This window comes from Arthrobacter sp. B0316-1-20, from assembly GCF_059091865.1.
The window spans coordinates 226171-283841 of the sequence record NZ_JBNHHC010000004.1 but is presented as its reverse complement, the minus strand read 5'-3'; the positions used below and the strand labels follow the sequence as shown (position 1 = coordinate 283841).

Genomic DNA, 57671 nt, shown 5'->3' with positions numbered 1-57671 from the left:
ATGCGTCTCGCCGCCACGGAGATAGGTGACCTGCACGGTGCTGCCGGCGGCATGCTCGCGGATAGCGGCGGTCAAGGACTGGCTGTCGCCGATGACGCGGTTTTCCACTCCGGTGATCACATCGCCCTTCTGCAGCCCGGCCTTCTCCGCGGGAGAACCCTCCACCACTTCGACCACGTCGGCGCCGACTGAGAACTGCGTGTTGCCGGAGGAGTTTCCGGAGGCCTTCGCGGTGACCGAGACGCCGAGCATGCCGTGGCTGGCCGACCCGTCCTGGATCAGTTCCTGGGCAACCCGCTGTGCGTAGTTGCTGGGGATGGAGAAGCCGACGCCGATGCTGCCGCTGTCCTGGCTGGCGGACGCGATGGCCACGTTGACGCCGATGACCTCACCTTTCGTGTTCACCAGTGCGCCGCCGGAGTTGCCGTGGTTAATGGCCGCGTCGGTCTGGATCACGTTCAGGAAGATACTGCCCTGGTTCGCAGACTGCTTCTCGCCGGGGAACTGGAAGTTGAACTGGTCGCCCGGACTGGGCTGGGCGCTGTCGCCGGAATTTTCCGGAACCGCAGAGGAGGAGACGCTGATGGTCCGGCTCAACGTGGACACGATCCCGTCGGTGACGGTGCCCGCCAGGCCCAGCGGCGCGCCGATGGCGATGGTGGTGTCGCCGACATTCAGTTTTTCGGAGTCGCCGAACGTCGCCGGCGTGAGGCCTTCGGCGTTGATCTTGATCACGGCCAGGTCCGAAAGCGGGTCGGTGCCCACCACCTTGGCCTTGTGCACCTTGCCGTCGCTGGTGCGTACCTCGACGCCGGGGTTGGACGTTTGGCCGCCCAGCGTCACCACATGCGTGTTGGTGAGGATGTGGCCCTCGGTATCCAGGATGATGCCGGATCCGGAACCGCCGGTATTGCCGCTGGCCACCGAGATCGTCACTACGCTGGGCGAGGCTTTTGCCGCGGCCGCGGTGATTTCGTTGACCGAGTCGGTGTTGTTCACGATCAACTGCTTGGGCGCGCTGCCGGTCATCGAGGTGCCGGCAGAACCATCAGCCAGGGCCTGCGACCCCACTGCCACGCCGCCGCCGGCCAGACCCGCAAGCAGCATGCCGGCAATCAGCGTCCCGGTGCCGAAACGCTTCTTGGTGCTGACCGTGGTCTGCTGCCCGCCGCCAGAGCCGGGAGTTGTCCCGTAGCCGTGGCTGCCGTAGCCGCCGTGGCTGGAAGACGCGTCGTGGCCGTAGGCGTACTGGCCAAAAGTACCCGGCGAGTACTGGCCGTACTGAAGCGTCGGGGCCGTCTGCGCCTGCGTCTGTTCCTGTGCCGGGACCTGCCGGCCTGCATCAGGTGCCGGTGAACTGAACTGCTCGGTGTCGTTGGCAGCGGACTGCTGCTTCCCGGCTCCGAAGGCCGGCGGATTCTGCGGCTGCGGCGGTACTGGCCGCGCCGGCCGCTGCTCCGGTTCCTGGTTATTCTCAGTCATGGCAGGTCCTTTCTTGGTCTGCAGTCCACTATGCACGGCATCGCTGGGATAACGTCGCACGTTTCCTGAAAGGTTTCTGGGAAGCAGCCGGATGCGTGCGACGGCGGCGCGCACCCCCGTCGCAGGGCGCCGCCTACCGGTGGAGCGCAGCACGCAGCCCCTCCGTTTTGGTGCACCGGCGGCTGCCGCGTTCGCCGCAGGCGGAGGGCGTCGGTGGACTGTGCCAAATACAGGACCATAGAATCACAATGGCGGAGCCTCCCCGTTCGGGGTGGAACCATGCTGACGAGCCGGGGCACCACGGCCCCAGTTTGCGTTTGCCGAAGGGACCTTTATGCGTTCACCGTTCAGGCGTCTGGCGGCCATAGCCGGCCTGACCGCAGTCTTCCTTGCGCCGGCTGCACTGGCGCACGCCGTGCCTCCGGTCGACTTTCCGCCAGGTGAGTTTGTGGCGGACCAGGCCGGTGTGCTGGGTGCCCGGACCGGCGAAGTCGAGGATGCCGTCCGTGAATTGCAGCAGTCCGAAGGCCTGAGCGTCTACATCGTATACGTGGACGATTTCAGCGATCCGACCGACCGCAAGCAGTGGGTGCTGGACACGTCGAAGCTGAACTCGATGGGGTCCACCGACAGCATGCTCGCTGTCGCCGTGGATACCCGAGAGGCGTACTTCCAATCGGCTGAAGGCAACCCGGTGGTTTCCAAGGACCAGAACATCTTCCGGTCGGCCCTGCCCGCGCTGAGCCAAGACCAGTGGGCGGACGCAGCCCTCACCACGGTGGCTGCCGTCAAGGACGCTGCCACCGGCGGCGACGGATCGGTCAAATCCGGTGGAGGCGGCGGTGTCTCGCTGGCCCCAATGCTGCTGATCGGCGGCGTGGTAGTGGTGGGCGGTGCTGCGGCGCTGCTGTACACCCGGTCCAAGCGGAAGAAGAACCTCCGCCGGCAGCCGCAGCTGATGGCCGGCACCGACGGCCGTCCCATCGATCCGCATGACGCCATGTCCGTGGCGGACCTGCGGAAGAAGGCCGGAAGCTTGCTGGTGGCCGCGGATGACGCGATCAAATCCAGCGAGCAGGAACTGGGCTTCGCCATGGCGCAGTACGGCGATGAAGCAGTGCAGCCGTTCCGCGAGGACATCGCGGCGGCCAAGTCCCACATGATGGAGTCGTTCAAGCTGCAGCAGCAGCTCGACGACCATATTCCAGATACCGAAGAGGAGCAGCGGGCCTGGCTGGGCGACATCATCCGCCGCTGTGAAGCGGTCAACGATTCCCTGCAGGCGCACAAGGAAGACTTCGACGCACTGCGGGAGCTGGAAAAGACAGCGCCGCAGGCACTTGAGCAGGCACGCGCTGCTGCGCAGGAAACCCGCGGCCGGCTGGACGACGGCGCGGCGCGGCTACAGCAGCTACGCGCCCGCTATGCAGACAGTGCGCTCCAGCAGGTCGCGGATAACATCGACCAGGCCGGAGAGCGGCTGGATTTCGTCGAGAACGCGGCCAACACCGCCCAGGGCAAGCTGGACGAGGGAGACCGCAGCGCCGCCGTGATCGCTGTGCGTGCCGCCGAGGAAAGCCTGCACCAGGCCAACATCCTGCTGGAAGCCATCGCCAAGACGGCCAAGGACCTCGACGACGCCCGCACCAGCATGGAACGGACCGTCTCCGATGCTGCCCAGGACATCGCCCAGGCCAAAGCCATCATGGCCTCCGGGCAGCATCCCGAGCTGGCCGGGCCGGTGGCCGGCTTGGAGGCAGCGCTGTCCTCGGTCCAGCAGCAAGTCGCCGGAGGACGCATCGATCCGATCATGATGGTGCAACGGCTTGAGGAGGCGGTGGCGCTGCTGGATGCCTCGCTCTCGGGTATCCGGGACGCTCAGGACCGCAACCGGCGTGCCCGGGAGGCCCTGCAGCACGCCATCATGTCGGCGCAGGCCCAGATCTCCGGCACCTCCGATTACATCCAGGCCCGCCGCGGCGGGGTCCGCAGCGAGGCCCGAACGCGGCTGGCCGAGGCCGAACGGAACCTCGACCATGCGCTGGCGATCGCGGACTCCGATCCGGAGCAGGCCCTCAATTACGCCCGGCAGGCCAATGCCCTGGCCCAACAGGCCAGCCAAATGGCCCAACAGGACGTGGACGGTTTCGGCGGCATGGGCGGCTTCGGCGGGGGCGGGATGTTCGGGGGCCGGGGCGGCGGTTTGGGCGGCGCGATCCTCGGCGGCATCCTGATCGATTCCATTCTGCACGGCGGCCACGGCTCGCAGGGCGGCGGCGGAATCTTCGGCGGCGGAGGCGGCGACGTCTTCGGCGGCGGCGGATTCGGCGGCTTCGGAGACGGAGGCGGCTTCGGCGGCGGATTCGGTGGCTTCGGTGACGGAGGCGGGGCCGGCGGCAACTTCTAGAGCAGACAGACTGGGCAGCCACACCGGCTGCTTGGAAGGCAAACAGTCCGAGTAACCCAGATCGAAAGGCATCATCGTGGTAAAGCACTCCATTTTCGGCCGCATCGCCCAGCTGGCCAAGGCAAACATCAACTCATTGATCGATCAGGCCGAGGATCCGCAGAAAATGCTGGACCAGATGGTCCGCGACTACACGAACAACATCGCCGAAGCCGAAAGCGCCGTCGCACAGACCATCGGCAACCTGCGAATGCTGCAGGACGACTACAACCAGGACCTTGAGAACGCCAACAGCTGGGGCAACAAGGCGTTGGCTGCCAGCCGGAAGGCCGACGAATACCGTTCCTCGGGACAGTCGGCTGATGCCGAGAAATTCGACAACCTCGCCAAGGTAGCGATCCAGCGGCAGATTTCCTCCGAGAACGAAGCCAAGGGCGCCGAGCCGACCATCGCGTCACAGACCGAGATCGTCGAAAAGCTCAAGCATGGCCTCAACCAGATGAAGGGCAAGCTCAATGAGTTGCAGAACAAGCGCGACGAACTGATTGCCCGTTCCAAGACCGTGCAGGCCCAGACACAGGTGCACGACGCTATCAAGAGCATCGACGTTCTGGACCCCACCAGCGAAGTCGGCCGCTTCGAGGAAAAGATCCGCCGCGAAGAAGCGAGGGTCCGTGGCCAGGCCGAACTTGCTGCCTCCAGCCTGGATGCCCAGTTCGAAAGCCTGGAAGACCTCGGCGAACAAACCGAAGTGGAGGCAAGGCTGGCCGCCCTGAAGGCCGGTAGCAGCACGGCGCCCTCGTCGCTGGAGGCCGGCAAGGAAGCCACCTCGGAAACCTACTGACCCCATCCGACCGAGGCACGTTGAAGGGCTCCGGCCGCACCTGGGGAAGGTGCGGCCGGAGCCATGTCCTTTAGCGTCGAGGCTTTACGGCCCGGAGGAAGCGGTGGCTGGCGCCGCGCCTAGGCCGGGCCGGGACATACCGGGCGCGGCGGAGCGCCTTCGGATTGAAATGCCGCGGCCGGTGCCCCTCTGTCTCCAGCGGGCCGGTCTTCGGCTCCCGCAACGCTGCCTCTCCCCCGTCCCGCTCCGGCAGCGGACGCCGGCGGGGACGCACCGAGGACGCCGGCGCAGGCCTTGCGGCTGACAACGCGGCAGCGACCGGGACAGCAGCGGTGCCGCTCGAAGACTCTTCTTCGCTTCTGGGCCGCGGCTTACGCAGCAGGAGCCAGCCTGTCAGCGCTGCATAGGCAGCCGGGATCAGCCACACCGGGATGGCCTCCAGCACGTCTATCAGCAACCCGTGGACGCCGTGAGCGGCGTCGATCAGGCGGTCTTCGACCTTGGTCCCTGCGGCGTCCCGCGCGGCGAAGAAGGCGTAGTAGGCCGTGCCCAGCCCGGCAAGCAGGAGCAGGTACCCTTGCGCCTTGTCCACTACGGTTCCACTGGCGGGCCACCGACGCCCGGCAGCACTCCCCAGCCATGACGCGGCGGCACAGAGAAGGCCGAACCCGGCGAGCAGGCCGAGGAGGTACGCGGCGATCTCCACACCGGCGGCTCCCACACCGGTTCCCAGCTCTCCTTCCATTTCCGCCAGCAGTTCCGGAAGTTGCGGCGCCAACGAAGCCAGTCCGGTCACGGCCCCGGCGACAACGAGGCCGCCGAGCCGGATGCTTATTCCGCCAAGCGGTGACGCCGCCTGCAACAGCGGCACACGGCCGCCGGCGACCAGGAAGGATGCCAGCAGCACGATCAGCATCCCTGTCCCGGCGGAGACATAAGCCAAGGCGGCCGCCGCGGACGCTTGGCCGCCGGTGGCCATCAGCGCCACCGAGAACGAGACAGCGTAGCCGCCAGCCAGGGCCAGCGCCGCCGCGGCAGACCAGCGCAAACCTGCTGACGTTGGGCTGCCTGAGGCACGGGCGGCGACCATGGCGAGCCATACCGGTAAGAACAGCAGGCTGCATGGATTGAATAAGGCTGCTACTCCGGCGGCGAGGGCATAGCTGGGCACTGATTCAAGCATGGGATAAACAGCGATCTTTCCAGGGGAAAATCGGAAACGGGTGAAACCATTCTATCCGCCCGTGGTCCACGCCGTGTAGGCCCGGGGTTCCGCGCAGTGGACCCGAGCATGCGAAAGCCCCGCCCGATGTGACATCGGACGGGGCTCTCACTTCTCGTTGCGGGGAGAGGATTTGAACCTCTGACCTCTGGGTTATGAGCCCAGCGAGCTACCGAACTGCTCCACCCCGCGGCGCAGTGAATACATTACCGGCCGCGGGATGGTGAAGCAAATCGGTCATTTGCCCTCGGTTGCCTGGGGCGACGGCTGCGCGGTGGAGCCGCCGGCGCCCTCCTGGGTGGCTCCGGAGATGGCCCCTTCGGCGTCGATCGCATCCTGGAGCGCCTTCTGCAAGCGCTTCTGCGCTTCGCCGTAGGCTGCGAAGTCACCCTTGGCCAACGCTGCTTGTCCGTCCTGGATTGCAGTACGGGCCGTCTGCAGCGCTGTCTGCAGCTTTTCCTCGGACGTGGTCGTGGTCGGAGCCGCCGGCGTTGACGGTGTCTCACCGACGTTGCCTTGGTCGCCGGTGGTGGCACCCGAATCGCCCTGGAAGACCTGGTCCAATGCTTCGGAGAGCGTCGGAGCGAAGCCCACCGACTCGCCGAAGCTGACCAGCACGCGGCGCAGGATCGGGTAGGAGGAGGCGCCCGAGGACTGGACGTAGACCGGCTGCACGTACAACATGCCGCCGCCGACCGGCAGGCTGAGCAAGTTTCCGTTGATCACTTCGGAGGCACCCTGGCGCAGCAGGTTCAGCGCCTGCGACACTTCGGTGTCCGAGTTGAACAGGTTCTGTGCCTGGCCGGGACCTGGCACCGTGATGTCCCGCGGCATTTCAAGCAGCCGCATGGTGCCGTAGTCTTCCGCCTTCTCTCCAGCCTTACCGGTGCCGGCATCGGCGTTGACGGACAGGAATCCGTACAGCACGTTCCGGGCCGGCTGGCCCGGCGGCGTGAATGGAATGAACGGAGTGGTCAAGGAGAACGAGGCCTGGTCCTGATTGGGCATCTTCAGTGACAGGTAATACGGCGGCTGCTTCACCGACGAACCCTCGCCCAAGGTCGGGTCCGCGGGGACGCTCCACGCGTCCGAGTTCTCGTAGAACTGGCCGACGTCGGTCACATGGTAGCGGGTGAGCAGCTCACGCTGCACTTTGAAGAGGTCCTCAGGGTAGCGAACGTGGGCCATCAGGTCGGCCGACATTTCGCTGTACGGCTTGATCGTGGTCGGGAAGACTTTCTCCCAAGCCTTGAGCAGCGGATCGTGGTCATCCCAAGCGTACAAGTCCACCGACCCATCGTAGGCGTCGACAGTTGCCTTGACGGAGTTGCGGATGTAGTTGACGTCCTCGGCGGGCAGGGCGACCGTGGCGCCTTCCCTGGTGGTCGAATCGGTCGTTGCTGATTCCAGCTGCTGCGGCGTCGAGTACGGAAAAGCCTTGCTGGTGGTGTACGCGTCGACGATCCATTTCACCCTGCCGTCCACGATCGCCGGATAGGCGTTGCCGTCCACGGTCAGGTAGGGAGCCACCTTCTCGACACGTTCGCGGGGATTGCGGTCGTAGAGGATCTGGGACTCGGAGTTGACGGCATCGGAAACCATCAGGTCGGTGGACTGGAACTTCAAGGCGTAAACCAAGCGGTTGAACCAATTGCCGATGCGCGGACCGCCGTCGCCGTCGAAAGTATTCCGGGTGTCCGTTTCGGCGTTGGCGCTCTGCGGCCTGTCGATCTCGATCGGGTTGCTGCCCTTGGGCGCGCCCACGATCGAATAGTCCGGCGACTTTTCGCCGAAATAAATCCTCGGCTCATAGCTGGAGTCGTTGGCCAGCTTCCCCTGGGTCGGGATGCCCGAGAGCAGGAAGGAGGGTTTCCCGTCGGGTTCGACCCTGGAGCCGGCGGCTGCCACCACCCCGTAGCCGTGCGTGTAGAGCAGGTGCTCGTTGACCCAGCCGGCCGGCACGCCCGCGGTATTCAGCTCACGCACGGCAATGACGGTGTCCTGCACCTCGCCGTCGATCTTGTAGCGGTCCACGTTGAGGGTCTTATCGAACTGGTAGTACTGCCGGAACTGTTCCAACTGGGCAAACGCATCGGAGACCAGGTTCGGGTCCAGCAGGCGAATGTTCGCCGTGGTCTCCGCATCCTTGCGGAGCGCACCGGCTTCAGCCTCCAACGTTGCCTTGTAGTTGGTGGACTCAATCTTGTCCAGCCCATAGGCCAGTTGCGTCAGCGCGATATTCCGTTGAATGTAGTCGGCTTCAACCTTCTGTTCGTTGGGTTCCACCTGGAAACGCTGCACGATCCACGGGTAGACGCCGCCAGCCAGAATCGCCGTCACGATGAGCATCGCGGTGCCGACGATCGGCAGGCGCCAGCGTCCGACGAACGCGGAAACGATGAACAGGATGGCCACCAGTATTGCGGCGACGGCCAGGATGGCCTTGGTAGGAATCACCGCATGGACGTCCGTGTACAGCGCCCCGGTCCACTTCCCGGCGTCGGACTGCACCGTGGCGTATCGGTCGAGCCAGTAATTGATGCCCTGCAGGATCAGGAAAAGCGCGGCGAAAACAGCCACGTGGATTTTGGCAGCCGTCGAGGCGAAAAAGCCCTTGTCCTCCAGCCGGATGCCACCGTAAAGGTAGTGAGTCAGCAGCCCGGCAATGCCGGCGATCAGCACCACGCTGATCAAGAAGCCGTTGATGAAACCCAGGAACGGCAGCGTGTTCATGTAGAAGCTGTAGTCCAGACCGAACTGCGGATCGGCCTGGCCGAACGGCTGCTGGTTGAAGAACAGCAGCACGGTTTGCCATGCCGTTGCGGCGGCGGTGCCGGCGAAACCGGCGAGCACCACCGGGATGCCCACCATCAATAGGCGGCGCACCGGTTCCAGCTGCTGCTGGTACCGGTTCAGATTGTCCTGCAGTGAGCTGTCCGGCGCGTACACCGGGCGCGACCGATACGCCACCCGGAGGCTGAAGTAGACGGCAAGGCCCATGATCAGGAAGGCAATCAGGAAGATGGCGATCCGAGTGCCGTTTTCTTTGAGAAAGACTTCCAGATAGCCCAGCTGGTTGTACCAGAGGATGTCTGCGTAGATCTGGGAGAAGAAGACGAAGCCGACCACCAGAACAGCCACCACAATCAGGGTGGGTACCAGTGCGGAGCGCTTCTTGCCAGAATTGCTGGGCGGTGTTGGCCGGTCGCTGTAGGACCGGTCTTGTCCGAACGTCACTCGTTACCTCGTTATTTGCGTGTTGAGCATCGCGACGAACCCGCCGCTGCCGGGGAAACACCCCCTAGTACCACGAACGGACGTCTCGGAGGGTTCCTGCCCCATTCTGCCTTGTCAGCACCGGCGCGGGCGAACCGCTGCGGCGGCCAAGCCGTTACTGTTGCCTGAATGTGACCGCCCCAGCTGAAAGGAATCAGCTGCAGCCAGGCAAGGATGAGGCGTCCCCGCCTTCACCGACCAGCGTCACGGCGTGGACGGCGTCGTCCAAGGTAGCCACCGAAACCACCTGCAGGCCGTCCGGAACATGGCCGGCAACCTCAGCGCAGTTGGCCTCCGGCGCCAGGAACACGGTAGCCCCGGCTTCTGCCGCGCCCAACATTTTCTGCCGGATGCCGCCGATCGGTCCGACGGTGCCGTCGGCGTCGATGGTGCCGGTTCCGGCAAAGTGCTTGCCGCCGGTCATCTCCCCTGGGGTCAGGGTGTCGATGATGCCCAGTGCAAACATCATGCCGGCGCTGGGGCCGCCCACGTTGTCCAGTTGGATCTTCACTTTGAACGGGAAGTCGAATTCAGTCCCCAGCAGGACGCCCAACTGGTACACGCCGTCGCCGTTGGCCTTGGGAGCGACGTCAACGGTTTCCTGCCGACCGTCGCGGGTAATGCCCAGTTCCACCGGCGCACCCTCACTGGCATTAAGCTCTTCGCGCAGCACGTCGATGCCGGTGACCGGCCGGCCGTTGACCGTCCGTATGGTGTCCCGCGACTCCAGCTTCCCGGCTGCCGCGGCGTCCGGGGTGAAGTCGGCTACCGACAGCGTCTGCGAGTACTTCACATCCAGCTGAGTCAAAGCCGCCGCGACTGAAGACTCCTGCGACGACGCCATCAACGCAGCGTTCTGCTGTTGAATATCGTTTTGCGTCACGTTAGGCGGATAGACCAGGTCGGTGGGCGCGACGCTGCGCTGCGGGTTCGCCCAGGCGGCCAGGACCTGCAGCATGTTGACGTGCGAGTTGGGTCCGCCCTCCACATACACCGTTGTGAGATCCAGGGCGCCGGAAGTTTTATACGTCTGGTGGTCCGGAACCTCGATGAGCGGCGTTCCGGAGACTTCGCCGATGGTGTTGATCGCCGGCCCCGGCGTTTCGATGACGTATCCGGCCGGCAGCGCCAGTCCTACCGCCCCGGTCACAACGGCCACGACTGCAGCGGCCGCCATGACCGGTCCCCTGCGGTCCCTGGGCCGCGGCGCCGGCTGCGGGCCTGCACCACCGCCCGCCCAGCCGGATGCGCCGGGCTCAGTGCCGTTGCTGGTGGACTGTGTCACCTGATGTTTTCCCTCTGCAGCTCTTCGGGTCGACGCAGACGGTACGGCCGCCTGTTGGCGCCGGTGGCGCCTGCTCTAGCGTACGCCGTCGGCCTGGCATTGGCGGTGCCAGGCCTGCTCGGCCTAGAGCGAACTGCATGACCTCCGGCGCGACAAGGAATCCCGCCTGCCGGTAACGTGGGAGTGACGCAACATCCCGGGCACAGTCCCCCGCCGCCTCCCCTCCGGCAGCCGCTGCGGCCCGTGCCCGTTCCAACCCCTTGAGGACCGGTGGTAGTGATGACCCCCAAGCAGCCAGATGACGACGCGCAGGATCCGCTCTCGGAGATGTTCGCGCGGCTTTTCGGCGGTCAGGCAGGGGACATAGATCCCGCAGCCATGGCGAAGGCCGCAGGACTGCCCTCCGATCCCAACGCCCTGGCCCAGATGTTCCAGCAGGTCCAAGCCATGATGAACGCCCCATCTGAAGGGCCGGTCAACTGGAAACTGGCGCATGAAAACGCCCGTAAGGTGGCGGCTTCGGACAGCGACCCGTCGGTATCCGCGCAGCAGACCCGGGCTATTGACGAAGCGCTCCGCTTGGCCGAGATGTGGCTTGACCCCGCCACAACAATTCCCGGTACGGGTGTCATTGGCCGCGCATGGTCCCGAGCTGAATGGGTCGAGGCTACGTTGCCCACCTGGAAGCGGCTGACGGAGCCGGTTGCCAACAGCATCGCGTTCGCGCTGACCTCTGCTCTCACCGAGCAGGTACCGGAAGAGATGAAGCAGATGCTCGGCGGGGCGCATTCCATGCTGCAGAACCTGGGCGGTGCGATGTTCGGCATGCAGTTGGGGCAGGCTGTCGGCGCTCTGGCCAAGGACGTGGTCAGTTCCAGCGACATCGGCGTTCCGCTGGTGGAGGGAAAGATGGCTTTGCTGCCGGCCAACGTCAAGTCCTTTGGCGAAGGCCTGGACATTCCTGCGCAGGATGTACTGCTCTTCCTGGCCATCCGCGAGGCGGCCCACACCAGGTTGTTCACGCACGTGCCCTGGCTGTCCGGCTATCTGCTGGGTGCGATCGAAAGCTATGCGCGCGGCATCCACATCGATATGGGGCGGATCGAAGAAGTCGCCCGCAACATCGATCCCAGCAACCCCGAATCTATGCAGCAGGCGCTCTCGCAGGGTGTTTTCATGCCGCAGCGCACCCCGGAGCAGGATGCCGCGCTGATCAAGCTGGAAACAGCCCTCGCGTTGGTCGAGGGCTGGGTGGATGAACTCACCGCCAGCGCGGCGGCCAACCTGCCGTCTGCCCCGGCGCTGCGCGAAACGGTCCGGAGGCGCCGCGCCACCGGTGGCCCGGCTGAGCACGCGTTCGCTGCCTTGGTCGGCTTGGAACTGCGGCCTCGCCGGTTGCGCGACGCTGCGGCCCTCTGGGCGGCCCTGAAAGAGGAACGCGGGATCGAGGGGCGCGACGACGTCTGGAACCACCCCGACCTGTTGCCCACACCCGAGGACCTGGACGATCCGGCTGGCTTCAGCGCCCGCCGGAAACTGCTCGACGCCTCCGAGGCCGAAGTCGACGAGGCGCTGCAGAAACTCTTGAGCGGCGGATTCGACGGGCAGCCGGACGATGGCAGTTCCCCGGACGCAGGCCCCAACGGGGACGACAACGGTTCAGCAGAGGGCGGTTCGGACGACTCCGGAAACGGAGACCGCAGCTAGCCTTCGCTTTCGTCGGCTCCGTCCACCACGTCGTCGTCGTCCTGCAGGCCGCGGCCCATGGCAAAGGCTGCGCCTGAGAGGAAGGCCTTGGCCCGTTCCAGCTGCGGGTAGGGCTGCAGCAGCCGCCAAAAACGCGGCCCGTGCCCAGCCTCCAACAGATGCGCCAGCTCGTGCAGGATCACATAGTCCACCACCCAGGCGGGCATCTCTTTGATCTTGTCGGAAATGCGGATGGTGCCCCGGGCCGGTGTTGCCGACCCCCAGCGGTCGTTCTGGTTGGACACCCAGCGGATGCTTTCCGGCACGGCGTTGCCTGCCAAGTAGCGCTCCGACAGCTCGGCCGCGCGCCGGGCCAGCTCGGTGTCGTTGGTTGCGGTGCGGCCTGCCGGACGTGCGCTGCGGGTTTCGAGCTTGGCCAGCATCCGCCGCACCCACTCCTGTTCCTGCGCCTTCGTAAAGTGGCCGGGAATGGAGATCACGGCAGCCCCGTCCCGCCACGCGGCCGAGACCGTCCGGCGCCGGCGCGCGGAGCGTTTGACAACCACGGGGGCACCGCTGGCTGTGGTCAACGGCACGCTCTCTCCGGTGCCTGCCACCAGCGGCACCGGCCGCGACGGTGCCACTGAACCGCGGGATTTCTGCGTCTGCTCTGCTCGGGACATGCGTCGAGGTTACCGGGTGGCTCGGACCGCCCGCATCCACCCATCGCCGCTGCCCCGTTTTCTGTGGATAACCATCCGGCACCGGCCGGCGGCGTGCCAGCATGGATTATCAGCTCGATCCCGGTCACGGGCAAACGGCAAGGAGGCGGCCATGGCACAGCTGAAACTCAATCCCGGCCTGCGCATGGTCGAATTCGCTGCGGGCACCGTGCAGTTCGGTCTGGGGGCCGGCGGGCTGGTGATCGAAGGAACCGGAGAACCGGACCGGCAGTTCCTGCGCCGTCTGCGTCAGGGGTTCGAATCCGCCGAGCTGGACGCAGTGCGCACCGGTTGCGGGCTGGATGCCGAACGGACCGCATTGCTGCTGGCAGCGCTGGCGCCCGTGCTGGTTCCGGATTCCGGCGGAGAACGTTTGTCCGGCTTGCGCGCCGACCGGCTGGCCCCGGACGCGCGCCACTGGTCCGCGGTCTACTCGGCGGACAGCGAGGGATCGCTGGCCGCGCGGAGCCGCTGCGTGGTGCAGATCATCGGGCTGGGGCGCACCGGTGCAGCGTTGGCCACCGCCCTGACCGCCGCCGGGGTCGGCACCCTCCTGCTGGAGGATCCGGCCGTGGTGAGCCCGGCGGACGTCGGCTCGGGCGCCTTCCGGATCACCGACATCGGCCTCACCCGGGGACAGGCTGTCCGGCGCGCGGCCCGCCAGATCGATCCGACGGTCGCCTGCCACCTCTTGCCGGGAACGACCGTGGAGCAAGGGGCTGCCGGCATCTTTCCACGGGCGCTCAACTTGGCCATCTACCTCGACCGCGATGTGGCGGACCCCCGGGTCGCGGCGGCACTGATGAGCCGGGGCCACCCGCACCTGAGCGTCCTGGTCCGTGAACACGACGCCTTGATCGGGCCACTGGTGGTCCCCGGCCAGACCAGCTGCCTCGGCTGTGTGGAACTACATCGGGCGGATGCCGATCCGACGTGGCCGGAGGTCGTCGCCCGGCTGACCGGCACGCCGGGCAAAGCGGCTTCCCGGAGTCCGGCCGACGAGGTATCGCAGTCGGTAGCCGCCGCCGGTTTGGCAGCCATCCAGGCCCTGCTGTTCCTGGACGGACGAAACCAACCAGGCAGCTTTTCCGCCGTGCTCCAGCTCGAAAGCGGCGACGGCAGCGTCACCCGGCACCCCTATCCGCCGCATCCGGACTGCGGCTGCGTGCTGGCGGCGGCGTCCTGACACCGGCCGGCGCCGGCAAAACCCTGCCGACTGACTCAGTTCGCGGCCAGGATCCGCAGCACGTCCTCGCCGTAGCGCTCCAGTTTCGCAGGTCCCACGCCGGCCAGCCTGGACAGCTCGGGCAGCGACTGCGGCCTGGCCTCGGCGATCGCCACCAGCGTGGCGTCGGTGAAGATCACGAAGGCCGGCATCGACGCATTGCTAGCGGTGTCCTTGCGCCACTCACGCAGCGCCTCGAACGTCGACTCCTCGTAGGTGGGAGGACAGTTATGACACCGGCCGACCTTGCGCTCCGCCCCGCTGTTCAGCAAAGTTCCGCACACCCGGCAGACCGCGGGCGCGGCCTGCTTGCGGCGTGCGGGGCGCTGGCCGGACACGCTCCGCACCGAGGATGAAGAGGCCGGCCGCAGGCCATCCAGGAACCGGGAGGGCTTGCGGTTGGCGCGGCCGCCCGGAGTCCGTGCCAGCGACCAGGAGAGCGCCAGATGCTGGCGGGCACGGGTGATGCCCACATAGAGCAGGCGGCGTTCTTCATCCACGGCTTCATCAGTGTCGGCGAAGGAGATCGGCATCAGTCCCTCGCTCAGTCCGACCAGGAAGACCGCGTCCCATTCCAGGCCCTTCGCCGAGTGCAGCGAAGCCAGGGTGACGCCCTGAACGGTGGGCGCGTGCTGTGCCGCCGCGCGTTCATCCAGCTCGGCGACGAAATCCTGCATGGTGAACACACCGCCGGCTGCCGAACCGCGGGCGGCGTCCAGCTCCTCGGCCAGCCCCACCAATGCGGCCAATGATTCCCAGCGCTCACGCACTGCCCCGCCGGCCTGCGGTGCTTCGCGGGTGTAGCCGAGGTTCGCCAGCACGTCGCGGACCAGTTGCGGCACGGGCTCCGTTCCCGCTGCGCGGGACGAGGCGCGCAGCTGCAGGATCGCGTCGCGGACCTCCCGGCGCTGGAAGAACCGCTCGCCGCCGCGCAACTGGTAGCCGATGCCGGCACTGGCCAGCGCCTGTTCGTAAGCCTGCGACTGACCATTGGTCCGGAAGAGCACGGCAATTTCGGCGGCGGCGACCCCACCGTCGAGCAGACCGCGGATGCGGGTGGCCACCTGCGCCGCTTCCGCCTCGTCGTCGGCACATTCGGTGAAGGACGGCTCGGGTCCCGCCGGGCGCTGGGCGATCAGCTCCAGCGGCGTCGGCCAGCTGTCGCCGCCGCGGGACGGCTGCCGGGTGCGGGCTGCCAGCAGCGAGTTGGCCAGCTGCACCACCTGGGGTGAAGAACGGTAGTCCCGCACCAGTTTCACCACATCGGCTCCAGGGAAGCGTTTGGTGAACTCCAGCAGATGGCGCGAGGTCGCACCGGTGAAGGAGTAGATGGTCTGGCTGGCGTCTCCGACCACGCAGAGTTCGTCACGGTCCCCCAGCCACAGGTCCAGCATCCGCTGCTGCAGCGGCGAGACGTCCTGATACTCATCCACCACGAAGTGCCGGTACTGGTCCCGCACGGCGGCAGCGACCTTCGGGTCTTCCTGGAGGATCCCCACGGTGATCAGCAGAACATCCTCGAAATCGATGATGTTGCGGTCAGTCTTGACGTCCTCGTACGCCTGGTACAGCCGCGCCACCGTGGTCAGGTCGTAGCCCGCCGGCGCTGCACGACCGGCCGCCCGGCGGACGTAGCTCTCCGGCGTCAGCATGGAGACCTTGGCCCACTCGATTTCGGCGGCCAGGTCACGGATGGCAGCACGGTCGGTGGTCAGCCGCAGGCGCCGGGCCGCTTCGGCGATGACGCTTGCCTTGTGGTCCAGCAAACCGGGCAGCGAGCCGCCGACCGCCTGCGGCCAGAAATACTGCAGCTGGCGCAGCGCCGCGGCATGGAACGTGCGGGCCTGCACCCCGCCGACGCCCAGGTCGCGCAGCCGCGTCCGCATTTCGGCGGCCGCCCGGGCGGTGAAGGTGACGGCCAACACGCGCTGCGGCTGATACACCCCGGTATGCACGCCGTAGGCGATCCGGTGAGTGATCGCGCGCGTCTTGCCGGTGCCCGCTCCCGCGAGCACGCACAGCGGGCCGGCCAGGCTGGTGGCCACCTGGCGCTGTTCGTCGTCCAGTCCGGACAGGATCTGCTCTTCGAGGCTGCCCTCCGGACGGGGCGCTGCCGCCGAAGCGCTCATTGCCCGGCCTGCGGCAGGGCGCCGCCGTACCAGTGCTCGATCAGCGCCCGCGCGATGGAGATGCTGCCGGCAACCTGGACCTCGTCGGCCTCCAATGCTGCGGCCAGTTCGTCGCGGCTGAACCAGCGCGTTTCCAGAATCTCCACGCCGTCCGGCACCGAAGCCGTGTCGGTGGCCACGGCGGTGAAGCCAATCATTAACGACGCCGGGAACGGCCAGGGCTGGGAGCCGAGGTAGGTGGGCGAATGCACCACAACGCCGGATTCCTCTTCGACCTCGCGGACCACCGCTGCCTCCAGCGACTCCCCCGGTTCAACGAATCCGGCCAGGGTTGAATACCGGCTGGCCGGCCACGCGCTGTTGCGGCCCAACAGCAGCCGATCGTCCTCGTCGATCACCGAGACGATGATCGCTGGGTCGGTGCGCGGGAAGTGCTGGCTGCCGTCGGCGGGGCAGCGGCGAACCCAGCCGCCTTCTTCGATCTCGGTGCGCTGCCCGCAGCGCGGACAGTGCGTGTGCGTCAGGTGCCAATTGGAAATGGCCGCGGCTTCCACGAACAGCCCGGTGTCCTGGGCCGAGAGCTCCCCTGCCACATCGCGCAGGCTCAGCCACTCGCCGTCGTACTCCGCCAATTCCGTGCCTTCCGGCAGCACGGACAGCACAATGTCCGTGCCGACCGGCACATCCGCCCCTTCCACCGCGCGTCCAAGGTAAATGGACAAGTCGGTGGCGGCCCGTTCGCGGCTCGGGAGCAGCACGATCCGGCCGCCGCGGACCAGCGTTTTGCCGTCGGCGATGAGCATCACGTAGGTGGTGTCGCCGCCCCAGATGCCATCCAGCAAGCCGGGATGGCTGCGCCGTTCGCAGCCGCGGTCCATGGTAGTGCGCGCCAGCATCAGCTGGCCCAGCGGCGGGAACCCGGCGGAGGCGGTGCTAAGACTCATGCATCTACCGTACTCACCGCGGGGCCCGGACCGTTATTCGGACCGCGGCGGCTGTGGAATGCACGACGGCGGTGCGTTCCAGTGCGGCCTGCGTCACCGTTCCGGCGACTCGCCGCGGCCGTGGACAGGCTGCCGGTACCGGTTGCACGTACGGTGGACTACGTGAGAAAGACACCTCTGGAGCTGGCGGCCATAGCCAGCGCGGCCGTACCCGGGTTGGCGCCCACGGGCGTTGCCGGCTTGCCAGACGATGCAGCGGATTTCCAGTCCGCCGTGCTCACCGATTCGGCCGGCAAGCGCTGGCGGGTGCGTTCGCCGAAACACGCCGAGGCGAGTATGCGGCTGGAAACGGAATTGCTGGTGCTCCGGGCCTTCTCCCCTGCCATCCGGGCAGAGCTGCCCTTCCAGGTGCCCACCGTCGCCGGCACCGTCCAACAGTCCGAGCTGCGCACGTTTGTCTACAACCACGTGCCCGGCAGCACCTTCGCACTGGAAGCGCTGGTCGCCTCCGGCGCCTCCGTCCCGGTGTCGATCGGACGGTCAACCGCCGGCATCCACGACCTTCCGGCGGCCATGGTCGACGCCGCCGACCTGCCCAGTTACACCGCCGACCAATTCCGCCAGCGGAAGCTCAACGAACTGGACCAGGCCGCCACCACCGGCAAGATCCCGCCCGCGCTGCTGCGCCGCTGGGAGCACGCCCTGGAGGACGTGGCGCTGTGGAAGTTCAACCCGTGCGTGGTGCACGGCGACCTGCACGAAGACAACCTGCTGGTCCATGACGGCGGCGTTTCCTCGGTGACCGGCTGGACCGACCTTCGCATCGGCGATCCGGCCGATGACTTTGCCTGGCTGGTGGCCGTGCACGAGCAGTCGTTCGCCGACGTCGTGCTGGAGTCCTACCGGAAGTACCGCAAGGATCCGGTGGACCCGCACCTGATGCGCCGCGCAGCGCTGGCCGCTGAATTCGCCTTGGCGCAATGGCTGGTCCGCGGACTGGCAGCGGACGATCAGACCATGGTCGATGAAGCCGTGGAGATGCTGAACGAGCTCGAATCGGACGTGGCAGAGCACGGCGGCCAGCCGATCAGTGTCACAGCTCCCCCGCCACCCGCCGCTCCGCCGACCCTTCCCGCGGCTGCTCCGGGCGCCCCGGAGCCGGAGACCGCCGCCGGCCCGGCGGCAGAGGCACCGGCCGGCAAGCCAGCGGACGGCCAGTCAATGGACGCCGTTACGGACAAGGCCGAGGCATCCGGTTCCTCGGACGACGCCGATTCCGCAGCGGACGGCCCGCGTCCCACCAGCGCGGACAATCCCCGCGTGCATCTCTCCGGCGGTTCCGGTCCGCGGAAGGTCACGCTGCTCCCGGTTGAAGATCCGGCAGCCGATTCCGTTGCGTCGACAGCGCCCACCGGCTCGCCGGCTAGCCAGGCACCGGGCAGCCAGACACCGGTGAGCCAGGCAGGCAACGGTCCGGACAACAACGGTCCGGACCGGACAGAATCCGCAGACGGAGCAGGCGCGCCGGGGACCGGCCCTGCGTCCGTGGATACCACCGCGTTGCCGGTGATCAACCAGCAGTGACCGACGCCGCTGCCGTCGAGACCGGGCCGCCCTTCTAGGCGTAGGCCCGTAAGACGGCTGCTTCCAGTTCCTCCTCACCGGCGAGGTCGTGCGGCCTCACCAACCGGTCCTGGGCAACGTAGTAGAACGCGGCCTTGACCTGGTCCACATCAAGACCGTGCAACCTGGCCCACGCCAGCCGGTAGACGGCCAGCTGCACGGATTTGACGGCCAACTGCCGCCCCGTCGGCGCTGTGCCGGTCTTCCAGTCAATAAGGTCCCAGCAGCCGTCGGCATCGCGGAAGACTGCGTCGATGCGCCCGCGCACCACGACGTCGCCGACCCGGGTCTCCACGGGCACTTCGAGGGCTGCCGGCACCCGATTGGCCCATTCGGAGTCCTTGAACGTCCTGATCAGCCCGTCCAGGTCATAGGCCTCGTCGATGTAGGAGTCGGCCGCCCCCGGATATTCCTCAAGGTCCAGCATCCCTGTGGTGCCGAAGTATTCCTCGATCCAACCGTGGAAGGCTGTTCCCTTGCGGGCTGCCATGCCGGGCTTGCGCGGCACCGGTCGGCGCAGGCGCCGAGTGACTTCGGCGGGATCGTCGGCCAAGTCCACCAGCAGCGACGCGGAGATGTGTGCCGGCAACTGCACTTCTCCGGCGGTTGGCGCGGCGTTGTGCCGCTCCAAGAGCAGTCGGGCTTCATGCGCCCACGAGGAATCCGCCGGAGGACGGCGGTCCTGTGCCATGGATTCGAGTACGGCGTGGGCCGCGTGTTCCATGGCCGCGCGGCGGCCGGCGCGTTGGCGCTGCGGGACGCAGTTGCGGTAGACCCGCGGCCCTTCCAAGGGGTCAAAGGGCCACAGCGCCGTTTCCACTTCAGCGCGGAACGGGTTCTCCGGCCCAAGATCCTGGTCCTGTACCCAGTGCGCCACCTGCACCGTACCGGGTTCGCTCTGCGACAACTCATGCAGTTCGGCCAGGAAGACAGAAACCGCTGTTGGCTTGACCTTGCTGCCAGACCAGCCAGCGGAACTGCAGACGAGCAGGTGCTTGGCCCGGGTATAGGCGACGTAGGCCAGCCTGCGCTCTTCGTCTTCGCCGTGCGCTTGGACATCCGCTTTATAGTCCGCTTCCGCGTTCAGCCAGGACAGTTGGTCCGGCTGATCGGTGTCCCACTGGGGCAGATCGAAGCGGTCGCCGCGCAACGGCCAGGGCAACGCCGCGTGGCCGCTGCTCCACCGGCTGTCCGACGACGAAGGGAAAGCGCCGTCGTTGAGCCCCGGCACAAAGACAGCATCCCATTCCAGCCCCTTGGACGCGTGAACCGTGAGCAACTGCACGGCATCGTGCCGCACCTCCACCTGGGCCATGTCCAGGCCACCTTCCTCGGCGGCGGCGGCTTCCAGCCAGGCGAGGAAAGCCAGCAGGTCAACGCGTTGTGAAGTCTGCATGAACGCGGCCGCAGCGTCGTGGAAAGCATCAAGGTTGCGCCGCGCCTGATGAATGCTCTGGCCGGGTTTGGAGGCGACCTCGATGTCCAGCAACATGGTGCGCTCCACTTCACCCAGCAGCAGCGTCAGGTCATCGCCGATGAAACTGCGCAGGTAGCGGACCTCGTTCGCCAACCGGCTCAGGCGCTCGAGCGCTACAGGCGTCAACGAGCGTCCGTAGCGGGAGGTCCAGCCCGGCCTGGGCAGCCGGTCGAGCGCTTCAATCAGGGACGCCGCCTCGGCCAGGTCGTGTTCGACGACGGTTTCCGCAGTCGCCTCATTGTGGTCCAGGTCGGGAACTTCGCCGGCCCGGACGGCGCTCAGGCGCTGGCGCTCCAGGAAGCGCGACCAGTCGGCCAAGGCCATGAGGTCGGCGGGGCCGATCCTCCAGCGCGCACCAGCCAGCAACCGCATCAGTGCGTCGGAGCGTCCCGGATCCGCCAGGACCCGCAGCATGGCCACGAGGTCCACAATGTCGGGCTGTGCCAGCAGGCCCGCCAGCCCCACGATTTCGTAGGGAATGCCCCGTTCCTCCAGCGCTTTGGCGATGCCGGGGATCTGGGCCCGCCGCCGGCACAAGACCGCGGCGCTGACCTGCTCTGCTCTGCCTGTCTCCGGGTCCCGGGCGAAGACCGTCATTCTGGCCCGTTCGATCGCATCGGCAAGCGCGCTGGTTTCTTCCGCCTCCGTCGCATACCGCCCCAGTGCCACTGTTCCGTCCGTGGCTCCGGGCCGGGGTCGCAGCGGCGGGACGCTGATCCGGCCGGGGCGCGGCCGGTTCGGGTCTTCCCTGTTCAGCGGGGCGGATATCCGGTTGGCCATCCGCAGGATGTTTTCATTGTTGCGCCATGCCACCGTGAGGAAGCCCGCCGGAGCGGGGGCCCGGCGTCCGCCGTCGTCCACCAGCGGGAATTGCTCTTGGAAGGCGAAGAGCTGGCCGGCGGAAGCACCGCGGAAACCATAGATGGATTGGTTGGGGTCTCCCACTGCCGTCACGGCATGACCGTCGCCGAACAGCTCGGAGAACAACACCATCTGGGCGTGGGAGGTGTCTTGGAATTCGTCGAGCAACACCACCTTATAGCGACTGCGTTCGAGTAGGCGGGCCTGCGGCACCTCCCGGGCAATACGCGCCGCCAGCGAGACAAGATCGCCGTAGTCCAGTACGCCGCGTTCCCGCTTGGCCCGGTTGTAGGCGGCGGCGAGGCCCGCCACCGTGATCCGCGTCCGCAGCCGATCCAGCAGTTTCCGCACGTCCTGCTTGGCCGGCTTGGTGCTGCCGTCAACATAAGGCAGGGCGGCAATCCGCTCCACCTCGGCCTCCAGGTAATCGGCCGCCTGCTCAGGAGTCACCAGGTGCTCCGAGCATTCCCCGGCGAACTGCATCACCGAGCCGACCAGCGTCGACTTGGCGGCCGTCAAGTGCTCGATGGGTCCGTCGTAGGCTTCCACGCAGTGGCTGGCCAGCTGCCAGGACTGCGCTGTGCCCAGCAAGACCACGTCGCGTTCGATGCCCAGACGCAGCCCGTAGTCACTGACCAAGCCATTGGCGTAGGAGTGGTAGGTGGAGACCTTGGGCTCCACGAACCCGGCAGCGTTGTCTGCCTCCTGCGGCAGCAGGCCCTTGCGGTCCAGCCTGGCCAGCTGGGCACGGATCCGGGCGGCCAGTTCCCCGGCGGCTTTTCGGGTGAAGGTGACGCCGAGGATTTCGTCCGGCCGGACGAGGCCGTTGGCCACGAGCCAGACGACGCGGTCGGCCATGGTTGCTGTCTTCCCCGATCCGGCGCCGGCAATGACCAGCAGCGGCTGCATCGCCGAGCTGATGATGGCGGATTGTTCCGCTGTGGGCAGATGCTGGCCCAGCAAACCGGCGAGTTCTTCCGGGGTGAAAGTGGTGGTGACCGATCCGATGCTCATTCGGTGACCTGCCTTCCTTCTGCACACAGGGGACAAATTTCCGGGGCCCGGCAGCCGTGGCCGCCGTTCCGGGACCGCTGCGGATCATGCCGGGCTTCGAATTGCGAGGCGGACATCAGGGCTGCCGCCTCATGGATCATCGGCGTCGCCCAGTCTTCGCCGTCGGCCAGGCTTTCCTGCTGCTGGACCTTGACCGATTTCAGGTTTTGTCCGAGTTGAACCAGGGAGGCGCCGCCGGCGGCCGGTTTGTGCCCGGAAAACCCTCCGGCCGCCACCGCCGCCTGATAGCTTCCGAGCTGGGGGTGCCGCTCCAGCTCCGCTTTGGTGGGTGCCGCGCGGCCCGTTTTCAGGTCCACGATATGCAGGCGTCCGTCGGCGTCCAGCTCCAACCGGTCCACTTGTCCGCGCAGTCTGGCCACGCGCTCGGGCCCTTGCAAGTCCACTGAGAAGTCCTGCTCGACGCCAAGCAAGCTGCGGCCTTCCAAACGCATCTGGACAACGTACTGGGCCAGTCTTCGGACCATGCCTTCGGCCCGGTTGAAGTCCAACCGGCCTTCCCAGTTTTGCTTCATGCCCAACTGCGGCCAGCGGCGGACGAGTTCCGCCACGTATTCGTTCCCGGTGCCCTCGGGAAAGTCCTGGGCAATACCGTGCACCAAGGTGCCCAGGCTGCGGGCAAAATCGGTCGCGGCTTCGCCACCGGCGGCCTGGATGAACCAGTCCAGCGGGGACTTCTGGACAGCCTCCACCTTGGACGGGGATACCGGGACAGGTTCCCCTTCCGGCACGACCGGTGCCGTGCTGCTCAACGGCAACAGTCCCCACCAGTCGCGCGGATGCGCACCGGGTACCGGCACCGGGCTGGCCGCCAGCATCGCCAGGACCGCCGCAGCGTCAGCAGCTTGTTCCGGACGGTCCGTTGCTTGTTGGGCCGCCTGCCGAAGTTCCGCAGCCAACGCCCGCACCGTGCGCGGCCGGAGTACTTCGGTGGCCGGCCGGGGGCTTTCCGGGTCCAGCCACGGGTCGACCAGATCCAAGAACTGGGACGGCTGGGCATCTTCAGATTGCACGGCCGTACAGATCAACCGGCGTTCGGCGCGGGAGATTGCGGTGGAAAAGCTGCGCAATTCGTCGTACCGGATCTCGCGCAGCCGGGATACCGCGTCGATCCGCCGCGCTTCCTCCGCCCCGTGCTCCAGGACGTCGACGAACTGGGTGCTGCCCAACAGTTCGCCGCGCAGCCTGGTGTTCGGCCACACTCCTTCCTGGACGCCCGCCACGATGACCAGGGGCCAGCCCCGGCCGGCCGCCGAGGCTGGCGTGAGCAGTTCAACCGCTTCGCGCACCTGGGCCCGCGGCGCCAGGTTGTCCATCGGCAGTTCCTGGTTCAGCAGGTACTCCAGGAACTGCCGCGGGCTCGAGCCGGGTAGCTGGTCGACATACCGTTCGGCCGTCTGGAACAGCGCCATCATGGCGTCGAGATCCCGGTCGGCCCGTACGCCGGCCGGTCCGCCTTGCAGCGCCTGCGCCGCCCAGCGGTCCGCTAGTCCAGCCGCGGACCACAGGGCCCAGAGCACGGTCTCCGCGTTGGCTCCCGGCGCGGCCGCCGCCTCCCGGCCCGCTTGGAGCATCCGCGCGACCCTCCGCGCGGCTCCGCCTTCCCGTCCGAGCGTGCTCAGGAACGCAGCGTCGCCCAGCGCCTCCACGAGCAGCGCATCGCTGGACCGGCCCCCGCCGCCCAACAGCTCTTCGCGTCGCAGTGCTTGGCGCAGGCGGCGCAGGTCGATCGCCGTAGCGCCCCCGATCCTGGAGGTCAGCAGGGCAACTGCGGTGTCGGCGGTGAGCAGGTCCGGGTCGAGCGCCACCGCCAACGCATCCAGCAACGGCCGGACGGCCGCTTCGTCCCGCACTGCGGTTTCAGCCACCGGGACTTTGACCGCAATGTCCTGGCCCGTGAGGTAGCGTGCCAGGGCGGAGAGCTGGCCGCCGGTCCGGACGATGACGGCCATCTCACTGAGCCTGTACCCCTCGAACAACCGGGCTTCCAGAATCCGCTGGGCAACATAGCGGTGCTCATGGACGGGCGAAGCCACCACGTGCGCACTGGCGGAAGGCTCAGCAACCTGTACCGCGGCAGCGCGGCCGGGGTCGGCAGCGGCTCCGGATTCCACCCTCGGATCAGGATGGACGAGGTCGCGGGCGCGGTGGGCACCGGCAACCTGCGAGATCCTGGCCGCAGTGGATTGCCATGCGGCGGCGACGGCGGGCGCCATCCGGTGCGAGGTGGTCAACACCAGCGTCTGCACGGGTTTGTCCCGGGTGCCGAGAAGTCCCGGAAGCTTGCCGATCACATCCGGCCGGGCGCCGCGGAACCCCTGGACGACTGTGTCCGGCGAGGCGGCCAGCACGGCGTCCCGTCCCTCGACGAGCAAGGCCAGCAGCTCGAAGACGGCGGGATTGGCTTCCTGCAGGTCGTCAGCCAGGATCAGCTGCAGGCGGCTGCGCTCGCGGTCGAGGAGTCCCGGATGCTCCAGCAACAGCTGACGGGCCGATGTAATGATGCCGGCTGGGTCGAAGGCCTCGGGCATCCGGAGGTCGATCAAGTCCCGGTATTCGCGGTAAAGCTGTGCCGCTGCGATCCAGTCCGGGCGGCCGCACTCATAGCCCAATTGCTCCAGCTGCGCGGCGGTGCTGCCGTACTCGGTCAACCGGTCGAATAGCTGGCGGATCTCCTGCCGAAAGCCGCGGGTAGCCAACGCCTGCTGCAGGTCTTCCGGCCAGCCGGCACCCTGGCCATAGCCGGCACGGTGGCCGGCCAGCAGTTCCGCGATGATCTGGTCTTGTTCGGGCCCGGACAGCAGCCGGGGCGCCCGTTCGACCAGCGGCAGCAGCCCTTCCACGCGGGCCCGGCGGATCAGGTCGAAGGCGTAGGCAGACCACGTCTTGGCCAGGGAGGTGCCCAGGCTGCGGTCCAGCCGCGCGGTCAAGGCATCCCGCAGACGCGAGGCGGCCAGCCGATTCGGGGCCATGAAGAGCAAGCCCGCCGGGTCCAGCCCGGTCTCCTCCACACGGCGGACCGCGTGCTCCACCAACGCGGTGGTCTTCCCCGTGCCCGGGCCACCGAGCACCAGCACCGGACCACAGCCGGCAGGCAGGCCGATGACTGCAGCCTGGTCCTGGCTCGGCAGCGGGGCGCCGGCGGACTTGGCTTCAGGCCGGACCAGCCTCAGCCCGGCCGGCGGCTTCGTCTCCATCATGCGCCCATCCCATCAGTCGCCTCGGACACTTTGCGCCGCAGCCGCTCGATCGCGGCGAAATCTTCGTCTTGGGGCATCCAGCGGGCCTGGGCCATGCGCACCTTAGCCGTCCCGGCAGCCGGCTCTGCCAGCGGGGTCCCTTCCCGGCGGTAGTGCACCACCGCCCGCGCCATCAGCTCATCGGGCAGAGAACCATTGGCACGGATGATCCGCCACCAAGGAGCCGCATCCCCGTGCAGGGACATGATCCTGCCGACCAGCCGGGGCCCGCCCGTGTCGAGCAGTTCGGCAACATCCCCGTACGACAGCACGCGCCCGCGCGGCACGAGCGCTGTGAGGTCCAGCACCGCCTCCACCACCGTTTCCCGCATTACACCATTGTAATTTGGCCTGCCCATGCTGCCCTACACAAAGCACCGGGGGGCCGGAGTTTCACGCGCGCCGCTGCGCCTCCCCGGTTTCGTCCGACCCGGCCGCTACGGTTACCGGCATGAACAGCTGGCATGAACGTCCCCGGGCCGCCTTTGATTTGGAAACCACGGGCCGCGATCCGCATACGGCCCGGATCGTCACGGCTTCCCTGGTCCTGGTCGACGAAGCGGGACATCCCGTGCAGGAGCGCGAGTGGCTGGTAGACCCCGGCGTCGACATTCCCGCCGAAGCGGCCGCGATCCACGGCGTCAGCACGGAGCGCGCCCGCGCCGACGGCCTCGATGCAGCCGCCGCCACGGCCGGGATCGCCGAGGCACTGGCCGGCTTCTTTGACGCCGGCATCCCCGTCATGGCCTTCAACGCCGCCTACGATTTCACCGTGCTGGCCAATGAATGTTCGCGGTACGGCCTGCTAGCCCCGACTGCAACGCCGGTGATCGATCCGTTCATTCTGGATAAGCAGATGGACCGCTACCGGCGGGGAAAACGCACCCTGGTGGCGCTGTGCGAACTCTACGGCGTGCGCTTGGAGGCTGCGCACACGTCGGCGGCCGATGCGCTGGCAACCATCGGAGTCGCGGATGCCCTCGCCCGCCGCTACTCAGGGCTCTGCGTCGACGCCGCCGAACTGCATGAACGGCAAATCGGCTGGTGCGCGCAACAGGCAGCCAGCTTTCAGGAATGGCTGCGGCGAACTGATCCGGAAGCAGTCGTAGACGGCGTCTGGCCCGTCCGCTTGATGCCGGTGGCCGTCTGACGCTTCCCTCGGGCAGCAACCCTGCCGCAGCTACTGAGCGCTTGAGTGTCAACTTCTGGTCGTCGTATGACGCGACCTTTGGTCGAGTTCCGGCGCGCTGGCACGGCTGTCATAATTAATACTCTGCGGCAGCGCATGCTATGGCGGCCGCCGATGCTTGCTGAGTTCAACTCCCCGAGGTTTCATGATCACCGTTACCGACCTGCGCAAGGTCTACCGCCAGGGCAACCGCGAAGTGGTGGCCCTCGACGGCGTCAGCCTGTCCGTTCCCAAGGGGTCCATCCACGGCATCGTCGGCCATTCCGGTGCCGGCAAGTCCACCTTGGTGCGGTGCCTTACGCTGCTGGACAGCCCAACGTCGGGCTCGGTATCAATCAATGGGGCGGAACTCAGCGCCTCCCGGGACGTCGACCTCAGAACGGCCCGGCGACGCATCGGGATGATCTTCCAGCATGCCAATCTGATGGATTCGCGCACCGCGGCCGACAACGTGGCGCATCCCCTGGAGATCGTCAAGACGCCCAGGGCAGCGATCCGCGCAAAGGTGGCCGAACTGCTCAAGCTGGTCGGATTGGAGGGGTTCGAGAACGCCTATCCGTCCCAGCTTTCCGGCGGCCAGCGCCAGCGCGTCGGCATTGCCCGTGCCCTCGCCTCGGATCCCGACGTCCTGCTTTGTGATGAGCCCACGTCAGCGCTGGACCCGAAGACCACCGATGAAATCCTGACGCTGATCCACGATCTCACCCAGCGGCTGCAGCTGACCGTGCTGGTGATCACGCACGAGATGCAGGTCATCAAACGCATCTGCGACTCGGTCTCGCTGCTGGAGGCGGGCCGGATCGTCGAACATGGCCCGCTGCGCAACGTGGCGGCCAATCTCGGCGGCCGCCTGTCGAGCACGCTGCTGCCGCTGCCGCCGGCCGAAACGAACGGCAGCGGCACGGTGATGGAAATCCTGTATTCAGGCGACAGCGCGTCGGAACCGGTGCTCACCGGGGCCGCACGCACCTTCGGCATGGACCTGAACGTGCTGGCCGGCAGCGTGGAGTCGTTGGCCGGCACCCAGTTCGGCCACCTCCGCATCCAGTTGCCGGCCGGGGCGGACACCGCTTCCCTCGCCCGGCACTTGACCGGCCAGGGCGTTGCCGTACGCGTCGTCCAGGAAGAGACAGCATGAACTTCATCAATGAACTGATGACCAATCCGGCCATCACCAAGGCCCTGCCCAAAGCCTTCGGCGAAACCTTGCTGATGGTGGGTGTCTCGGGCGCCTTCGTCCTGCTGATCGGGCTGCCGCTGGGCATCTTCCTCTACACCAGCTCACCGGGCGGCCTGCAGCCGATGCGGGTGACCAACCGGATCGTGTCCGACGTCATCGTGAACATCACCAGGTCCATTCCGTTCGCCATCCTGATGATCGCGCTGATCCCGCTGGCCCGGGCGATCACCGGCACATCGATCGGCGCTCTGGCCGCCTGTGTCTCGCTCACCATCGGCACGGTGCCGTTCTTCGCGCGGTTGGTGGAAACCGCCCTGCGCGACGTCAGTTCCGGCAAGATCGATGCCGCAATGGTCATGGGCTCCACCCGGCTGCAGATTGTGGCCAAGGTCCTGGTTCCCGAAGCCTTGCCCGGGCTGGTCGCCGCCCTGACGACCACGGTGGTCACCCTGGTGGGCTACTCGGCCATGGCGGGCCTCACCGGCGGCGGCGGTCTGGGCCAGCTCGCCTATAACTACGGCTTCCAGCGTTTCGACACCACGGTGATGATTGTCACGATCGTGATCATGGTGGTCCTGGTCCAGCTGATCCAGTGGACCGGGGATGCCATGGCCCGGCGCGTGGACCACCGCAGCGCAGCCCAGGCCGGCACCAGGAAACGCCGGCACGAGCCCGCCACCGCTGTCTGAACCGTCTCGCAATCCGCTCAGAAACACAGTTCAGGGACATTCAGTTCAGGGACATCGCCGTCCCGCTCCCCCATGCTCCCGCCGGCCGTGAGGCCGCGGAGGAATGCAGCCAGTAGCCGCTAGCTGCACCACATCCGGGATGAGCCGTCTTCGGCTGCCCCGGTTAGTTGAAAGGAACGCACACAGATGCGTAAAGCACTAACCCTCATTGGTACCGGCCTGGCCGCGGCCTTGGCGCTGACGGCTTGCGGTGGCTCTGATTCCACCCCCAGTGCTGATGCCACGCTGGATCCGGCCAATCCCACGACGATCACGGTGGGCGCCACCCCGGTCCCGCAGGGCCGGATTCTGCAGTTCGTCGACGAAAACCTGGCCAAGGATGCGGGCATCGACCTGGACATCAAGGAATTCACCGATTACCAAACCCCGAACATCGCCCTGAGCGATGGCTCGCTGGACGCCAACTATTTCCAGCACCTGGCCTTCTTTGACCAGCAGGTGGCTGACAAGGGCTACGATTTCGAACACGGCGAAGGCATCCACATTGAGCCGTACGCCGGATTCTCGTCCAAGCACAAGAGCATCGAGGACATCCCCGAGGGCGCAACCGTTGCGGTCACCAACGATCCGGGCAACCAGCCGCGCGCACTGAAGATGCTCGAAGCCGCGGGCCTGCTGAAGGGCATCGAGGATGATTCGGCGGCATTGACGCTGACCGACGAGCAGAACCCCAAGGGCCTGAAGTTCGAGGAGAACCAGCCCGAAATCCTGGTCCAGCTGATCGACGATCCGAAGGTCGACCTGGCCATCATCAACGGCAACTTCATTCTGGATGCCGGCCTGAACACTGATGATGCGGTGATCGTCGAATCGGCCGAGAACAACCCGTACGCCAACTTCCTGGTGTGGAAGGCCGGCGACGACAACCCGGCCATCGCCAAGCTCGAAGAACTGCTGCACAGCCCGGACGTGAAGAAGTTCATCGAGGAGACCTGGCCCAACGGCGACGTGTTCCCCGCCTTCTAACCCGGCAGCGGGCCGCTGAGCCAAGCGGCTGCAACGGGAGAGGTCCCCGGAAGCTTCGGCTTCCGGGGACCTCGACTGCTTAACTCGTCTTCTGGGTCAGCTCATTTCTGACCGGCTGCGCTGCGGAACCGGCGCCGGTTGCTCGCCGGAGTTCCGCCCCGTCATGACTTGGATGACCACCCAGGACACCGCCGTCACCGGAACGGCCAAGACTGCACCAATGATGCCGCCCAGGATGGTTCCTGCGGTCAGGGCCAGCAGGATCACCAGCGAGTGCAGGCTCACGGAGCGCCCCATCACCACCGGCTGCAGGAAGTTGCCTTCCAACTGCTGCACCACAATGACGACGGCGACCACCACCAGCGCGGCCACCGGGCCATTCGCCACCAGCGCCACCAGGGTTGCCACGACGCCGGCGACGGTGGCACCGACGATCGGGATGAATCCGCCGATGAAGATCAGCACCGACAGCGGCAGCGCCAGCGGAACCTGCAGGATGAACAGGGCCAGGCCGATGAAAAACGCGTCCACCGCGGCGACGGTTGCGGTCCCCCGCACGTAGCTGCCCAGCACGTCCATGGCACGCGATCCGGCCTCTTCCAGCTTGGGCCGCCGGGCCGCCGGGAACCAACTGAGCAGGAAGCCCCAGATCCGCGGACCGTCTTTGAGGAAGAAGAACAGGATGACGGCCATCAGGACCGCCCCGGTGATGATTTCCGCCGCGGTGGACAACCCGCTGAGGGCGCTGCGCCCGGCGGCAGCGCTGGTCAGGAAGTCCACCACCGAGGCCAGCGCTTCGTCGATCTGCCCTTGGCTCACCGGCAGCGGGAGGTTGGCCATCATCTCCTGCAGCTCCAGCCAGCCCTCGTTGGCGGAGCGGACCAATTCATCCGATTCGCTGCGGACCGCAAAGACGATTCCGGTGACCACCCCGCCGAGCACTACGAGGATCCCGAGGAACGCCGTGGCCGTGGCCAGCGCCGGGGACCAACCCCAGCGGCGCAGCAGCCCCACCACCGGGCTCACCGCCGCGGCCAAGATCAGGGCAATCAGGAACGGGATGACCAGCAGCCGCAGCTGCAGCAGCCCGTAGATCACCACCACGGCTAGCGCCAGCGCTAACAGCAGCTGCGCGGAACGGGTGGCCGTGCGGCCCAGGCCATCCGACCACATGGACCGCGGCGGCACCTGGACGGCGACCTCCGGAGCGGTGCGTGCACCGCCGTCGTGCGTTTCCTGCATTTGCCCGCGCCTGGACAACAGGCCCATCTGCACTCCCCTGGTTTGACGATTCGGCACACCGGTCCCGCGCGGGGACCGGTTTCTTCACCAGTCTGCCATGCCAAGGTCCTGCCCGGGCACGGCGGAGCGCGCCCGACGCTGTCCTGCGCCGGGCCTCGCCAAGGGGGTCAGGCCGTTGGTTCCGCCGCGGCGGCCCGCGCGGCCGCCGGGAGGGCCGCAAAGATCTTGTCCATCGCGGCATCGTCATGCGCGGCGGACAGGAACCACGCTTCGAAGACCGACGGCGGCAGGTAGACGCCGGCGTCGAGCATCGCGTGGAAGAACGGCGCGTAGCGGAACGCCTCTTGGGCCTGCGCATCGGCGTAGTTGCGGACGCCGTTGGCCGAGGTGCCGAAGGCCACGCTGAACAGGTTCCCAGCGGTCTGGATGCTGTGGTCCACGCCGGCCTCGGACAGGGCGGCGGACAGTGCGGCCTGCAGTTCCCGCGAGCGGGAGTCGATGGCCGTGTAGACGTCCGGCGTTGCGGCAGTCAGCGTCGCGACGCCGGCCGCCATGGCAATCGGGTTGCCGGAGAGCGTGCCGGCTTGGTACACCGGGCCCACAGGGGCCAGGTAGTCCATGACGTCTGCGCGGCCGCCCAGGGCAGCCACGGGCATGCCGCCGCCGATGACCTTGCCGAACGTCAGCAGGTCCGGCACGAACGGATCGGCTGTCCCCTCGGCGCCCCCAGTCAGCCCCCAGTAGCCGGCATAGCCGGTGCGGAAACCGGTCAGCACCTCGTCCAGGATCAGCAGCGCCCCGTGTTCGCGGGTGATCCGGGACAGGGCCGCGTTGAAGCCGTCGGCGGGGGTGACCACGCCCATGTTGGCCGGTGCCGCCTCGGTAATGACCGCGGCGATATGGCTGCCGCGGGCGGCAAAGACCTCTTCCACGGCGGCAATGTCGTTGTACGGCAGCACCAGCGTCTCGGCGGCAGTGGCCTCGGTGACACCGGCGGAGCCGGGCAGCGCCAGCGTGGCGACCCCGGAACCGGCAGCGGCCAGGAGCCCGTCCAGATGGCCGTGGTAGCAGCCGGCGAACTTCACCACCAGGTTGCGCCCGGTGTAGCCGCGGGCCAGACGCACCGCGGTCATGGTCGCTTCCGTACCGGTGGAGACCATGCGCAGCCGCTCGACGGCGGAGACCCGGCCGACGACCAGGGCGGCCAGCTCCGACTCCGCCGGCGTGGACGCGCCGAAGGACAGGCCGCGGTTCACCGCGGAGTGCACGGCGTCCAGCACGGCGGGGTGGGCGTGGCCCAGCAGGGCCGGTCCCCACGAGCAGACCAGGTCCACGTACTCGCGGCCATCGGCGTCGGTGAGGTAGGCGCCCTTGCCGCTGACCATCATCCGCGGGGTTCCGCCGACGGAGCCGAAGGCGCGCACCGGCGAGTTCACGCCGCCGGGCATCAGCTGGCGGGCGCGTTCGAAGAGCTCCTCGGAGCGGGCGGCTTCAGTCATGGTCTTGCTTCCTTTCGGCACAGCTTCAGTCCGCTGCGGTGTTGTGTCCGCAGCGCCAGGGAGTTGGGGTGGTCACTTTAACCAGCGGGCCAATTCCGGGGCCCAGTAGGTCAGCACCATGTCGGCACCGGCGCGGCGGATGCCGAGGACGGATTCCAAGATGGCGGCCTTCCGGTCGATCCAGCCGTTGGCCGCGGCCGCCTCGATCATCGCGTACTCGCCGGAGATCTGGTAGGCGGCCACCGGCACCGGGGACATTTCCGCCACGTCGGCTAGGACGTCCAGGTAGCTCATCGCTGGTTTGACCATGATCATGTCGGCGCCTTCGGCCAGGTCCAGCTCCACTTCGCGGATCGCCTCGCGCCGGTTGGCGGCATCCATCTGGTAGGTCCGCCGGTCTCCGGTCAGCTGCGAATCCACGGCTTCGCGGAACGGTCCGTAGAAGGCCGAGGCATATTTGGCGGCGTAGGCCAGGATGGAGGCGTCCTGGTAACCGGCCTCATCCAACGCCTGGCGGATCACCGCCACCTGGCCGTCCATCATGCCGGACGGACCCAGCACGTCGGCTCCGGCCGCCGCCTGGACCACAGCCATTTCGGCGTAGATCGGCAGCGTGGCGTCGTTGTCCACGGTGCCGTCCGGAGCCAGTACGCCGCAGTGCCCGTGGTCGGTGAATTCGTCCAGGCACACGTCGCTCATCACCACGAGGTCATGGCCCACCTCGGCCTTCACGTCAGCGATGGCGCGGTTCAGGACGCCGTCGGGGTCTACTCCCGCGCTGCCGACCGCGTCGCGCACTGCCGGAATGCCGAAGAGCATGATGCCGCCCAGCCCCAGTTCCACGGCTTCGGCGGCCGCCCGCTTGAGCGAGTCCGCAGTGTGCTGGACAACGCCCGGCATGGACTGCAGCGCGACCGGCTCACTGATGCCTTCGCGGATGAACGCCGGCAGGATCAACTGGTTCGGGTGGGTGCGGACCTCCGCCGTCATCCGACGAATCGCTTCGGTGGCCCGCAGTCGACGGGGCCGGTGGTAGGGGAAGCTCATGGCGTTCCTTCCGTTTCGTTTGGCTGGCGCCCCCAGGTGTGTGCGAGCGCGTCGGCGATGCCCGACGGGGTCGGTTCGGCGGCGGTCGCCGCGATCTCCAGCCCCAGCTCGGCGGCCTGCCGTGCCGAACTGGCGCCGATGGCGATCAGCCGGAGCCCGGCCGGCCAGGGGTCAAGCAGTCCGGCCACCCTCCGGGTCACGCTGGGCGAGGTGAGGACGACGGCGTCGACGCCGCCGTCACGTGCGCGGCTGCGGAAATCGGCGGCCGTGATCACTTCCAGGCCATCGGTACGCTCCCGGGAGGCGATCTCCAGTGCCGCCGTCAGCCGGAGCTCCGGCCGGGCCGGGTAATCCACGGTCCGGTAGGCGGTCACGGGCAGCACCTGCCAGCCTTTTGCCATCAGGCCTTCGAACACGGTGGGGGCGGCGATGTCCGCCTGCGGCAGCAACACCGTCATCCGCTCCGTCGATCGGCTCGCGTCTTCGGGCGGAAGCGGCCAGGCGTCCACCAGGCCGACGGCGTCCATGCTTCCGGGCGGAACCAAGTCCACCGAGAGTCCTTCTGCCTCAAGCGCCCGGGCGCTCGGGGTGCCCACGGCGGCAACCTTGGTGTCCCCGACCAGGGCGGCCAAGCTAGTTCCGCGCTCCTGAGCGCACGCTTTTAACGCGCGCACCGTAGTGATGCTGGTAATCACCAACCAGTCCACCTTGCGCTGGGCCAGCAGGGTGAGGGCTTCGTCCAGTTCGCCAGGCTTGTCGGTCCGCTCGAAGTCAATAAGGGGCAGGACGCTGGCCGACGCGCCCCGCCGAAACAGTTCGGCGGCCATCCCGGCTGCCCGATCCGGCGTGCGCGGCAGCACCACCCGCAGCCCGTGGAGCTGGTTCTCAGGCGCCCCGCGCTGCCGCAGCAACGCCATGGTCAGTGGCCAGCCTGGCTCATCAAGTCGCCAGCGCCCTGCCCGAGCAGCTCTTCAGCCAGTCGGGCGCCCAGCGCCACAGCGTCTTCGGAACCGGTTGCCTGCGCCTGTTGCTCTCCGTGCAGCAGCCGGCTGCCGTCGGGGCTGCAGACCACTGCCTTGAGCACCAAGCTGCCGGCGTCGACCCGTGCCAGCGCGCCCACCGGAGCGCTGCAGCCTGCTTCCAACCGTGCCAGCAGCGAGCGCTCAGCGGTCACCGCCAAGCGGCTTTCCGCGTCGTCGTAGTCGGCCAGCGCGCCGGCCAGCGCCGTGCCTGCCGCTGCGTCGGCCACCCGGCACTCAACAGCCAATGCTCCCTGCCCGGGAGCGGGCAGCATGACCGACGGGTCCAGCAGTTCTGTCACATGCTGGGTGCGGCCTAGCCGCGCCAGTCCGGCGGCGGCGAGCACGACGGCGTCAAGATCGGCGTGCTTTCCTTCCACCCTCGCTTCACCGGTCAGTCCCTTGACCCGTCCCAGCCGGGTGTCCACGTTGCCGCGGATATCCACCACGTCCAGGTCGGGGCGGGCGGCGCGCAGCTGGGCCGCCCGGCGCGGCGAACCGGTGCCCACTTTGGCCCCGGCGGGCAGTTCGGCGAGGGTCAGGCCGTCGCGGGCGCACAACGCGTCCCGGACGTCCACGCGTACCGGAATGGCAGCGATCTGCAGCCCCTCGGCCACGCCGGTGGGCAGGTCCTTGAGCGAGTGCACGGCCACGTCGCAGCGGTCGTCGAGAAGCGCCTCGCGCAGCGCGGCGACGAACACACCCGTGCCGCCGATCTGGGCCAGCGGCCCTTTGAGCACATCGCCCTCGGTCTTGATCCGGACCAGTTCGTACTCCAGCCCTCCCCCGGCGGCCAGGGCCTCGGCCACCGTGGTGGTCTGGGTGACGGCCAAGGCGCTGGCGCGGGTACCCACGCGGACGGTTACGGTCATGGCTGCGTCACCCCGACGGTCGAATCCATACCCGCGACGGTCGGTTTCTCGCCGCGGCGGTTGGCACAACAGCCGGGCATGCAGACGTCCATCCACGGGCCCAGCGCGGACAGTGCCGGGCGCTCCGCCTGGTGCTGGTCCACGGTCCGTTCGCAAACGAGGTCCACCAAGCCCTCGACGAATTTTTGGTGCACGCCGGGCGTGGGGATGCGGGCTGCGGCCAGGCCGAGGTTGCGGCAGGTTTCCAGTGCCTCGGTGTCCAGGTCCCAGACCACCTCCATGTGGTCGCTGACAAAGCCCAGCGGGACGATGACTACGCCCTTGATGCCTTGCGCCGGCAGTTCCTCGATTGCGTCGTTGATGTCCGGTTCCAGCCACGGCACGTGCGGTGCGCCGGAGCGGGACTGGTAGACCAGCGACCAGTCGACGCCGGCGGCTTCCGGTACCCGGTCCAGCACCGCGCGGGCGGTGGCCAGGTGCTGCGCCACGTAGGCGCTGCCGCCCTCGTACTCCACGCCGCGCGGGCCGGCGTTCTCGGCGTCCGCGATTGGAATGGAATGGGTAGCAAACAGGATGTGGACCTGTGCGTCCGCTGCGCCCTGCGCTGCCAGATCGGCACGGACCCGGTTCAGGCCCTCGGCCAGTCCGTCCACAAACGGCTCCACGAAGCCCGGGTGGTCGAAGTACTGGCGGACCTTGTCCACTTCCAGCTTTCCGGCCAGCCCGGTTTCCACCAGTGCCATGCCGAAGTCTTCGCGGTACTGCCGGCAACTGGAGTAGCCGGAGTAGGCGCTGGTGCTCAGGGCCAGCACGCGGCGGTGGCCCGCGTCGTACGCTTCCTTGAACACGTCGGTGATGTAGGGGTCCCAGTTCCGGTTTCCCCAGAGCACCGGCAGGTTGATCCCGCGGCGGGCCAGCTCTGCTTCCAGGGCGGACTTCAGCGCACGGTTCTGCGCGTTGATCGGGCTAATGCCGCCGTTGGCCCGGTAATGGGTGGCGACTTCCTCAAGCCGTTCGTCGGGGATGCCGCGGCCGCTGGTGACGTTGCGCAGGAACGGAAGGACGTCGTCCTGGCCTTCGGGCCCGCCGAAGGAGGCCAGCAGGAGAGCGTCATAGTTCTTGGGCTGCATGGTCCCGTCGGGAGCCACGCCCGCCCGCGGGTCGAAGGTGGGTTCGGCTGGCTGGCTCACCGCAGCACCTCGGCGATTTCGGCCGTGCTGATCCGCTTGCCGGTGTAGAACGGGATTTCTTCGCGCACGTGGTTCCGAGCGTCGGTGTAGCGCAGGTGACGCATCAGGTCCACCAGGTCGATCAGCTCGGGAGCTTCCAAGCCCAGGATCCATTCCCAGTCGCCCAAGGCGAACGATGCAACGGTGTTGGCGAGCACCTGTGGGAAGTCACGGCCAAGCACGCCGTGGTCGCGCAGCATCTTGCCGCGCTCCTCGGCCGGCAGCAGGTACCACTCGTAGGAGCGCACGAACGGGTAGACGCAGAGCCAGGCTTCAGGCTCCTTGCCGAGGGAGAAGGCCGGCGCGTGGTTCTTGCTGAATTCCGCGTCGCGATGGACACCCATTGCGGACCAGACCAGCTCGGTGGAGGCGAACAGTCCGGTGCGGCGGATGGTGCGGACAGCTGCCTGCAGCTCGTCCGGCTGCGGGCCGTGCAGCCAGATCATCACGTCGGCATCTTCACGCATGGCGGACACATCGTAGGCGCCGCGCAGCGTGACGTTGCGGCCGGCCAGTTCTGCAACCGTGTCATCGAACGCTGCCGCGGCGGAGGGATCGACCGGCTCACCGGTGCGCTTGAAAACCGTCCAGAGGGTGTAAAACAGCTCCTCGTCGATGCCGCCGGCGGCGGGGGATGCTGACTCTGACTTTACCGATTGGCTCATGCTTACCAGTCTGCCTTCTGATCGTAATTAACCGAAAACTTTACTTCTACACATTGTAGAAGATCAGGCTGCGGGTTGCAGCCGGGCGGCGAGCTCCCGCGAGCGGCGGCGCGCATCGCCCACCACCGCCACCAAACCGGTGCCCGCCAGCCACGCGCCGGTCACGTCCATCCCGGCATGGGCGGCCAGTTCGCGGCGTACGGCAGCCACGCGGTCCCGGTGCCCCACCGTCGCGGACGGCAGCGCACCGATCCAGCGCACCACCTTCCAGCCCACCACGTCGTCGTCGCCGATGCCCACGCCCATCAGCGAGCTGGCATCCGCCAGCGCCTGCCGGTAGAGCTCGTCGTCGTTCCAGCCGGTGAAGTCCTCCGCGCCCTGCTGCCCCACCGCCCGGCCGTAGGACAGCCGCAGCACGTGGCTGCCCGGACCGGCATCGTCTGCCAGCCACGGCCACTTGGCGGTGGCATGGGTGAGCGCCTTCGCCTTGACGTTCCGCACCGAGGGCGCCACCAGCAGACCGGTGCCGCGCGGCATCGCGTCCAGCTCCGGCAGGTCCACCACCAGCGTCACCAGGGCCACCGAGGGACCCGCTTCGGGTTCCAGCCCGGCCAGGCCCGGCACCGTGCCAGCCAACAGGCGGACCGCGGCGCCGCCGTCGGCGGCCATCATCACCGCGTCCGCCGTGAAGGTGCCCGCCGCCGACTCCACCGACCACCCGCCGTCGTGCTGGGAGACGGACGTGGCCGCCGCGCCGGCATGCAGCGAGACATGGCGGGTCTTCAGGTCGGCCAGCAGCGCCTCGGTCAGCCGTCCCATTCCGCCGGCAATGCCGGCCACGTTGGAACCGGCCGGGGCGGCCTTACGGATGGCACCTACCGCGGCAGTCAGCGACCCGTGCGAGGCCACCGAGGCGCGCAGCCCGGGCATCACCGAATCCACTTCCAGCACATCCGGATCCGCCGAATACACCCCGCCGACCACCGGCGCCACCAGTTTCTGCAGCACGCCATCGCCCATCCGGGTGCGCACCAGCTCGCCCAGGCTGAGCTGCTCGCGGCGCAGCAACGATCCCAGCGGCATGACCTTGTCGCCGGAGGCGCGCAGCGCAGCCCGGCGTCCGATGGCCCGCACCACGTCCGGATCCAAGGGGTCCGCCGGGATGCCCAGCACACCGGTCTTCGGCAGCCGCTGCGCTCCGTCCGGCAGCTGGATCCAGGCACCGGCGGGGTTCGGCTGCACCAGGTCGGCACCCAGCCCCAGCTCCGCGGCCAGGTCGGAGACCACGCTGGAGCGGGTGGCGAACGACTCGGCGCCGGCGTCGAGTGTCAGCCCGCCCACTTCGTGCCGCGTCACGCAGCCGCCGAACCGGGGGCTGCGCTCCAAAACCGTCACGTCGACGCCGGCCAGCGCCAGTTCGCGAGCGGAAACCAGACCGGCTATTCCGCCACCGATAACGACGGCGGTGCTCGGTTTGGGCTTCCGCCCGCCCTGCCGCTCAGGGCGGCGGGGTTCGTGCTGCTGGGCGGGGTGCTGCATGGTTACGGGGCCACCGAGTGGATCAGTTCGACCACGCGGGTCAGTACCTTCGGGTCAGTTTCCGGCGGCACGCCGTGGCCCAGGTTGACCACATGGCCGGGAGCGGAGCTGCCGGCGGCCAGCACATCGCGGACATGGGACTCGAGCACATCCCACGGTGCCGACAGCAGCGCCGGATCGATGTTGCCCTGCAGCGGCGTGCGGCCGCCCAGTCGGCGGTTCGCCTCGTCCAGCGGCAACCGGTAGTCAACGCCGATCACGTCGGCTCCGACATCGCGCATGGCGACGAGCAGTTCGGAGGTGCCGGTGCCGAAGTGGACCAGCGGGACGCCCAGGTCGCGGACATGGTCAAGCGCGCGGATCGACGCCGGTGCCACCCGCCGCCGGTAGTCCGCCAGCGACAGCGAACCGGCCCAGGAATCGAAGAGCTGCCCGGCGCTGGCTCCCGCTTCCAGCTGGGCGCGCAGGAACTTGCCGGACGCGTCGGCGGCCCAACCGGTCAGCGCGTTCCAGGTCTCCGGGTCCGAATGCATCATGGTGCGCGGGCCCAGATGGTCGCGGGACGGCCGGCCCTCCACCATATAGGCCGCGAGCGTGAACGGTGCGCCGGCAAACCCGATCAGCGGCTTCTTGCCGAGCTCCGCCACGGTCAGCCGGACCGCTTCACGGATCGGCTCCAGCGCCTCGTCCGTCAGCTCCGGCAACTTCGCGACGTCGGCCGCGGTGCGGATGGGTGCGCCCAGGACCGGCCCCACGCCGGGCACGATGTCCACGTCCACCCCGGCCAGCTTCAACGGGATGACAATGTCGGAGAAGAAGATTCCGGCATCCACATCGTGGCGCCGCACCGGCTGCAGCGTGATCTCGGCGGCCAGTTCCGGCTTGAGGCAGGAATCGAGCATGGCGATGCCCTGGCGTGCTTCCCGGTATTCGGGCAGTGACCGCCCGGCCTGCCGCATGAACCAGACAGGACGGCGGCTCGGCTTGCCGCCGCGGTAGGCGGTGATCAGGTCGGAATCAGCGGTACGCCCGTCCAGCAAGGGATGGGAAGCATTCAGTGTCATGACATAGATTCTCATCCAGCAGCCGCACTTCTGGCCAACCCGGTGGAACGCCACCCCGCCGTTGGCCCGGCTTCCGTCAGGCCGGAGTGGCCAATCTCACCGCCGCCGGTGCGGCCGAAGGCAGGTTAACACAGGGTTAATGGGCGAAGCTTGAAGGAGCTGAGGCTTCCTTCCCGCTAAGATAGAGGCGCTGTGGTCTTACTTTCACTCGTTGCAACTCATTCCAAGGTCGATCTGGAAACGGTGGCCCGCCTGAGCGCCGGCACCTCCCAGATCGATACCGGCGTGCTCGCAGACGGCTCCCCGGTCTCCGGCGCCGTTGTCCTGGCCACCTGCAACCGGGTGGAAGTGTACTGCGAGGCCGAGAGCGAATCCGATCTGGAATCCGCGCGCGCCGCGATCATCGAACAGATCAGCCGCAGCTCGGGCCTGGACGAATCACTGGTTGCCGACTCCTTCGACCTGAATACCGGCGAGGATGTTGCCCGCCACTTGTTCGCCGTCGGGGCGGGACTCGATTCGGCCGTCGTGGGCGAACGCGAGGTGGCTGGCCAGGTGCGCCGGGCGCTGATCGAAGCACAGGAGAAGGGCACCGCCAGCGGCGGACTGGTCCGCTTGTTCCAGACCGCGTCCCGCACCGCCAAGGATGTCGGCACGCAGACCGCCCTCGGCGGCCGCGGACTCTCGATCGTTTCCGTCGCCCTCGACCTGGCCACGGATCTGGCCGCCGACAAAGACTGGTCGGGCAAGCAGGTTGTCCTCTTCGGAACCGGCGCGTACGCCGGAGCCACCATGGCGCTGCTGCGTGAGCGCGGCTGCACCCAGATCAGCGTCTATTCCTCGTCCGGACGCGCCGAGACCTTCACCGACACCCGCGGCGGCACCCCGTTGACCCATGCCGCACTGGGCCCGGCCATCGCCGCAGCCGACGTGGTCATCGGATGCAGCGGCGGTGACAACCAGGTCAGCGCTGACCGCGTGGCCGACGTACGCACCGGCGTCGACAAGCCGCTGACCATCATTGACCTGGCGCTGAGCCACGACTTCGACCCTGCCGTTGGCAACCTCGAGGGTGTGGAACTGATCACCCTGGAATCCGTGCGCATGGCCGCACCCGAGGAGCAGGCGGAATCGGTCCAGCAGGCCGCGGAAATCGTGGCCACTGCAGCCCGCAGCTTCGAAGCCAGCCAGCAGGCACGCAGCGTGGACTCGGCCATTGTGGCACTGCGCAAGCACACCATGCAGGTGCTGGAGAACGAACTGGAGAAGGTTCGCTCCCAGCACGGCTGCACCGGCCCGGCCCAGGAAGTCGAATTTGCCATGCGACGCATGGTCAAGCAGTTGCTGCACTTGCCCACCGTGCGGGCGCGCGAACTGGCCGCCAACGGCGAGCAGGACCGCTACATTTCCGCGCTGGAAGCACTGTACGGCATTACCGTGGAGGAGCCGGCGCTGCCGGCAGCCGCGGATGCCGCCTCCTGTCCGGTGGCAGTGCTGCACGACGACGACGCAGCCACCGCCTGATCCGCCGCTTCAGCATGCCCGGCCTGGCCTCAGGTTGGCGGGAGGGGCCTCAGTACACCGGCTTGGCTGGCTCTACGTCCCTGACCCACGCCAGAATTCCTCCGTCAAGGTGGGACACCCGCGTGTAGCCCTGCGCCAGCAGGCTCTCCAGCACTTCGGAGGAGCGGACTCCCGACTTACAGTGGAAAACCAGGTCCTGCTCCCGCGGCAGGTCATCAATCGCCTCGCCGGACAGGATCCGGCCCTTCGGGATCACCACCGCACCGGGAATGCTGACTACCTCATACTCGCCGGGCTCCCGGACATCAATCAACTGGAAGTCCCGCTTGCCGGCATCGCGGTCGGCCAGCATCCGGGACAGGGTGCGGGCGTCCACGGCGTGGTCGCTGTCCACTTCACGCGCCGGCGCCACTCCGCAAAAGGCCTCGTAGTCGACCAGCCGGGTGATCGGCTCGGCGTCCGGGGCCTTGCGCACTTTCAGCTCACGCCAACTCATCTGGAGGGCGTTGAAAACCAGCACCCGGCCCAGCAGTGTTTGCCCGATCCCGGTGATCAGCTTGATCGCTTCGTTCACCATCACCGAGCCGATCTGGGCGCACAGCACTCCTAGGACGCCACCCTCGGCGCAGGACGGCACCGAGCCGGGCGGGGGCGCCTCCGGGTAGAGGTCGCGGTAGTTCGGACCGTAGGCATCCCAGAAGACGCTGACCTGTCCGTCGAATCTCAGGATGGAACCCCACACGTAGGGCTTGCCCAGCAGCGCGGCGGCATCGTTGACCAGGTACCGGGTGGCGAAATTGTCCGTGCCATCCAGGATCAGGTCATAGCCGGAAAAGATCTCCAGCGCGTTGCCGGAGTCCAGCCGGACCTCGTGCAGCACCACATCCACGCCGGGGTTCAATGCCAGAATGCTGTCCCGGGCGGAGGCTGCCTTGCTGCGCCCCAGGTCGGCCATGCCGTGGATGACCTGCCGCTGCAGGTTGCTGGCCTCCACGTCGTCGTCGTCCACAATGCCAATGCGGCCCACACCGGCTGCGGCCAAGTACAGCATGGCAGGTGAGCCCAGGCCGCCGGCACCGATCACCAGGACCTTGGCGTTCTTCAACCGGAGTTGGCCCGTCATGCCTACTTCCGGAATGATCAAGTGCCGCGAGTACCGTTCGGTTTCGTCTCTGCTGAGCGATGCCGCCGGCTCCACCAGCGGCGGCAGCTGCCCGGGTTCCTGGGTGGTCATTGTTCCAATCTACGCCGCTGAACCGTTACTGGTGCGTAAACTGGTCGGGACTGACACCTACTGCATTGTGGCGCCACGGCACTGACCGCGCGCCGGAAGAGGCCGTGTATCGCCGTGACTACAGAACCCCGCCCCGCTGCCAGACCCACCCGCCTGCCCCGGGAGGAACGGCGGCGCCAGTTGCTGCAGGCGGCGCACGAGGTGTTCGTGGCCAATGGCTACCACGCGGCGGCAATGGACGAGATCGCCGACGCCGCACACGTGAGCAAGCCGGTGCTCTACCAGCACTTCCCGGGCAAGCGGGAACTCTACCTGGCACTGCTCGACCACCACTTGGAATCGCTGAACGCCATGTTGATGGCGGCCTTGAATTCGACCACGGACAACAAACTGCGCGTGCACGCCACCATCCGGGCCTACTACCAGTTCATCGCGCAGGACAGCCAAGCACACCGGCTGGTCTTCGAATCCGATCTGAACAACGATCCCGATGTCAGCTCCCGGCTGGAGGAGTTCAACGCCAGACTGGCCAGCGCCATCGCCGATGTGATCGCCGAGGACACCAAGCTGTCCGAGGTCGAGGCGACGCTGCTGGGCCGTGCTCTGGCCGGCATGGCGCAGATCAGTGCGCGGCACTGGCTGCGTGCCGGCGGCGACCTTGACCAGGATGCCGCCAGCGAACTGATCTACCGTTTAGCTTGGCGCGGAATTTCACGCTTCCCGAAGGAACCCTAGGATAGATTCGCCAGTAGGGAACCTACCCGCAAAAAGCATTCAAGCAGGAGGCATCAGCGTGGAAGTCAAGATCGGCATGCAGAACGTCGGCCGTGAAATCGTGCTCGATTCGTCGCAGTCCCCGGACGAAGTGGCCGAGATTGCCAGCAAGGCCATGAACGGCGGTGCCGAACTGCGCCTGACCGATGCCAAGGGACGCCTGGTCATCATTCCGTCCAATGTGCTGGCCTACGTTGAAATCGGCGCCGAAGGTCCGCGCCCAGTCGGTTTCGGCGCGCTCTAGCCGTCATGGTCCCGCTGGTCCTGCTGGTGCTGGTAGCCGCCGCCGTCGGCTTCACGGCTTGGGCTGTGGATTCACGCCGGAGCGCGTACGGCGTGCTGCTGCTGCCCGGCATAGCGGTGGCGGCGGCGGTGCTGCTCTGGTTCATCCTGATGACCGCAGGCGTGGCTTCCGAGCCAAGAGTGCACTACCTGTCATGGCTGCTGCCCATGGCGGTGTCCGTTCCGGCTGCGTGGGCCGGTGCTTGGTTGATCGGGCGCCGCCGGGTGCAGCGGGACACCGAGCGCCTGACCGCCCTGCTGGGCTGAGCCGGGCTACCGCGGGTAAGCCTCCGGGTCCGCGTCGGCGGACAGCTTCCGCGCCAATACGCTGACGGCTGCCGCCGCGGAGACGTCGCGCGTCGTGACTTCGGCGTCGGCGTCGTGCGAGGTGAACCGCAGGAAAACCTTGTTGTACCGCCAGTCCAAGTCCGGGTGGTGCTTCTGCTCCTCGGCAAGGTCGCCCACGGCGGCAATGAAATTCAGTGCCTCGCGCCCGTTGTCCAGCGTGAACACGCTGACCAGCGCTCCGCCTGCATAGCGCCAGTGCGGCAGCCCGAGGAGCTGCCGGTCGATCTCTTCGCTGCTCAGCACGTCCTTGGCACGTCCCACGTTGTCCTCCCGGTCTGCTGCAGGGCTAGGTCCGGCCGCCTTGGCACCGCTGCGAAAGCCAGCGCGTGGCCTCGAACGGCGGCCACCGTCAGCCTACCGGCGATCCCACCAGCTTTGAAGGGTTCGCCTCACGCCGTCAGGCCCAGGTCGTTCATCCGCCGGGAGTGGTTCTGGGTCAGCTGCGCAAAGAGTTCTTCGGTGGCGCGCGCCTGCCGGTCCGGATCCTGTCCACGCATCAGCTCGCTCAGGACGGCACGCTCAATCCCGATCCGCTGGGCCTGGGTCAGGGCCTCGCCGACCAGACGGCGCCCCCACAACGCCAGACGCGAGGACAGGCGCGGATCGTCGGCCAGCACCTGCTTGAGCCGGGCCGCGATCATGGAAATCTGTTCGGTGTTTTCCTTGATCCGGGCCACCAGCTTCTGTGTCTCGTCGTCGAGCGCTCCGGCGATATGCAGGTAGAAGTCGCCCAGCACACCGTCGGTGACGTAGGCCTTCATCAAGGATTCGTACCAGTCGGCCGGCCGCGTCCGGTCATGGAAAGCATCGATGGAGGGCTGGAACGGGGCCATCGCACTTTCCACGTCAACGCCGAGTTGCTCCAGCTGCGCTGCCACTGCCTCGAAATGTTCAAACTCGGTCACGGCAAGCCGTCCCACCGCGGCGCGGTCGTGCAGGGTGGGCGAAAAGCGGGCGTCGGAGGAAAACCGTTCGAAGGCAGACAATTCGCCGTAGGCCATCACGCCGTACAGATCGATCAGGAATTGCCGGCGGCGGTCGGAATCCTCTCCGGCCGCCGCGGGCACGGTGCTCTCGGTGCTCATGAATTCAAGAGTAGCGTCCCATTTCGACCCGGCTGCCGTTAGGCTAACCCTGTGCCGTCCCCGCATTTGGATTCGCAGGTCAATGAGTCCCAGCATCTGTTGGCCCGGGTGCTCAATGACCTGCGCACAGAGTTCGACCTGCCGCAGGAATTCGACGAGGGCGCACTGGCCGAAGCGGAGGCCGCCGTTGCCGCCCACCAACTGCCGCAGACCGATCTGACGTCGCTGGAGTTCGTCACCATCGACCCGCCGTCGTCTACCGATCTGGATCAGGCAATGTTCATCGAGTCGAGCGAGGACGGTTACACGGTCTGGTACGCGATCGCCGACGTTCCGTCCTTTGTGGCGGCCGGCGGGGAACTGGATGCCGAAACGCGGCGGCGAGGCCAGACGATTTACGCACCGGACGGGCGGATACCGCTGCATCCGGACGTCATCGGCGAACAGGCCGGGTCGTTGCTGGAGGACCAGGTGCGGTCGGCCTATGTGTGGCGCTTTGAGCTCGACGCCGGTGCCCGCGTCACCGCGGCCACGGTGGAGCGTGCAAAAGTGCGGTCCCGGGCCAAGTTGAACTATGAGCAGGTCCAGCAGGACATCAATTCGGGCGACGCGGCCCCCACCCTGCTGCTGCTGAAGGAAGTCGGCCTCAAGCGCGTAGAACTGGAACGCGAGCGAGGCGGCGCCAGCATCAATGTTCCGGACCAGGAAATCGCCCACGACGGCCGGCACTACTTTATTGTCACCAAACCCCCGCTGCCGGTGGAGGATTGGAACGCGCAGATCTCGCTGATGACCGGGATGGCCGCGGCAGAGATCATGCTGGAGGGCAAGATCGGCATCCTTCGCACGATGCCGGGCCCCGATGCCGAGGCCGAAGCCCAGTACCGCCGGCAGACCGAGGCCCTTGGTTTTCCGTGGCCGCAGGACATGGCCTACGGGGACTACCTGCGCAGCCTGGATACCACCGATCCTCAGCAACTGGCCCTGATGCATGCGGCCACGACGCTGTTCCGCGGCGCCGGCTACACGCCGTTCGACGGCGAAGTGCCCGCCGAACAGCTTCAGGCAGCCATAGCCGCACCCTACGCTCACACCACCGCTCCGCTGCGCCGGCTGGTGGACCGGTTTGTCCTAGTGATCTGCCACGCCCTGTGCGCCGGTGAACCGGTGCCGCAGTGGGCACGGGACGCACTGGACGAGTTGCCCAAGCTGATGGCGGCCTCAGACCAAGTGGCAGGCCGGATGGACCGCGCCGCGCTGGATGCGGTGGAAACGGCGCTGCTCAGCCACCGGGTCGGCGAGGAGTTCGACGCCGTCGTCATTACCGGCACCCGCAGCCCGGGCAACGGAAATGGCAACGGAAACGGCAGTTCAAACGGCAGCGCGGACGGCAGCCAAGGCAACCGCAACGGCACCGGAAACGGGAAAGTCCTGGTGGCAGGCCGCGGTAAAGGCAACGGAAATAGCAATGGGCAGGGCAATGGCACCCCGGAACCTTATGGCGTGGTCCAGCTCAGCGATCCGCCGGTCACCGCCCGCTGCTCAGGAGTCCTGGAGGCCGGCGCCACGGTGCGCGTCCGCTTGGCCGTGGCAGACATTGAAGAACGGCGCCTTCGCTTCGAATTGGCCGACCGATAGCTTCCCTCGGTGCGCCGACAAGCCCGGTTTGCCCATCACCGGTAGACTTAATCGTGTAGTACTGGATGCCCGGTCGTTGATTGAGTGAATTGAATCCATCAACAGATCAGCCCCTACGCGATCTTAAACCTTCTGGTTGCCTTTCCCGGCCGGCCAGGAAAGCAGTTGTTAGCCCGCGATCGGCTTCCACTGGTTGCGCCACGCTTCCGCTTTGTTCCGCTGCCGCATCATCTGTGGCAGGACCGTTGAGCACCGGCGGCGTCGGCGCCTGAATGAACGGTATGTAATTGAACACTGACAACATCCAAGTGGGCGGCGAACAGCTCATCCACGCTGACAACAGCGCCGAAGAACTCGCCGTGGAGGCCTCGCTGGCCTCCGACGAACGCCCGCACGAACTGCCCAAGCAGACCTTCGCCGATTTCAATGTTCGCGCGGACATTGTGCGTTCGCTTTTCGACGCCGGCATCACCCATCCCTTCCCGATCCAGGCCATGACCCTGCCGGTGGCTTTGGGCGGCCACGACATCATCGGCCAGGCCAAGACCGGCACCGGCAAGACCTTGGGCTTCGGCATCCCGGCCCTGCAGCGGGTCGTTGGGCCGGATGACGACGGCTACGACAAGCTTCCGGTTCCCGGCGCGCCCCAGGCCCTGATCATTGTGCCGACGCGCGAACTGGCCGTACAGGTCAGCAACGACCTCACCACTGCTTCCAAGCAGCGCAATGCGCGCGTTGCCGTCATTTACGGCGGCCGCGCCTACGAGCCGCAGATCGAGATGCTGCAGCGGGGCGTGGAGGTCGTAGTCGGCACGCCGGGCCGGCTGATCGACCTGCACCGGCAGAAGCATCTGAGCTTGAAGAACGTCCGCATTGTGGTGCTGGACGAAGCCGACGAAATGCTGGACCTGGGCTTCCTGCCGGACGTCGAGACCCTGCTGGCCGCTACGCCAGCCGTTCGCCAGACCATGCTCTTCTCCGCCACCATGCCGGGACCCGTCATCGCCATGGCCCGACGGTACATGACCCAGCCGACGCACATCCGTGCCGCCGACCCGGACGACGAAGGCATCACCAAGAAGGACATCCGTCAGGTTGTCTACCGAGCGCACAACCTGGACAAAGACGAGGTGGTGGCCCGCATTCTGCAGGCCGAAGGCCGCGGCCGGACCATTATCTTCACCAAGACCAAGCGCACCGCTGCCAAGCTGTCCGAGGAACTGGTGGACCGCGGTTTCGCCGCCGGCGCCATCCACGGCGACCTCGGCCAAGGCGCCCGCGAACAGGCGCTGCGCGCCTTCCGCAACAACAAGGTGGACGTGCTGGTTGCCACCGATGTTGCCGCCCGCGGCATCGACGTGGAGGACGTGACGCACGTCATCAACTTCCAGTGCCCCGAGGACGAAAAGACCTACCTGCACCGGGTGGGCCGCACCGGCCGCGCCGGCAACAAGGGCACCGCCGTCACGTTCGTCGATTGGGACGACATGCCGCGCTGGGGCCTGATCAACAAGGCGCTGGGCCTGGACGTTCCGGAACCGCAGGAGACCTACTCCTCGTCGCCGCACCTGTTCGCCGACCTGAACATCCCCGAGGGCACCAAGGGCCGGCTGCCGCGCAGCCAGCGCAAGCTCGCCGGCATTGACGCGGAAAAGCTCGAAGACCTCGGCGAGACCGGAAAGCGCCCCTCGCGTTCCGGCGGCCAGCGTCAGGACGGCGGACGCGGCGGTTCGCGCCGCGCCGGTGCGCACCAGGGCGGCCCGCAGGGCCGGTCCGACTCGGGCAACCGCCGGCAGCGCCGCAGTGGCGAGGAAGCCACGGCCGCTGGCACGGCCGAGAGCACGGCCGGTGTCTCCGCCGAGAAGCCCCGCCGGAAGCGGTCGCGCACCCGCCGCCGCAACGGCGAGGTCGTCACCGAGGCGGCCAAGCAGGGCACCGACGGCGCCAGCGGGGAATAGTGGCCGACGTCCAGTGGACGCAGGACGGCGGCTCGCTGGTAGTCAGGGCGGACAACGCCGACTTCCTGCCCACGCTGCCCGACGGCGCCTTCACCATGATCTATCTGGACCCGCCCTTCAATACCGGGCGGGTCCAGCGCCGGCAACAGACTTCGATGGTCCGCAGCGCCGACGGCGAAGGTGACCGCATCGGGTTCAAGGGCAGGTCCTACCAGACGGTCAAAGGCACGCTCGCCAGCTACGATGACGCCTTCGACGACTACTGGTCGTTCCTGGAACCGCGTTTGTCCGAAGCCTGGCGGTTGCTGGCCGACGACGGCACGCTGTACCTGCATCTGGACTACCGCGAGGTGCATTATGCCAAGGTGCTGCTGGACATTCTGTTCGGCCGCGAGAGCTTCCTGAACGAGATCATTTGGGCTTACGACTACGGCGCCCGGGCGCGCAATCGCTGGCCGGCGAAGCACGACAACATCCTCGTCTATGTGAAGAACCCGAAGGCCTACCACTTCGACAACACCGAAGTGGACCGCGAGCCCTACATGGCACCGGGCTTGGTGACGGCGGAGAAGGCCGCGCGCGGCAAACTTCCCACCGATGTCTGGTGGCACACGATTGTCTCCCCCACCGGACGGGAGAAGACCGGCTACCCCACGCAGAAGCCGGAAGGACTGCTGCGCCGGATGGTGGCCGCCAGCAGCCGGCCGGGCGACTGGGTACTGGATTTTTTTGCCGGCTCAGGGACCCTCGGCGCGGTGGCAGCCCGCATGGACCGGCGGTTCGTGTGCGTTGACCAGAACCCGCAGGCCATCGACGTCATGCGCAAACGGCTGGGTGACCATGCCACGGTCATCGACGCCGGCGAAGCAGCCGTCGTCGGGGCCGGTGAAGCAGCTGCGCTGCCGGCTACCTGACCCAGCGTCAGCGGCCGGCCGGCACCGGCAGGACGTCGAAGCAGCCTAGACAAAAGCGGGGCCCGGGACCAGTTACACGAACTGGTCCCGGGCCCCGCCGTTGTTCCGGAAGAGGGTTCCGCGGAAGGCAGCTAGATGATGCTGCGGCCTTCGCGGCGGGATTCGGCCCATTCCTTGAAGAAGCCGCGGGAAATGACATACAGCGTGCCGGCCACGATGACCGGCCAGATGAGGACGTAAACAGTCAGGAGCAGAGTCTCCATGAAGGTCTCCTTACTTCAGGGCCGCGGTATGGCCCGCGGCTTCGGAATCGGTAGTGGAGGTCGCAGGCTCGCTGGGGTCGAAGTCGCCGATCCGCTGCTTGATGGTCTCGAAGTCAAACTCCATGGTGCTGCGTGCCGACATCAGGTAACACACCACGGTGCTGACCGCGTAAGCGACCAGCGACCCGCTCAGCACGGCGTAATCGTGCAGGTTCCCGATCGCGAACGGGGCGGCAATGACGGCGCCGGCAGCAGCGATGATCTTGGCCCACCTGAGCCCGAAGAAGCCAAAGGCCATCAGGCCCAGCACCACGCCGATGCCGATCACGGAGATGACGTCAAAGAAGATGCCGACCGCGCCGTCCATCGGCAGCCAGCCGAACCGCACCGGCAGGAAGAACGCCAGCGCCACCAGCACAGACACCGTGAAGGCCTTGTTGGTGACCTTCTCCCAGTAGAAACTGGCAATCACCGGGAAGACCAGCGCGCCCCACAGGGCTCCCACAAAGACCAGCAGATCCAGAATGCTCATCTGCCCGCTGGCGAAGTAGAGCGCGGCCGCGGTGGCCACGATCATGGTCACTCGACCCACCAGGAGCATGGTCTTGGCGTTGGCCTTTCCCTTGCCCACGGTCTGGCCATAGATGTCGGCCATCATGATCGATGACAGTGCCGAAAGGTCCGAGTCGGCTGTTGAGGAGAGCGCGCCGATGATCATGATCAGGAAAACACCAAGCAGGATCGGATGCAGGTACGTGGAAGCCATTTGCGGGATCAGGTTGTTCAGATCGCCGCCAGCAGGAGCCAGGCCGAGATAAAGGGCCATGACGCCGAGCATTCCGATGCCGATCACGGTGGCACCGTAGCCCACGGTGGCCGTGACAAAGGTCTTCTTGATCAGGTCCTCACGCACGGCGAAGAGCCGCTGCGCAATGGTCTGGTTGCCAATGGCATAGGCCAGCACGGCCGCGATGTAGGGCGCGCCCTGGTTCAGGAAGGCCTCGCTGGAGAAGAAATTGGACTGCTCCGCCGTCAGGTTCTGTGCGCCCGCTTCAAACAACCCCGGTCCGCCGGCCGCAAAGAAGACCGCAGGGATGATCACGACGACGGCGCCCAGCATGGCCAGCACCTGGGCAAAGTCGGTCAACACTGAAGCACGGAATCCCGACCAGAGGGTGTAAAGCAGCACGCCGGCTGCCACGGCGATGACGCCCTGGCCGAAGCTGAACGGAGAGAGCAGCGCCACCAGCGCGCCACCGGCGATGAAGTTAGAGGTCAGGCTGATCAAACTGCCAACCACGTTGGAGCCGGCCAGCATCAACTGGCTGGAACGGCCGTGGCGGACGTACATGACTTCCGCCAGTGTGTGGGCCTTCGGTGCCACCGCACGGATCCGCCGGCCGAAGGGGTAGATGAACAGAATCATCAACGCTCCCCAGAGGCCGTAGTGGATCGGCCCGGAGATACCGTAGGTATAGCCCGAGGTAGCCGACGCATACATCGACGACGCCCAGATCCAGGTTGCCGTCATGCTGGCCGCCGAGATGCCAAATCCCAGCTTGTTGCCGGCGGTCATGTAGCCGTCGGCGTTCTCTTTCTTTTTCCCGATGAGGGCAGACATCAGGAGCGTGCCGCCATAGAACAGCACTAGCAGCAGAATCACGGTCCAGCCGCTGAGTTGGTAGAAATCCGCATTTTCCTGCGTCATTCCATTCCTCTCGTTCACGGCCAGCCCACCGGATGCCAGCCAGACTAAGTGCGCGCCGAGCGATCAGGCTCGATTGCCATGTTGTCCGGCACAGTGCATCGGACCGAGGAATCCGGTGGAGGATTCGAAGCGCGCTGTCCCGCCCGGAACTGACCCGGACCTTAGAGGCCGCCGCGTGTTCACGGCACAAAAATGACGGCGCATCGTCTCTCGCGCCGCCCTGCACAGGCAGTTGCTGTCTGTCAGTCAACTGCGGGACATGGGATGCCCGTCGGGACAGTTTTTCCGGATCTTAGACATCGGAAACTTGCCCGGAGGAGCATCAAGTGCAGCAAGACTCTAACAGTTTTGACCTGTACTGCCGAGTAACGGCCATAACCAAGCCGTAACCCATTCAGCGGGCGAGGCGTCCTGGAAGGTAGGCGTCCGTTCCGGTGCCGAGCGACAGGATGCGGTCCAGCATCGCCGGATCGGTGGTGTTTTCGCCCAGCCGGTTCGGCTTGCCTGCACCGTGGTAGTCGCTGGATCCGGTGACCAGCAGATCGTGCCGGGCTGCCAGTTCGCGCAGCCTCAGCCTGCCCACTTCGGGGTTGTCGCGATGGTCGATCTCCACGCCCGCCAGACCGGCGTCAATCATTTCCATGATGACGGCGTCGCCCACCACGCGGCCCCGGCCGCTCGCCACCGGATGCGCGAAGACCGGCACTCCCCCGGCTTCCCGGACCAACGCGACGGCGGTGGCCGGGTCAGGGGCGTAATGGGATACGTAATAGCGCGAATGGGAGGTCAGGATCTGCGCGAAGGCTTCGCTGCGGTCGGACACGATCCCTGCAGCCACCAACGCATCGGCAATATGCGGCCGACCGATGGTTGCTCCATGGCCGACGCGCTCAGTTACTTCCGTCCAGGTGATCGGGAAGTCCTCGGCGAGTAGCTCCACCATGCGTTCGGCCCGGGTCAGACGGGCGTCGCGGGCCTTGTTGATCTCGGACAGCAGTCCGGGATGGCCTGGATCCTGCATATAGGACAGGACATGCACACTGATCCCCTCCACCGTCCGGCAAGTGACTTCCATGCCCGGCACAAACCCTATGCCAGCGTCGACGGCGGCGGCACGTGCCGTGTCCCACCCGGCGGTGGTGTCATGGTCGGTCAGCGCCACCACATCAAGGCCGGCGGCTGCAGCAGCCCGTATCACTGCGGCGGGCGGCTCGGTGCCGTCGGAAACCGTGGAATGCGTGTGCAGGTCGATCATCACAGCACCCAATTTACGCCAGGACCTCCGCGGACGGCGGATGTTGGCAGCATCTTGGGCCGGTGAGACGATGGACCGGTGAGTACTTACCAGACCGAAAACGCCTCGCAGCAGCCTGCCGGAGAGCAGCCGCTGGAAGACCGTGTCAACAACCGCTCCCAGCGCCCTGAATCGGATGCCTTCAAAGAATTCATGGGCAGCCACTGGGCGCCGGCCGGATCGTCCGCCGTCGAGCAGTCAGCGGTGACGCCTTACGCTGCACGCCGCCGCCGTGCACTGTCCGACCAGTTCCAAGGCGAACGCCTTGTCATTCCGGCCGGCCCGCTGAAGGTCCGCTCCAATGACACCGACTACCGCTTCCGCCCGCACTCGGGCTTCGCGCACCTCACCGGCTTGGGCCTGGACCATGAACCCGATGCAGTGCTGGTCATGGAGCCCACCGAGCCAGGAGCAGGCGACGACGGCGGCCATCACCGCGCCACGCTGTATTTCCGCCCGATGTCCGGCCGCGATTCCGCCGAGTTTTACGCGAACGCCCGCTACGGCGAGTTTTGGATCGGGCCCCGGCCAACGCTGGAGGAACTGAACCAGCGGCTTGGCTTGCCCACCGCGGATCTGGGCGAGCTGGAAGTTGCGATCACCAAGGATGCAGGCGTCGTCCACGTCGGTGGCATGCGCATCCGGCTACTTCGCGAAGTCGACCTGAACGTGGACGCTCTGGTGGATACCTCCCGGATCAACACGGGCGTGGATCTGGAGGAGTCCGACCAACTCGACGGCAAACTCGCCGAAGCGTTGTCCGAACTGCGTCTGCTCAAGGACGAGTGGGAAGTCGAGGAGATGAAGAAGGCGGTGGCGGCCACGGTCAACGGCTTCCACGAGGTGGTCAAGGTGCTGCCGCGCGCGCTCACGCACGAGCGCGGCGAACGCGTGGTGGAGGGAGCCTTTTTCGCCAGGGCACGTGAAGAAGGCAACGACCTGGGCTACGACACCATCGCCGCCAGCGGAAACAACGCGACCATCCTGCACTGGATCCGCAACAACGGACAAGTGAAGGCGGGCGACCTGCTGCTGCTGGATGCCGGTGTGGAGGCCGACTCGCTCTACACCGCTGACGTGACCCGCACGCTGCCGGTCAACGGCACGTTCACCGACATCCAGCGCAAGGTCTACCAGGCGGTTCTCGATGCTGCCGACGCCGGTTTTGCCGCCGCGCAGCCGGGCGTCAAGTTCCGTGACATCCACACCGCCGCCGTTACCGTACTCGCCGAGCGGCTGGAAGAATGGGGCTTGTTGCCCGTCCCGCTGGACCAGGCTCTCTCCCCCGAAGGCCAGCACCACCGGCGCTGGATGCCGCACGGCACCAGCCACCATCTGGGCCTCGATGTCCATGACTGCGCGCAGGCGAAGCGGGACCTGTACCTGGACGGTGTGCTCACTCCCGGCATGGTGTTCACCATCGAGCCCGGGCTGTACTTCAAGGATGAGGATCTGGCGGTACCGGCCGAATACCGCGGCATCGGCGTGCGGATCGAGGATGACATCCTGATGACCGCCGACGGTCCGGTCAACCTCTCGGCGGCCCTGCCGCGCAAGCCCGAGGACGTAGAGTCCTGGATGGCCGGCATCTACGGCACGTCCGGCGACTAAACCGGACGGCCGGCAGCAGCCGGACCCAGACAACGCACCAGGGGTCAGCCGTGAGAAACGGCGGACCCCTGGTGCGTTCCGGTGATGGTGCGGGCGGAGCTTACGTGCCGGAGCGGCCTTGGGGCTATGTGCCGGAGCGGCCTTCGCCTGCGGAGGAATCGTTGTTCCGCTCCGGATTTTCCGGGCTGCCCTCGGTCTGGGACCCTTGGGGCTGCTGGCTGCTGCCCTCGGGCTCAGCCGGGACCGTCTGCTGCGGCGCGCCGGCCTGCGGTTCGGGCGCCACGCGGATTCCATACTGCGGGCGGCCATCCGGCAGATCCGGGTAGCGTCCGCGCACCGGCTGTCCGGACGCGGACTGCCCTTCCGGCTGGGCCTGGCCGGGCTGCGCTGCCGGGACGTTGACGCCCTGCTGGTACGGGTCCTCTCCCCACTGGGCGGGACGCTCCGGCGCCTGCGGCTGCTGGCCGAAGGGCGGCTGCTGGCCGTAACCGGACGGAGGCTGCTGGCCAAAGGGCCCCGGTGCCTGGTTGACCGGCTGTCCGGGACGCGCGGTCCCGGCCATGGGCAGCTGCGCGGCCAGCCGGCGGGCTTCCTGCGCCACGTCGGTAGCAACCACCACGTCATAGCTGGTGGCAATCACCTGATTGGTGGATGTGAAGTCCCGCTTGCCGCGCTGCAGCGCGTAGGAAATGATGCCGAACAACATCCAGAAGGCTGCGCCCATGGCCATTGACGAGATCAGCAGCACATACGTTTCGCCGCCGCCGAACAGCATCAACAGCAGCCCGACGAACAGGCCGAACCACGCACCGGTGGCCGCCCCGGAAAGGGCGACACGGGGGTAGCTGAGCTTGCCGGTAACGCGCTCGACGGTCTTCAAGTCATTGCCGACGATGGTCACGTGCTGGACGGGAAACTCCTGGTCCGCCAGATAGTCCACCACTTTCTGGGCATCCAGATACGACCGGTAGTTACCGATCAGCTCGCCCTGTGGAAGAGCACGGTTCAGGTCCCGGGAATCTGTGCGGCCAAGCATCGACATACCCTCATTGTCGCTGATATATGCGGCAGATGGCCCGGGTATCGCTTCAGGTGAACGCGCTAGCCGGTTTTGCCAGCCGCAACGCCGCCGCGGCGCCCGTCAGTCCGACACCTGGTACCACACCGATAGGTTGCCGGATCCCGGATTTCGGGGCCCAGCACGTAGCCTAAAGGGGTGAGCACAAAAACCAACCGCGTCTTCGTCGCCCGGCTGCTGGGCCTGGATGTCTTCGACCCGCTCGGGGACCGCCTGGGCCGGCTGCGCGACGCCGTTGTCCTGGACTACGGCCCGGCCAAGCCGCCGCTGGTCGTTGGTTTGGTCGTGGAGGTGCCCGGCAAGAAGCGGGTGTTCGTCCCGATGACCCGTGTCACCTCGATCAACGCCGGGCAGGTCATCTGCACCGGGCTGGTCAACCTGCGCCGATTCGAACAGCGCGGTGCCGAAACGCTGGTAGTCGCCGAAATGTTCGATCGGCGGGTCACGCTCGCCGATGGCAGCGGTGATGCCACGATTTTGGACATCGGCATGGAGCAGTCCCGCGACGGCGACTGGTATGTGTCCCAGCTCTTCGTCCGGCGTGGCTACTCCAGCTCGCCGCTGCGCAGCCTGCGCCGCAACGAAACGTTAATTGTGGACTGGCAGGAGGCCTTCCAAGGCGCCCGCCACGAACCGCAGGCCGCCGCCACCTTCGTGGCCAGCCATGAGGACCTCAAGCCCGCCGACTTTGCCGAGGCGTTGCATGAAATGACGCAGAAGCGCCGGCTCGAAGTCGCCAGCGAGCTCCAGGACGACCGGCTGGCGGACGTCCTGCAGGAGTTGCCGGATGACGACCAGGTGCAGATCCTGACGTCGCTGGACGCGGAGCGCGCCGCCGTCGTGCTCGAAGAAATGGACCCGGACGATGCCGCGGACCTGCTGGCTGAGCTGCCCGAGGAGCAAAAGGAAGAGCTGCTGCAGCTGATGGAACCGGAGGAGGCCAAAGACGTCCGGCGGCTGCTGGAGTACGAGGAGAACACGGCCGGTTCCATGATGACGCCGGTGCCGGTGATCCTGCCGCCGGAAGCCACCGTGGCCGAGGCGCTGGCCCACGTGCGCCGCGAAGAGCTTACGCCGGCGCTGGCATCGGCCATTTTTGTCTGCCGGCCGCCGCTGGAAACACCCACCGGAAAGTACTTGGGTGTGGTCCATATCCAGCAGTTGCTGCGCTTTCCGCCACCGGAGGCGCTGGGCAACATTGTGGACACGGATTTGGAACCCGTGCTGGACCAGACGGACGTCAGCGACGTGGCGCGCACCTTGGCGACCTACAACCTGAACGCCCTGGCGGTGGTCAACAGGGCCGGCCGGCTGGTTGGTGCCGTGACCGTCGACGATGTGCTTGACCACCTGCTGCCCGACGATTGGCGCGCACAAGACGACTCACCCGTGATTGGAGGCGGACGCGTTGGCTGAGAAGACCGACCGCAAACTCAAAGTCGCCGGACTGGACACCCCACGCGAGACACGCACCCGCCTGCTGACCCGGATAAGGCCAAATCCGGATGCCTTCGGCCATGCCACGGAGAACTTCGCCCGCTTTATGGGCACTCCGCAGTTCCTGATGTGGATGTCCGTCTTCTGCGTGGTCTGGCTGGCGTGGAACACCTTCGGTCCGGAGTCGCTGCGGTTCGACAGCGCGGCGCTGGGCTTCACCGCGCTGACTTTGATGCTCTCGCTGCAGGCCTCCTATGCCGCTCCCCTGCTGCTGCTGGCGCAGAACCGGCAGGACGACCGCGACAAGGTCTCGCTGCAGCAGGACCGGCAGCGCGCCGAACGCAATCTGGCCGACACCGAGTACCTGACCCGCGAGCTGGCCGCGCTGCGCATCGCCATCCGCGAAGTGGCCACCCGTGACTTTGTCCGCAGCGAGCTGCGCTCGGTGCTGGAGGAACTCCTGGACGACGAGTCCGGCGAGGAACGCCGCCGCGGCCGGCGCAGGCCCTCCGACGCCACCGCTGCATTGCCCAAGCTGCCGCAGGCCCAGAACGGCGTCCAGGAGTACTGAGAGACATGACTGATCCATACACGTTCGAACTACCGGATCCGGCAGCCGTGAGACGCGCGCTGGCCACGGTGATCGACCCAGAGCTTCGCCGGCCGATCGCGGAGTTGGGCATGCTCAAGGACGTCCGGATTGACGACGCCGGACGGGTCACCGTGGGCGTGCTGCTAACCATTGCGGGCTGCCCGCTGCGCGGCACCAT

The 57671-nt window shown here is 67.0% G+C and carries 46 protein-coding genes and 1 tRNA gene (2 of these 47 only partly in view); 20 read left to right on the top strand and 27 right to left on the bottom strand.

What is annotated here, in order from left to right; translation table 11 throughout:
- Window positions 1-1482 carry the 5' portion of a S1C family serine protease gene (locus AC5RW2_RS08725; protein WP_493962915.1) on the bottom strand. 36 nt of this gene lie to the left of the window's left edge, so the window shows 1482 of its 1518 coding nt (coding positions 1-1482); its start codon is at window positions 1480-1482; its stop codon lies beyond the left edge, outside the window.
- Window positions 1483-1816: 334 nt separating this feature from the next.
- On the opposite strand from AC5RW2_RS08725, the gene AC5RW2_RS08720 reads away from it, so the two are divergent.
- Complete coding sequence (locus tag AC5RW2_RS08720; RefSeq protein ID WP_493962916.1) at window positions 1817-3889, top strand: TPM domain-containing protein; 2073 nt, start codon at window positions 1817-1819, stop codon at window positions 3887-3889.
- A 76-nt stretch (window positions 3890-3965) separates the two neighbouring features.
- Entirely contained in the window at window positions 3966-4733 is a 768-nt protein-coding gene (locus AC5RW2_RS08715; protein ID WP_493962917.1) for a PspA/IM30 family protein, read from the top strand.
- 70 nt (window positions 4734-4803) lie between these two features.
- Here the strand turns inward: AC5RW2_RS08715 and AC5RW2_RS08710 are convergent, their stop codons facing one another.
- The 4 genes from AC5RW2_RS08710 to AC5RW2_RS08695 form a co-directional block, all read right to left on the bottom strand.
- On the bottom strand, window positions 4804-5916 hold the full coding sequence (locus AC5RW2_RS08710; protein ID WP_493962918.1) for a hypothetical protein: 1113 nt from the start codon (window positions 5914-5916) through the stop codon (window positions 4804-4806).
- 157 nt (window positions 5917-6073) lie between these two features.
- Window positions 6074-6147, bottom strand: a tRNA-Met gene (locus AC5RW2_RS08705).
- A 45-nt stretch (window positions 6148-6192) separates the two neighbouring features.
- Window positions 6193-9192 carry a UPF0182 family membrane protein gene (locus AC5RW2_RS08700; RefSeq protein ID WP_493962919.1) on the bottom strand — a complete coding sequence of 1000 codons (3000 nt, stop codon included), beginning with the start codon at window positions 9190-9192 and terminating at the stop codon, window positions 6193-6195.
- Window positions 9193-9385: 193 nt separating this feature from the next.
- Window positions 9386-10408 carry a YlbL family protein gene (locus AC5RW2_RS08695; protein ID WP_493962920.1) on the bottom strand — a complete coding sequence of 341 codons (1023 nt, stop codon included), beginning with the start codon at window positions 10406-10408 and terminating at the stop codon, window positions 9386-9388.
- A 387-nt stretch (window positions 10409-10795) separates the two neighbouring features.
- Here AC5RW2_RS08695 and AC5RW2_RS08690 point away from each other — a divergent pair, with 387 nt between their 5' ends.
- Window positions 10796-12223 carry a zinc-dependent metalloprotease gene (locus tag AC5RW2_RS08690; protein WP_493949731.1) on the top strand — a complete coding sequence of 476 codons (1428 nt, stop codon included), beginning with the start codon at window positions 10796-10798 and terminating at the stop codon, window positions 12221-12223.
- On the opposite strand, the gene AC5RW2_RS08685 is transcribed toward AC5RW2_RS08690, so the two are convergent.
- Complete coding sequence (locus AC5RW2_RS08685; RefSeq protein WP_493962921.1) at window positions 12220-12885, bottom strand: M48 family metallopeptidase; 666 nt, start codon at window positions 12883-12885, stop codon at window positions 12220-12222. The two genes, AC5RW2_RS08690 and AC5RW2_RS08685, sit on opposite strands and share 4 nt — an antisense overlap.
- 151 nt (window positions 12886-13036) lie before the next feature.
- Between AC5RW2_RS08685 and AC5RW2_RS08680 the strand changes: the two genes are divergently transcribed.
- Entirely contained in the window at window positions 13037-14110 is a 1074-nt protein-coding gene (locus tag AC5RW2_RS08680; RefSeq protein WP_493949729.1) for a TOMM precursor leader peptide-binding protein, read from the top strand.
- Window positions 14111-14145: 35 nt separating this feature from the next.
- On the opposite strand, the gene AC5RW2_RS08675 is transcribed toward AC5RW2_RS08680, so the two are convergent.
- On the bottom strand, window positions 14146-16278 hold the full coding sequence (locus AC5RW2_RS08675; protein WP_493962922.1) for an ATP-dependent DNA helicase UvrD2: 2133 nt from the start codon (window positions 16276-16278) through the stop codon (window positions 14146-14148).
- Entirely contained in the window at window positions 16275-17222 is a 948-nt protein-coding gene (gene nudC, locus AC5RW2_RS08670; RefSeq protein WP_493962923.1) for an NAD(+) diphosphatase, read from the bottom strand. Before nudC ends, AC5RW2_RS08675 begins: the two co-directional genes overlap by 4 nt.
- A 162-nt stretch (window positions 17223-17384) precedes the next feature.
- Between nudC and AC5RW2_RS08665 the strand changes: the two genes are divergently transcribed.
- Entirely contained in the window at window positions 17385-18806 is a 1422-nt protein-coding gene (locus tag AC5RW2_RS08665; protein ID WP_493962924.1) for a macrolide 2'-phosphotransferase, read from the top strand.
- A 34-nt stretch (window positions 18807-18840) separates the two neighbouring features.
- Here AC5RW2_RS08665 and AC5RW2_RS08660 read toward each other — a convergent pair whose 3' ends face one another.
- The 3 genes from AC5RW2_RS08660 to AC5RW2_RS08650 are packed head-to-tail and all read right to left on the bottom strand — an operon-like array spanning window position 18841 to window position 25825.
- The gene (locus AC5RW2_RS08660) at window positions 18841-22197 is read right to left on the bottom strand and encodes an ATP-dependent helicase (RefSeq protein ID WP_493962925.1); all 3357 of its coding nucleotides are present in this window, start codon (window positions 22195-22197) and stop codon (window positions 18841-18843) included.
- The gene (locus AC5RW2_RS08655; RefSeq protein ID WP_493962926.1) at window positions 22194-25454 is read right to left on the bottom strand and encodes an ATP-dependent helicase; all 3261 of its coding nucleotides are present in this window, start codon (window positions 25452-25454) and stop codon (window positions 22194-22196) included. The genes AC5RW2_RS08660 and AC5RW2_RS08655 overlap by 4 nt, the downstream gene beginning before the upstream one ends.
- Window positions 25451-25825, bottom strand: coding sequence for an MGMT family protein (locus AC5RW2_RS08650; protein WP_493962927.1), 375 nt, complete (start codon window positions 25823-25825; stop codon window positions 25451-25453). The genes AC5RW2_RS08655 and AC5RW2_RS08650 overlap by 4 nt, the downstream gene beginning before the upstream one ends.
- Before the next feature lie 119 nt (window positions 25826-25944).
- Between AC5RW2_RS08650 and AC5RW2_RS08645 the strand changes: the two genes are divergently transcribed.
- The 4 genes from AC5RW2_RS08645 (at window position 25945) to AC5RW2_RS08630 (ending at window position 29577) form a co-directional block, all read left to right on the top strand.
- Entirely contained in the window at window positions 25945-26643 is a 699-nt protein-coding gene (locus AC5RW2_RS08645; RefSeq protein WP_493962928.1) for a 3'-5' exonuclease, read from the top strand.
- A 184-nt stretch (window positions 26644-26827) separates the two neighbouring features.
- Window positions 26828-27820: a methionine ABC transporter ATP-binding protein gene (locus AC5RW2_RS08640; protein ID WP_493962929.1), complete on the top strand. Its 993-nt coding sequence runs from the start codon at window positions 26828-26830 to the stop codon at window positions 27818-27820.
- The gene (locus tag AC5RW2_RS08635) at window positions 27817-28551 is read left to right on the top strand and encodes a methionine ABC transporter permease (RefSeq protein ID WP_493962930.1); all 735 of its coding nucleotides are present in this window, start codon (window positions 27817-27819) and stop codon (window positions 28549-28551) included. The genes AC5RW2_RS08640 and AC5RW2_RS08635 overlap by 4 nt, the downstream gene beginning before the upstream one ends.
- A gap of 186 nt (window positions 28552-28737) precedes the next feature.
- Complete coding sequence (locus AC5RW2_RS08630) at window positions 28738-29577, top strand: MetQ/NlpA family ABC transporter substrate-binding protein (RefSeq protein ID WP_493962931.1); 840 nt, start codon at window positions 28738-28740, stop codon at window positions 29575-29577.
- 96 nt (window positions 29578-29673) lie between these two features.
- Here AC5RW2_RS08630 and AC5RW2_RS08625 read toward each other — a convergent pair whose 3' ends face one another.
- The 9 genes from AC5RW2_RS08625 to hemE form a co-directional block, all read right to left on the bottom strand.
- A complete protein-coding gene (locus tag AC5RW2_RS08625; protein WP_493962932.1) occupies window positions 29674-30819 on the bottom strand; it encodes an AI-2E family transporter in 1146 nt (381 codons plus the stop codon).
- Between the two features lie 167 nt (window positions 30820-30986).
- Complete coding sequence (hemL, locus tag AC5RW2_RS08620; protein ID WP_493962933.1) at window positions 30987-32318, bottom strand: glutamate-1-semialdehyde 2,1-aminomutase; 1332 nt, start codon at window positions 32316-32318, stop codon at window positions 30987-30989.
- A gap of 72 nt (window positions 32319-32390) precedes the next feature.
- On the bottom strand, window positions 32391-33365 hold the full coding sequence (gene hemB, locus AC5RW2_RS08615; protein WP_493962934.1) for a porphobilinogen synthase: 975 nt from the start codon (window positions 33363-33365) through the stop codon (window positions 32391-32393).
- Window positions 33362-34282, bottom strand: a complete 921-nt coding sequence (locus AC5RW2_RS08610) for a uroporphyrinogen-III synthase (RefSeq protein WP_493962935.1) — start codon at window positions 34280-34282, stop codon at window positions 33362-33364. Before AC5RW2_RS08610 ends, hemB begins: the two co-directional genes overlap by 4 nt.
- A 2-nt stretch (window positions 34283-34284) precedes the next feature.
- Entirely contained in the window at window positions 34285-35256 is a 972-nt protein-coding gene (gene hemC / locus AC5RW2_RS08605) for a hydroxymethylbilane synthase (RefSeq protein ID WP_493949715.1), read from the bottom strand.
- On the bottom strand, window positions 35253-36386 hold the full coding sequence (locus AC5RW2_RS08600; RefSeq protein WP_493963153.1) for a ferrochelatase: 1134 nt from the start codon (window positions 36384-36386) through the stop codon (window positions 35253-35255). The genes hemC and AC5RW2_RS08600 overlap by 4 nt, the downstream gene beginning before the upstream one ends.
- Before the next feature lie 56 nt (window positions 36387-36442).
- A complete protein-coding gene (gene hemQ, locus AC5RW2_RS08595) occupies window positions 36443-37150 on the bottom strand; it encodes a hydrogen peroxide-dependent heme synthase (protein ID WP_493962936.1) in 708 nt (235 codons plus the stop codon).
- A 63-nt stretch (window positions 37151-37213) separates the two neighbouring features.
- Complete coding sequence (gene hemG / locus AC5RW2_RS08590; protein ID WP_493962937.1) at window positions 37214-38689, bottom strand: protoporphyrinogen oxidase; 1476 nt, start codon at window positions 38687-38689, stop codon at window positions 37214-37216.
- Between the two features lie 2 nt (window positions 38690-38691).
- On the bottom strand, window positions 38692-39753 hold the full coding sequence (hemE, locus tag AC5RW2_RS08585; RefSeq protein WP_493962938.1) for a uroporphyrinogen decarboxylase: 1062 nt from the start codon (window positions 39751-39753) through the stop codon (window positions 38692-38694).
- A 192-nt stretch (window positions 39754-39945) separates the two neighbouring features.
- Here hemE and AC5RW2_RS08580 point away from each other — a divergent pair, with 192 nt between their 5' ends.
- Window positions 39946-41277, top strand: coding sequence for a glutamyl-tRNA reductase (locus AC5RW2_RS08580; protein WP_493949711.1), 1332 nt, complete (start codon window positions 39946-39948; stop codon window positions 41275-41277).
- A 49-nt stretch (window positions 41278-41326) separates the two neighbouring features.
- Here AC5RW2_RS08580 and moeB read toward each other — a convergent pair whose 3' ends face one another.
- Complete coding sequence (gene moeB / locus AC5RW2_RS08575) at window positions 41327-42511, bottom strand: molybdopterin-synthase adenylyltransferase MoeB (protein WP_493962939.1); 1185 nt, start codon at window positions 42509-42511, stop codon at window positions 41327-41329.
- A gap of 114 nt (window positions 42512-42625) precedes the next feature.
- Here moeB and AC5RW2_RS08570 point away from each other — a divergent pair, with 114 nt between their 5' ends.
- From AC5RW2_RS08570 to AC5RW2_RS08560, 3 genes are read left to right on the top strand one after another with little or no spacing between them, the layout of a single operon-like run.
- Complete coding sequence (locus tag AC5RW2_RS08570; protein WP_493949709.1) at window positions 42626-43246, top strand: TetR/AcrR family transcriptional regulator; 621 nt, start codon at window positions 42626-42628, stop codon at window positions 43244-43246.
- Between the two features lie 58 nt (window positions 43247-43304).
- A complete protein-coding gene (locus AC5RW2_RS08565; RefSeq protein ID WP_493938610.1) occupies window positions 43305-43529 on the top strand; it encodes a DUF3107 domain-containing protein in 225 nt (74 codons plus the stop codon).
- 5 nt (window positions 43530-43534) lie between these two features.
- A complete protein-coding gene (locus AC5RW2_RS08560; protein ID WP_493949708.1) occupies window positions 43535-43834 on the top strand; it encodes a hypothetical protein in 300 nt (99 codons plus the stop codon).
- A gap of 6 nt (window positions 43835-43840) precedes the next feature.
- Here the strand turns inward: AC5RW2_RS08560 and AC5RW2_RS08555 are convergent, their stop codons facing one another.
- Together AC5RW2_RS08555 and AC5RW2_RS08550 are read right to left on the bottom strand one after the other, a co-directional pair.
- Window positions 43841-44176, bottom strand: a complete 336-nt coding sequence (locus tag AC5RW2_RS08555; protein WP_493949707.1) for a 4a-hydroxytetrahydrobiopterin dehydratase — start codon at window positions 44174-44176, stop codon at window positions 43841-43843.
- Window positions 44177-44304: 128 nt separating this feature from the next.
- Entirely contained in the window at window positions 44305-45000 is a 696-nt protein-coding gene (locus AC5RW2_RS08550; RefSeq protein WP_493949706.1) for a ferritin-like fold-containing protein, read from the bottom strand.
- A gap of 51 nt (window positions 45001-45051) precedes the next feature.
- Here AC5RW2_RS08550 and AC5RW2_RS08545 point away from each other — a divergent pair, with 51 nt between their 5' ends.
- From AC5RW2_RS08545 to AC5RW2_RS08535, 3 genes are all read left to right on the top strand, one after another.
- Complete coding sequence (locus AC5RW2_RS08545; RefSeq protein ID WP_493962940.1) at window positions 45052-46638, top strand: RNB domain-containing ribonuclease; 1587 nt, start codon at window positions 45052-45054, stop codon at window positions 46636-46638.
- A gap of 326 nt (window positions 46639-46964) precedes the next feature.
- Entirely contained in the window at window positions 46965-48596 is a 1632-nt protein-coding gene (locus tag AC5RW2_RS08540; protein ID WP_493963154.1) for a DEAD/DEAH box helicase, read from the top strand.
- A complete protein-coding gene (locus tag AC5RW2_RS08535; RefSeq protein ID WP_493949704.1) occupies window positions 48596-49510 on the top strand; it encodes a DNA-methyltransferase in 915 nt (304 codons plus the stop codon). Before AC5RW2_RS08540 ends, AC5RW2_RS08535 begins: the two co-directional genes overlap by 1 nt.
- Before the next feature lie 131 nt (window positions 49511-49641).
- On the opposite strand, the gene AC5RW2_RS08530 is transcribed toward AC5RW2_RS08535, so the two are convergent.
- The 3 genes from AC5RW2_RS08530 to AC5RW2_RS08520 form a co-directional block, all read right to left on the bottom strand.
- Window positions 49642-49773 carry a putative transporter small subunit gene (locus AC5RW2_RS08530; RefSeq protein ID WP_240691681.1) on the bottom strand — a complete coding sequence of 44 codons (132 nt, stop codon included), beginning with the start codon at window positions 49771-49773 and terminating at the stop codon, window positions 49642-49644.
- A gap of 10 nt (window positions 49774-49783) precedes the next feature.
- Window positions 49784-51481: a sodium:solute symporter family protein gene (locus AC5RW2_RS08525; RefSeq protein WP_493962941.1), complete on the bottom strand. Its 1698-nt coding sequence runs from the start codon at window positions 51479-51481 to the stop codon at window positions 49784-49786.
- A gap of 394 nt (window positions 51482-51875) precedes the next feature.
- Window positions 51876-52739 carry a PHP domain-containing protein gene (locus AC5RW2_RS08520; protein WP_493962942.1) on the bottom strand — a complete coding sequence of 288 codons (864 nt, stop codon included), beginning with the start codon at window positions 52737-52739 and terminating at the stop codon, window positions 51876-51878.
- Window positions 52740-52814: 75 nt separating this feature from the next.
- On the opposite strand from AC5RW2_RS08520, the gene AC5RW2_RS08515 reads away from it, so the two are divergent.
- Window positions 52815-54386, top strand: a complete 1572-nt coding sequence (locus AC5RW2_RS08515) for an aminopeptidase P family protein (protein ID WP_493962943.1) — start codon at window positions 52815-52817, stop codon at window positions 54384-54386.
- 124 nt (window positions 54387-54510) lie between these two features.
- Here the strand turns inward: AC5RW2_RS08515 and AC5RW2_RS08510 are convergent, their stop codons facing one another.
- Window positions 54511-55428 (bottom strand): YflT domain-containing protein, encoded by a 918-nt coding sequence (locus tag AC5RW2_RS08510; RefSeq protein WP_493962944.1) that lies wholly within the window; start codon window positions 55426-55428, stop codon window positions 54511-54513.
- A 174-nt stretch (window positions 55429-55602) separates the two neighbouring features.
- Here AC5RW2_RS08510 and AC5RW2_RS08505 point away from each other — a divergent pair, with 174 nt between their 5' ends.
- The 3 genes in view from AC5RW2_RS08505 to AC5RW2_RS08495 are tightly spaced (at most 5 nt apart) and all read left to right on the top strand, a layout consistent with a single transcriptional unit that may run on beyond the window.
- On the top strand, window positions 55603-56880 hold the full coding sequence (locus AC5RW2_RS08505) for a magnesium transporter MgtE N-terminal domain-containing protein (protein WP_493962945.1): 1278 nt from the start codon (window positions 55603-55605) through the stop codon (window positions 56878-56880).
- On the top strand, window positions 56873-57472 hold the full coding sequence (locus AC5RW2_RS08500) for a DUF1003 domain-containing protein (protein ID WP_493949698.1): 600 nt from the start codon (window positions 56873-56875) through the stop codon (window positions 57470-57472). The genes AC5RW2_RS08505 and AC5RW2_RS08500 overlap by 8 nt, the downstream gene beginning before the upstream one ends.
- Window positions 57473-57477: 5 nt before the next feature.
- Window positions 57478-57671 carry the start of an Mrp/NBP35 family ATP-binding protein gene (locus tag AC5RW2_RS08495; RefSeq protein ID WP_493962946.1) on the top strand. The gene runs 958 nt beyond the window's last position, so 194 of the gene's 1152 nt are visible here — the first part of the coding sequence; the start codon lies at window positions 57478-57480; its stop codon lies beyond the right edge, outside the window.

What these genes read in the sequence shown, in the direction of transcription:
- AC5RW2_RS08720 (WP_493962916.1), top strand. Translation starts at nt 1,817, where the DNA reads ATGCGTTCACCGTTCAGGCGTCTGGCGGCCATAGCCGGCCTGACCGCA.
- AC5RW2_RS08710 (WP_493962918.1), bottom strand. Translation starts at nt 5,916, where the DNA reads ATGCTTGAATCAGTGCCCAGCTATGCCCTCGCCGCCGGAGTAGCAGCC.
- AC5RW2_RS08695 (WP_493962920.1), bottom strand. Translation starts at nt 10,408, where the DNA reads ATGGCGGCCGCTGCAGTCGTGGCCGTTGTGACCGGGGCGGTAGGACTG.
- AC5RW2_RS08690 (WP_493949731.1), top strand. Translation starts at nt 10,796, where the DNA reads ATGACCCCCAAGCAGCCAGATGACGACGCGCAGGATCCGCTCTCGGAG.
- AC5RW2_RS08685 (WP_493962921.1), bottom strand. Translation starts at nt 12,885, where the DNA reads ATGTCCCGAGCAGAGCAGACGCAGAAATCCCGCGGTTCAGTGGCACCG.
- AC5RW2_RS08680 (WP_493949729.1), top strand. Translation starts at nt 13,037, where the DNA reads ATGGCACAGCTGAAACTCAATCCCGGCCTGCGCATGGTCGAATTCGCT.
- AC5RW2_RS08675 (WP_493962922.1), bottom strand. Translation starts at nt 16,278, where the DNA reads ATGAGCGCTTCGGCGGCAGCGCCCCGTCCGGAGGGCAGCCTCGAAGAG.
- nudC (WP_493962923.1), bottom strand. Translation starts at nt 17,222, where the DNA reads ATGAGTCTTAGCACCGCCTCCGCCGGGTTCCCGCCGCTGGGCCAGCTG.
- AC5RW2_RS08660 (WP_493962925.1), bottom strand. Translation starts at nt 22,197, where the DNA reads ATGAGCATCGGATCGGTCACCACCACTTTCACCCCGGAAGAACTCGCC.
- AC5RW2_RS08655 (WP_493962926.1), bottom strand. Translation starts at nt 25,454, where the DNA reads ATGATGGAGACGAAGCCGCCGGCCGGGCTGAGGCTGGTCCGGCCTGAA.
- AC5RW2_RS08650 (WP_493962927.1), bottom strand. Translation starts at nt 25,825, where the DNA reads ATGCGGGAAACGGTGGTGGAGGCGGTGCTGGACCTCACAGCGCTCGTG.
- AC5RW2_RS08645 (WP_493962928.1), top strand. Translation starts at nt 25,945, where the DNA reads ATGAACAGCTGGCATGAACGTCCCCGGGCCGCCTTTGATTTGGAAACC.
- AC5RW2_RS08640 (WP_493962929.1), top strand. Translation starts at nt 26,828, where the DNA reads ATGATCACCGTTACCGACCTGCGCAAGGTCTACCGCCAGGGCAACCGC.
- AC5RW2_RS08635 (WP_493962930.1), top strand. Translation starts at nt 27,817, where the DNA reads ATGAACTTCATCAATGAACTGATGACCAATCCGGCCATCACCAAGGCC.
- AC5RW2_RS08630 (WP_493962931.1), top strand. Translation starts at nt 28,738, where the DNA reads ATGCGTAAAGCACTAACCCTCATTGGTACCGGCCTGGCCGCGGCCTTG.
- AC5RW2_RS08625 (WP_493962932.1), bottom strand. Translation starts at nt 30,819, where the DNA reads ATGCAGGAAACGCACGACGGCGGTGCACGCACCGCTCCGGAGGTCGCC.
- hemL (WP_493962933.1), bottom strand. Translation starts at nt 32,318, where the DNA reads ATGACTGAAGCCGCCCGCTCCGAGGAGCTCTTCGAACGCGCCCGCCAG.
- hemB (WP_493962934.1), bottom strand. Translation starts at nt 33,365, where the DNA reads ATGAGCTTCCCCTACCACCGGCCCCGTCGACTGCGGGCCACCGAAGCG.
- AC5RW2_RS08610 (WP_493962935.1), bottom strand. Translation starts at nt 34,282, where the DNA reads ATGGCGTTGCTGCGGCAGCGCGGGGCGCCTGAGAACCAGCTCCACGGG.
- hemC (WP_493949715.1), bottom strand. Translation starts at nt 35,256, where the DNA reads ATGACCGTAACCGTCCGCGTGGGTACCCGCGCCAGCGCCTTGGCCGTC.
- AC5RW2_RS08600 (WP_493963153.1), bottom strand. Translation starts at nt 36,386, where the DNA reads ATGCAGCCCAAGAACTATGACGCTCTCCTGCTGGCCTCCTTCGGCGGG.
- hemQ (WP_493962936.1), bottom strand. Translation starts at nt 37,150, where the DNA reads ATGAGCCAATCGGTAAAGTCAGAGTCAGCATCCCCCGCCGCCGGCGGC.
- hemG (WP_493962937.1), bottom strand. Translation starts at nt 38,689, where the DNA reads ATGCAGCACCCCGCCCAGCAGCACGAACCCCGCCGCCCTGAGCGGCAG.
- hemE (WP_493962938.1), bottom strand. Translation starts at nt 39,753, where the DNA reads ATGACACTGAATGCTTCCCATCCCTTGCTGGACGGGCGTACCGCTGAT.
- moeB (WP_493962939.1), bottom strand. Translation starts at nt 42,511, where the DNA reads ATGACCACCCAGGAACCCGGGCAGCTGCCGCCGCTGGTGGAGCCGGCG.
- AC5RW2_RS08560 (WP_493949708.1), top strand. Translation starts at nt 43,535, where the DNA reads ATGGTCCCGCTGGTCCTGCTGGTGCTGGTAGCCGCCGCCGTCGGCTTC.
- AC5RW2_RS08550 (WP_493949706.1), bottom strand. Translation starts at nt 45,000, where the DNA reads ATGAGCACCGAGAGCACCGTGCCCGCGGCGGCCGGAGAGGATTCCGAC.
- AC5RW2_RS08530 (WP_240691681.1), bottom strand. Translation starts at nt 49,773, where the DNA reads ATGGAGACTCTGCTCCTGACTGTTTACGTCCTCATCTGGCCGGTCATC.
- AC5RW2_RS08525 (WP_493962941.1), bottom strand. Translation starts at nt 51,481, where the DNA reads ATGACGCAGGAAAATGCGGATTTCTACCAACTCAGCGGCTGGACCGTG.
- AC5RW2_RS08510 (WP_493962944.1), bottom strand. Translation starts at nt 55,428, where the DNA reads ATGTCGATGCTTGGCCGCACAGATTCCCGGGACCTGAACCGTGCTCTT.